Here is a 57671-nt window from a genome sequence, read left to right on the forward strand (position 1 = left end):
ATAGAGATGCATGACTTCTCCATTCTTGGTATGCCTAATTAAATCAAAATGATCTATTAAAAATTCAGGAAGAATAAGTTTCAGTAGTTCTAGATAATTGTCCAAAAGTCTTTTTTTTTACAAAAATCAGAATCTTTTTTTAATCATCACACACAACTTTTAGCAATGACCCATTAAAATTATCGTCTTTTAAAAGACTATTAAATTGAGGATAAAATTTTTCAGCATCTATAAAACCAGGTTTGCCAAGGGCATATTTTTTAATATCCAACAACTGAAAGGTTTTAAAGAATTTTAAAATGATTTTCCAATCATATCCATAAGCATATAAGGCTCCAACAATGGCACCTATACTTGCACCAGAAATATGGGTTGGAAAGATGCCGTGTTCCTCTAAAGCCTTAATAACACCAATATGTGCAGCTCCTCTCATACCACCTCCTGATAATACTAAGCCAATATTCATAATCTATGGTGTATTGATTGTTAAAGTTAAGAGGAATACCTTGTTTATAAAATGATTTATATCATTTCGTAAAATCCACTATTACAATACATTTGGTTATATACTATTAAATAAAAAATGTCTGGTATTTCTAAAATTAAAGATCGATTGCAGGTGTTCTTAATTGAGCTAGGTGATATATCGTATTTTACGGGACGTTTTTTTAAAGAAGTATTTAAGCGACCTTTTGAAATAAAAGAGTTGTTACGGCAATGTTATAACATGGGCAATCGTTCATTGCTATTAGTTGGTATAACTTGTTTTATTATTGGTTTGGTATTGGATTTACAGACGCGTCCTACATTAATGGAATTTGGCGCTGTATCTTGGATGCCATCTATGGTTAGTATTTCTATAGTTAGAGAAATTGGGCCAATTATAACCGCTTTAGTTTGTGCAGGTAGAATAGGCTCTAGTATTGGTGCAGAATTGGGGTCTATGCGTGTTACAGAACAGATAGATGCTATGGAGGTTTCGGGGACAAACCCGTTTAAATACCTTGTTGTTACGCGAGTATTGGCGGTTACTTTGATGCTTCCATTATTAGTAATCATTGGAGATGCTATTGCGCTGTTTGGTTCTTTTTTAGTTGAAAACCTTAAAGGCAACGTGTCGTTTACACTTTATTTTAATCAAGTTTTTGATTCTATTGAATTTGGAGACATTATTCCTGCTACAATTAAATCTTTCTTTTTTGGTTTAGCCATCGGAATTGTGGGATGCTATAAAGGCTATTATTGCGCCAAAGGTACTGAAGGTGTTGGTAAAGCGGCCAATTCTGCAGTTGTGGTTAGTTCATTATTGTTATTTGTCATTGATTTTATTGCCGTTTTTGTAACAGATATTTTTTATGATTTATGAAAGGAGATAGAAATATATCACATCCAGACATTGTGCTTCAAATTAAGGACCTATACAAAAGCTTTGGAGATAACCATGTGCTAAATGGCTTTAATATGAAACTTTATAAAGGTGAAAACTTAGTCATTATGGGAAAGTCTGGTTCAGGAAAATCTGTAATGATAAAATGTTTGGTGGGTTTAATGCAAGCCGATAGTGGTTTAATTTCAGTTATGGGTAAAGATATTACGACGTTAACTCAAGAGGCTTTAGATATTTTAAGAGCTGATATTGGATTTTTGTTTCAAGGTAGTGCGCTGTATGATTCTATGACTGTTCGTGAAAATTTAGAATTTCCTCTAAGACGTCATTCTAAAAAAAAGCACAAAGATTCAAATACCGAAGCACTTGTTTTGGAAGCTTTAACCAACGTTGGTTTAGCTCATGCTATAGATTTAATGCCTTCGGAATTATCTGGTGGTATGAAACGTCGTGTGGCTTTAGCGAGAACTTTAATTCTTCAACCCAAAATCATTCTTTATGATGAACCTACTAGTGGATTAGATCCTATTACTGCAAAAGAAATTATCATTCTTATGCAAGACGTTCAGAAAAAATATAACACCTCGTCACTTATTATAACGCATGATGTAGATTGTGCTCGCGTTATTTCAGATCGTATGTTGTTGCTTATTGATGGTATTGATTATGCTGTTGGTACATATACAGCTTTATCAACGTCTGAAGACCCAAAAATTAAAGCTTTTTTTAAACATTAATATGCCTTTCATTTAAAGGAAGACACAAATTATATACAATGAAAAAAACAAACTCACAAAAACTACGATTGGGATCTTTTGTCCTCATAGGTACCATTCTTTTTATAGCAGGTGTGTATTTAATTGGGCAACGTCAAGATATGTTTAAAAAGACCTTTACATTGAGTTCTTATTTTCAGAATGTCAACGGTCTTCAAAAAGGAAATAATGTACGCTATTCTGGTATTGATATTGGGACGGTAAAAAATATTGTAATGATTAATGATTCTACAATAAAAGTAGAAATGTCTATCGAGGAAAAGATTCTTTCGCATATTAAAAAAAATGCGATTGCTACTATTGGATCAGACGGATTAGTTGGAAATATGATTGTGAATATCGTTCCAGGAAAAGGAGCGTCAGAAATTATAGAAAATGAAGACATTATAGTATCTTACAGTAGAATTGGAACGGATGATATTTTAAATACTCTTAACACAAGCTCTGAAAATGCAGCTATACTGACTTCAGATTTATTGAAAATTACAAACAGAATTACAACAGGAAAAGGCACCATAGGTGTGCTTATCAATGATACCGTTATGGCACAAGATTTAAAACAATCTATTCATAATTTAAAAATAGCAAGTCGTGGTGCTTCTCATACTATTGCAGAGTTAAATAGTATTGTTTCTTCGGTAAAAACAGAAGATAATACCATTTTAGGAATGTTGTTGAATGATTCTATTTCAGCTGGAAAATTGAAAACAGTTGTAACTAATCTTGAGATATCAAGTGCAGAAATTGAGACGCTGTTAAACAATGCCAATGCCGTTGTAAGTGATTTTAATTCTAGTAATGGAGCTTATAATTATATGGTAAAGGATACCTCGTTGGTTAATAGCTTAAAATCTACGCTTAAAAATATAAACGAAGGCACTGATAAATTCAATCAAAATATGGAAGCCTTAAAACACAACTTTTTAACTCGTGGTTATTTTAGAAAATTAGAACGACAAGAGAAAAAAGAAGTTAAAACGAAAGAATGATTGTATGTTATAATAGCTATAATTGTTTTGGCTTCCCAATACCGTTTTTAGTAGAGCGTAATTCTATAACGTATAAATTAAAAGACTAACGGATTAGACTCGTATTTTTTTAAAACCGATAGCAAATCTGTTAAAGGAAGTTCTATGGAATACGTACCAGTATAGGATGGGCATATGACACAATCATCAAAATAAAATTCTATATATGTATCATTGAGTACAAAGTTGTTTTTACTCGTAAAAAAATCATCCGAAGAAACTTCCCAACAGTCGTAATACATTTCTCCTTTACCAATTTGACTGTTTATACTTTCATTTATAATACTTACTAATTCTTCTTCTGACCCTTGATTAAAAAAGTCTTCATAAGTCATAAAAGTCCCTCTGTTTAAGTCAAAATTAAAACAATCAAAAGAAAAGCTAGGATGCATTGCTCCGTTATAAAAATTCTCTTTGTAAAACAATACGCTTACAAGTTGGTCATTTACATTATAAATTTTGTAATCTATAAAGCGTTCTTCCCTAAAAGTTTTTGCTGTAATACTATCGCATAATAATTTATTCTCTAAGATATCCGATTCTGTTTGGGTGATATTAATGTAATAATCATTAATAAATTCATTGAAATTACTGTTCGTGGGTTTATAAGATTCGTTGAGCAATGGGTATTTAAAATTGATGGTGTAATCTTTTTTATCGACGAGATATTTTTTATCAATAATCAATTCTTCTAGCTCTTCACTTTCGTCTTTTTTTTCAATGAATTGTTTTTGCTTTAATTCAATAGTAATAGATTTATTTAAAGATTCAATATCTAAGTCCTTTATTTTTATAGTATCCTTCACTATTGGATTTGTATCTTCTATAAGATTATGATCAATGTTGCTTTCTTCTCGCTTTTCATTTTTACAAGTTAAAAAGATTAGAAATAATAATACTATATATAAATATTTTACATTCATGGTTTTACAAATTGGTTGCATTTTAATTTACCTGTAATCTCATCTGTTTTTATTTAGAAACCAACAGGGAAATTTATCTGGATTTTTGTGATGAAGCTAATTTATTCAGAATGTTTGCTTTAGACTATGATATTGGTCAGTTCTACTAAAAATCAAATGAGTTGATCTCTTTCTTTGTTTAAAGGTCAATTGTAATTTTAATAAAATAGCAATTAATTCACTTTGTAGCGAAGCAGTCGTAAAGCATTTAAAACCACTACAATGGTTGAGCCTTCATGAAAAGCAACAGCTACACCTATATTTGTTAACCCTAAAATGGTTACTGGAACCAGCAGCATTACAACACCAAGACTTATAAAAATGTTCTGTTTTATAATACGTTTAGACGCTCTACTCAAACCAATAACAAAAGGTAAATTTTCAATTTTATCTGACATTAAAGCGACATCGGCTGTTTCTAAAGCAACATCACTCCCTGCGGCTCCCATGGCAATACTAACGGTGCTCAATGCCATTGCAGGAGCGTCATTTACACCATCTCCAACCATGGCTATTTTTTTGTCGCGTTTGATTAATTGTTTTATAGCTGAAACTTTATCTTCTGGTAGTAAGTTCCCTTTGGCTTCCGTAAGTCCAATTTGTTTGGCAATGGCATCTCCAACATTTTGATGGTCACCTGTGAGCATAATCATGTGTTTAATGCCAATTTCTTTTAAACGTAATAGAGTAGAGGTAGCCGTTTTTCGAGGTAAATCCATAACACTAATTAGTCCAACAATTTCATTATTAAAAGCCACTAGCATTACGGTGTGTCCATTTTGTAAAAGTTGATCCATTTTAGAGTGGATAGAATCATTCACTTTTATGTCTGAGTCTTCCATCAGTTTTACATTTCCGATGAATGCTTTTTTGCTCTCATAATTTGCTTGAATACCTTTTCCTTGAATGGCGTTAATATTTGAGGCTTTATTATCGAAATCAATAGTGTATTTTAGCTTTAAATCATTTGCTATGGCTTTTGCTAGTGGATGATTACTTAAACTTTCGATTTCAAACACCAGCTTAGCCAAGGTCTTTTCATCAATATTCTTTAACGGAATTAGATTTGTAAGTTTAGGTTTTCCTTCTGTGAGTGTACCAGTTTTATCAAAAGCTATTGTTGTGATTTCTCCTAAATCTTCTAAGGCTTTTCCACCTTTAATAAGTACTCCTTTTTGTGCTGCTCTTGCAATACCACTTAAAACAGCACTTGGTGTAGAAATTGCCAAGGCGCAAGGGCTAGCAGCAACTAATACTGTTATAGCTCTATATAAACTAGTATCAAAACTTTCGTCTATAACCAAGAATGCAAAACACAATAGAAATACAACGATAATAACAATGGGTACATACCATTTTTCGAATTTTTTGGTGAGCCTCTGGGTTGGTGATTTTTGAGCTTCCACTTCGCTTACCATTTTTACCAATCGTGATACTGTGGAGTCTTTTGTTAGTTTGAGTACTAAAATCTCAATGCTGCTATCTCCATTAATGGTGCCTGCAAAGACGACATGAGTTTTGTCAATATCTTTAAACTCTGGTAAATTTGTAGTGTTTTTAATAAAGGTTTTGTCTACAGGTATGCTTTCTCCTGTTATTGGTGCCTGATTAATGCTTGTACTACCATTTATAATAACACCATCAGCAGCAATTTTAGTATTAGGTTTTACTACAATAACATCATTAATTTTTAAAGCTTCTATTGCTATTTCTTTAAGTTGCCCGTTTTTTTTAACCAGTGCTGTTTTGGGAGAAAGATGGCCTAAAGCTTCAATTGATTTTTTAGCTTTATTCATGGCGTAATGCTCTAAAGCGTGGCCCAAGCTAAATAGAAATAAAAGCAAGGCGCCTTCTGCCCAACTACCAATATAGGCCGCACCAACAGCTGCAGCAATCATTAAAAAATCAATATCAAATTCGCCTTTAGGAATTTTTTTAGATGCTTCAATAGAGATAAAGAAACCTCCAAAAAAGTAGGAAATTATGTAGCTTAATAAAGACATCCAATCTGCTAAACCTGTTAATTGTTCAATTAAAAAACCTATGCTTAGAAAAATTCCACACAAAAAGGCAAAATAGAGCTCTGTCTTTTTACCTAAAATTTGATGATGAGAGTGTGCTTCTTGTTCTTTATTTGCCATTGAGAATGAAATGATCTTAATTCAAAATTATTAAAAGTACTAATTTATATTGTGCGCCTATGTAAAGATTAAACTGTTAGAAGTGTATTAGCCTATAAATCGAAATGACCGTTATATGCTATTGTGTCTTTTTAGCTTCTTCTGATTGTACCTTTTGTTCAGGAATTTTAATAAGTTCTATGGTCGTTGATGCTAATACTACCTTGCCGTTGGTTGTTTCAAAAGCTTTACGAATATTATCGTGAAGAAGGTGTCTTGTCAATCGTCTTTTTTTGTAATCTACAATATATCTTAAATTAAACTCTACCCAATTATCAGTAAGTCTAATAGCGAGTGTTGGTCCAACTTCGGCATCTTCAATATAATATTTATTTACTACCGCTTCCCATTGGGATTTAGATGCTTTAGTGTATTCTGAAAGGGTTTCTGAAGCAATTTTCAACACAATAGTTTTGGCAAGTTCCATATCAGAACCATAACGAATTGGCAAGTTGAATTGATCCCAGATAAAAGGAAAATCTTGCGAATAGTTATAGATTGGTCCTTTAAAAACGAAGGCATTACTCAGTTTTACAATTCGTCCACTATAATTGTCACTTTCTACCCATTGGCCTATCTCCATCATGGTGGTATAAATGCTATCTACATCAATAACATCTCCTTTAATACCATTGATTTCAATTCGATCTCCCGGTTTATAAACTTTTACTAAAAAGATATAAATAGAACCCGCTATACTTAAAATTAATTCTTGTAATGTAAATGCCAAACCCGCTGTAAATAAGCCTATGATGATTGTAAAATCTTTTATAGATCCAGAAAAATAAGTTATGGCTAAAAAGATTAACAACACATAGCCTAAAATTTCTATGCCTTTTTGGGATTTATAGCGAATTGCAGTATTAGAAATGCGCTTTTTTAAATAACGTCTTATTAGCTGAATGGCCAATAAAATAACTATTAAAATGGCAATAAACCTAATCACATTCCAACTAAATGGATTGGAGTTTAACCATTCTTTTATGTATTCTATAGACGTCATAGTAGAGGATTAAAAACCTTCATAAACGCTCAATTTGTTTTTTAAAACACGTACTTCTTCTTGTAGTTGTTCTACTTGTTTTAGTAAATTATAAATGGCATCAATCCCTTCAAAATTAATGTCTAAATCATAATGCATTCGCATCATTTTTTCAATAGCATTAAGCTGATTTGTCTGTAAATAATCTTGATTGTCGGTAATAGTGATTTCTATTAATTCGTATTCTTGTAAAGCATTAATAAACTTTATAGGCACATTGTAATGCGTGCAAAACTGTTGTATTGATATAAGTTGTGTTGTGTCCATATTATCGCAATTTTGAGAGTTCTGTAAAAAGTTCTTTTTCTTTTGCTGAAAGATTTTCAGGTAACTTTAAGTTGTAAGTAACATACAAATCTCCATATTGACCTTCTTTTTTGTATTTAGGAAACCCTTTGCCTTTTAACTTTACTTTAGTGCCGTTTTGGGTTTCTGGTTTTACCTTAAGTTTTACTTTACCATCAAAGGTATTCACCATAATTTCGCCACCTAAAAGGGCTTTGTATAAGTCTAAATCTACAGCAATGTATAGGTTGTTTCCATCCCTTCTAAATGGGGAATTATTAACCACTGAAAACTCAATATACAAATCGCCATTTGGACCACCATTCATTCCTTTTCCGCCATGTCCTTTTATTTTAATGACTTGTCCATTTTCTACACCAGCAGGAATGGTAATTCGTATGTTTTTGTTATTTACGGTTAATGTGCGTTTGTGTGTGGTGTAAACATCTTTTAGGTCTAGTTGTAGTTGCGCATTAAAATCTTGACCTCTAAATTTTACTTGTCTTCCACCGCTTCCAGAAGCTCTACCACCAAACATGTTACCAAAAAAATCTGAGAAATCTTCTTCAGAATAACCTCCTTGAGTGCTTTGTGAGCTTCGTTGATACTGCTCTTGCTGTTTTGCTTTTTCGTATTCTTCAGCATGTTGCCAATGTTCTCCATATTCATCGTATTTTTTACGATTTTCAGCATTGCTTAATACTTCGTTAGCTTCGTTAATCTCCTTAAATTTTTGCTCAGCGTCCTTATCATTTGGATTGAGGTCTGGATGGTATTTACGTGCCAACTTACGATAAGCTTTTTTAATATCGTTTTCTGTGGCACTCTTTGAAATACCAAGTATTTTATAATAATCTATAAATGCCATTACTGTTTATTATGAGTTTTACTGTATTGTTTTAATATTTGTTTTAAACTTTCGAGATAATCTTCCATAATCTTTATAGTCATATCGGGATGAATTTTGGTAGGAATAGTCATCGGATTTTCATCTAACGTAGCATATAATTCAGGGTAATTCACTTCTATGCTTGTTGTTAAGGTGATGATTTGGTTTTCTATGTCTTGAATTGTTTTCATAGCATTTGATTAAAACTTGATTATAAAGTTAGTTACAAATACGCTTATTACAAATGATTTATATCATAAATATGAGGTGAAGCTAAGGGAGTATTTTTCCATCTCCCATTTGAATAATTCTATCGGTTTTATTTGCAAAATCTTCATCATGAGTTACTATTAAAAGTGATAAACCTTGCTCAACACTCAATTGTTTAAAAATATTAAACACATTTTCGGCATTATGACTGTCTAAGTTTCCTGTAGGTTCATCTCCCATAATTATAGAAGGATCGTTTATAAGCGCACGTGCAATAGCTACACGTTGTTTTTCGCCACCAGAAACGCGAGAAGCTTTTTTATGAGCTAAATGCTCAATATTTAAGATTTTAAGCTTTTGCATGGCATTGTGCTCAATTTCTTGAAGCGATTTTTCTGCTAATTTCTTGGCTGGCAACATTACGTTTTCTAATACTGAAAATTCTGAAAGTAAATAATGAAACTGAAAGACAAAACCAATATGCTTGTTACGTAAATAGGATAAATGCGTACTATCTTGACCTGTTATAAGTTTGTTTTTGAGATACAGTTCGCCTTCATAATCGGTATCCATGGTAGATAAAATGTAAAGTAATGTCGATTTTCCACAGCCCGATTTCCCCATGATGGATGCAAATTCCCCTTTTTTAATTTGAAAACTAATATCCTTTAACACGTGAAACTTCACAGGTTTTTTAAAATATTTATTGATATGTTTAGCTTCTAAAACAATACTCATATTACTGTCCTCTTATAATTTTTACTGGATCTATTTTTTTGGCTTTCTTAGATGGCAAATAGCCAGCAAGAAAAGTGGAAACCATTGCAAACGAAAACCCAATGATAAAGTACAACGGATCTTTATTTATAGGATATGTTTCTACGGTTGGTAAGGCTTCAGTTTTAAAGGGAATTGTATCGATAAGACTCGTTAATCCAAAACCAATAATTAAACCCAAAATACCTCCAACAAAACCAATGATCATGGCTTGACTCATAAATATAAATTGAACATCCTTCCCTGAAAACCCTATAGCTTTAAGAATAGCAATGTCATTCATCTTTTCATAAATAAGCATATTTAAAATGTTGTAGATACCAAATCCAGCAACGATTAAAAGCGTTATAGATACCGCGTATGTAATTAAATTTCTAATCGTGGTTCCGGTTTCAAACTGTGCATTTGCCGTTTTTATATCAATAGCTTTAAGCTGAAATTGTTGTTCTATTTTTTTTGCTAATGGTATCGCTGTTTCTATGTCATTTAGTTTTACATTAATGTCTGTGATATAGTTATTAGCTTCTCCTAAAATGCGTTGTACTGTTTTAATAGAAGTAAAACTTTGAATAGCATCTAAATCGGCAACACCACTTTGATAAAATCCTACAATCTTTAAATGGAATATGCCTCCGTTTATTGGACTTACCTGAATACGATCACCAACTTTTAAGGCCATTTTTTTTGCAATGCCAATACCCAATAAAATCCCATTATCAGTGTTTTGCAAGGCTTCAGCAGAACCTTCTACAATATAATCACCTATATTAAAATACTTGGCTTCTTCTATTGGGTTAATGCCTGTGAGATTTCCACTAAGTTCTATCGAGCCTGCGATATAGAAAATTTGAGCTTTTACCTGTGGAAGCGCACCTAATACCTTATCATCGTTTTCTAAATAATTAATAATAGGTAAGGCGTTATGTATTTTTTTCTGACTTAATTTGGGTTTGATGGAATGAACAACGTTAAAACTATTTTTAAAATCATCATATAATGAAATGGGTTGGTTTTCGGTTGGTTCAATTTCGTTGTAAATATGAATATGTGGTGTTTGATTTAGAATTAAATCGTCTAACATGGTATTTAAACCTGTCATAAAACAGACTAAAGTAATATAAGAACCAATACCAAAAGTAACACCTAATGCAGCAATAGATGTTTGTTTCAGTTTTGTGAGCAAATGCGTTTTTGCAATACTTAATATAATACTCCAATTGGTCATTCTGTTGGTTTGTAGATATAGGTGTCTTTAGTGAGGCCTGAAAGTATTTCTATAGCATCCATATTTTGCACACCTGTTTTTACAGTTACGATACCTTCGTCTGTTTTTACTTTGTTATGATCTATTAAATAAGCTTTAGGAATGGTTAATACGTTTTCTTTTTTAGCAATGATAATATTAGCTTCACCAGAAAGACCAGGATACAAAACTTCTGGCGGATTTATAAATATAGCTTCAACCGTAAAAGTTTGATTTCGTTCATCTTTTTTGGGGTAAATTTTAGAAATTTGAGCTTTAAAAACGGTATTTGCATAAGCTTCTAAAACAAGTAATACGTCTTGAGATTTGTTTATTCTAACAATATCTACTTCATCTACCAACAGATTAATTACAAAACGATTAGCACTTCCAATTGCAGCTAATGGTTCCATGCTTGTTACAATTTCACCAGGTTCTTTTAGTAGCGCGTAAACTTTGCCGTTTATTTTACTGGTAACCATAAAGTCATTTGTAGCAATGGCTGCTGTATTAAAGTTGTTTTGAGCTTGGTTTACAGCTGTTTGTAGTTCGTTTTTAGTTCTGTCGTATTTGTTTTTTAGAAGCTTTAATTGATTTGCAGCTAGTTCATAATTAAGCTTTTTAGTGTCGTATTGCAGCTTAGAACCTATATGCTGTTCCCATAGCTTTTTTTGTCTAAAATAATTCACAGAATCATTTTTAAATTTAAGCTTAGCTGCCTCAATTTCATCGTTTATACTACTCAAAATAGCGGCACTACCATTGTAGTTTTCTTTAGCGAGTTCTAAGGCAAACCTCGCATTTTCACTATTTAGTTTAGGTGTACTATTTATGATTTGAAATAAGGGAGAACCTTTAGTTACTACGTCTCCTTCTTTTACTAAAACGTCATCTAAAATTCCAGAAACCACAGCGTACACATTATAGAGACTATCTGGTTGAATTGTAGCGGAAGCATAAACAGATTCGGACAATGATTGTTCGGCAGGTAAGGTTTTATCTTGTTTTTCTGAACAAGATAACGAGAGTAATAGAACACTGATAAAAAAATATACTTTCATGTCTAATAGGCTAGTATAGCTTGTCATGTGCTATGTTCATTTTATTGGTCGCAGTAATGGCGCCGTTTTAAGGTATTTTTAATTCTATATCTAGTTTTGCTAACAGTGCTAATTCTGACTTGTTTATGCCAGAAAAGGCATAAGCAATAGTAGATGCTGTTTTTAACGTTAAACGTCTAATGTCTGGAGTAAAAAGATGATTTTGGCTCTTTTTGTAAGCGATAAAGTCTTTGAAACAGGCTTCTGCGTTGAGTTCTTCTTTTTCATTTAACCAGTCAAAAACAATTTCTATTTGGTAAGCGGCATCTGTACCAAAAGTATCTTCAAGCTCATCAATATCTAACCATTGTGTTTTTACAAGGTTCTTTAATTTATCAAATTCTATAGGTCTTACATTGCCATCTGATGCTGCAATGGCATAAAACAGTTTACCGAGGTTTTGATAAAATGCTAATGTCATTTTCTTTTTAGTTGCCATGTTTTAAGGTTTTTAGAATAAATCAAATTTAGAGCTAGTATTCGTTTTAAAGAATGATATAAATCAGTTATCTTTAGATGCTTTATCAACCTAATATTTGAAGTATATGTTTCAACAAGATCAAGATATATCTAGAGTGCTTTTAGACGCTGTTTCCGAGGGGGTTATAGTGGTTGATGAACATCAAAATATAGTTGAAACTAATGATTCTGCAAACCAAATGTTTGGTTATGCTAAAGGGGAACTCATAAAACAGCCCTTAAACGTTTTAATCCCTCAAAATTATCATGCTGGTCATGGAGCTCATTTTAATGGTTTTATGAAGCATAAAGAGCGCAGGCAAATGGGGCATGGACGCGATCTTTTTGGCGCTCGAAAAGATGGAAGTGTTTTTCCTGTAGAAGCAGGACTAAACCCGTTTACCATATATGGAAAAGACTATGTTATGGCTTTGGTGATAGATATTAGTGAGCGTAAGTACATGGAGCAAGAACGAAACCATTTGGCAAGTATTTTCCAGGAATCACTAAATGAAATTTATGTATTTAGCACTCAAGACTTAAAATTTATAAACGTTAATTATGGGGCACAGAAAAACATTGGTTATAGTTTAGACGAACTAACCAATATGACACCTCTTGATATAAAACCAAAATTTAAAGAATCGGAATTTAGAGAAAAATTAGATTTACTTAATAATACCAAAGTCGAAAAGATTGAATTTGAAACGGTTCATAAACGAAAGTCAGGAAGTACATACCCTGTAAATGTACATTTGCAGCGTTCAAAATTAGGAGATAAAGATGTGTTTTTGGCTATTATTTTGGATATAACTGAACAAAAAAATTATACTAAAAATTTAGAAAAAACAGTTGCCGTACGTACAGAAGAACTTAAAATGGCTTTAGCTGCAGAAAAAGAATTAAATGAATTAAAAACAAAATTTTTATCCATGGTATCACATGAATTTAAAACACCTTTAAGTGGTATTTTAACTTCTACGATGTTATTGAAAAAATATAAATTAACTGAGCAGCAAGAAAAACGAGAAAAACACATTAATACTATTACAGATAAAGTTCAATATCTCAATACCATTTTAAACGATTTTCTTTCTGTAGAAAAACTAGAAAAAGGTAAAGTTAATTATAAATTTACCACGTTTAAATTGAGTAAAGTCTTAAACGAGGTCATTTATAATGCCAATATGTTATTAAAAGATGGTCAGAAAATTAACTATCCAGAGAATATAGATGATATTTCTTTATATCAGGATGAAAAAATTTTAGAACTATCTCTATCTAATTTAATTTATAACGCTATTAAGTATTCCTCTGAAAATACCATTATTGATATCAATATTTCTCAAAATGAAACGACTACCATTTTTAAAGTAACGGATAATGGTATTGGTATTCCTGAGAAAGATCAAAAAAACATATTCAATCGCTACTTTAGAGCAGAAAATGCATTACTCATGCAAGGCACAGGTATTGGATTAAATATTGTAAAAGACCATTTAGAAAACTTAAATGGTAGTATCGCATTTGAAAGCGAAGAACACAAAGGCTCAACGTTTACCATAAAACTTCCCAATAAAGCACAAGAATGAAAACAGTATTATTAATAGAAGACGATACCGTATTAAGAGAAAATACAGCAGAATTATTAGAGCTTTCTAACTATGAGGTAATTACAGCTGCCAACGGGCAAATAGGCCTAGAAGTCGCAAGAAATCAAACCCCAGATATTATAATATGTGATATAATGATGCCTATTCTCGATGGATATGGTGTATTAGAAGGCCTATCAAAACATGATAACACCAAGTTTATACCATTTATATTTTTATCTGCTAAGACCGAACGTGGTGATGTAAGAAAAGGCATGAATTTAGGTGCCGATGATTATATTACAAAACCTTTTTCTGAAGATGAAATTTTAAGTGCTATAGAGAGTAGGATTGCTAAAGCTGCTATATTGAAGGATGAACGAGAATCTGCTAATAACACTAGTGATACCAATGAAGATGAATTAAGAACCTTAAATGATTTAAAAAACTTCTTTGATGATAATGGGAAGATTTTTAACTACAGCAAAAATGATATCATTTACAAAGAAGGACATAATTCTAATTATATTTATTTAGTGACTAAAGGTATTGTAAGGTGTTATAAATTTGATGAAAAAGGAAAGGAGCTTACTACAGCACTTTATAAAGAAGACGATCTTTTTGGTTATACGTCATTCACAGATAATATTCCTTATAGAGAAACAGCAATAGCTTTGAAAGATGTAGAAATGGTAGGTGTTTCTAAAGCCCAGTTAAAAGAGGTATTGGATAAAAACCACAAGCTAACTTTAGAAGTTATTCAGTTATTAACCGATGACATTACAGGTGTTAAAGACCAATTATTACAAATGGCTTACAGTTCTGTACAAAGAAAAACGGCTTTAACCATCTTAAGGTTTGCAGAAAAGATAAATTCAAAACCAGAAGATCCTATTAAAATTTCCCGTAACGATTTGGCAAGTGTTGCCGGTATTGCCACAGAGACCTTGATAAGAACCATGTCTCATTTTAAAAAGCAAGGACTCATAGAAATGGAAGGTAGAAACATAAAGGTCTTAGACCTTCAGAAATTGCAAGACATCCACTAATCTTTTTTCGTGTTTATCTAACATGACCAATATCATATTATAAAAGTGTACATCGCTTTAAATTTGTTTACACTAAGAAATTTAAAGTGATGAATATTTTATTACCAACGGATTTTTCTGAAAACGCACGCAATGCCATTTCGTATGCTATAGATTTTTTTAAATCTTCGGAATGTAATTTTTACCTGCTTCATGTTAACAGAATAGAGGCTATAGTTGCTGGCGAAGACAGTTACATGCCAACAGCAGAAGTTATAGAAGAAATATATACTAAGCCTTCAAGAGATAAATTAAGACAACTACTCAAAGAAATAAGCGAAAATCACGATGAAAATCCAAAACACCGTTTTTACACGCTTATAGATAATTATTTCTTTTTAGAATCGATAAGAAAACATGTCGAAGAAAAGAAAATAGATATGATTGTTATGGGGACAAAAGGCGCATCAGGACTTAAGGAATATATCATAGGAAGTAACACCGGAGATGTTATTACTAAAGTAAAATGCACCACCTTAGTTGTTCCAGAATACGCCAAATATAAAGCGTTAAAGGAAATTGCATTTTCGTCAGATTTTAACCTCTCGTACGATATTAACATACTACAACCTTTAACAGATATTTTAAAAAATTTAGAGAGTAATCTAAGAGTTATACATATTCAAGGTAAAGCAGCATCATTAAACCCAGAACAACTCAATAATAAAGAATTACTTAATGATTATTTTGAAGAATTTAATCCAAGTTTCCATTTTCTTACTAATAAAAAAGTCGAAGATGCTATACAGTGCTTTGTAGAAAGTAGAGCAGTAGATATGATTGTTATGGTAGCTAAGAATCTAAATTATTTTCAAAATATTCTATTTCATACTAGAGTTGAAAAAATAACATATCATACAGATATACCGTTTTTGGTATTGCACGAATAAATCACTTTAATTATGGACAGTTCAGTTTTTTTAGCAAAATTTTGGGGATGGTATCTTATCATTTTCTTTTTAATATTAAGTCTTAACCCTAAGCGTATTAAACAAATATTTAATGATTTAAAAGATGAAAAATTTCTAATCATTTTTTCTTTTATGGCAATTATCATTGGGTTACTAAATGTAATATTTCATAACATTTGGGAGCCGAATTACACCTTAATTATTACACTCATTGGTTGGACCTCTTTGTTTTTAGGATTAGCTTTATTTATGTTTCCTAAGAAAACAGTTAAATGGCTGGTAATCATAAATGTTAAAATGGTTCAAGTAATTTATACGTTATTGTTTTTAATTGGTATTTTTTTACTGAATGAGGTCTATGGAATTGTACTTGTATAAGTTTAAAAATTAGAAAGAGAAACCTATTCTTTTTATTTGATGTTTATACATATTTAAAAATGATTTTTGCTATTAATCAGAAAGACATCTAGCTATTTTAGTTAGATGTTTTTTTATATAAATCTATCTGATATATATCATAGTTTATAGATTGTTAACACTTTAACTTTATAAATGAAATCTAAACACAGTTATTTTAACCAATTTTTATGAGCTTTAAAATTTAATCTCTAGCGAAGTATATAATTGTTTGTGGCTAGGAAGTAAAGCGGTTAAAACTAATTTTGTTTAGACAGTTTTTAAAACATCAATATGAATATTTCAGACATAGATATTATCAAATCCTCAGGTGAAAAAGTAAAATTTTCATTAGAAAAATTACGAGCATCATTAAAGCGATCTGGTGCAGAAGAACATATTGTTAATCAGGTATTGGATAAAGTTCGTGATGAACTCTATCAAGGCATTTCAACCAAAGAGATATACAACAGAGCATTTGCCTTACTTAAAAAAAACAAAAGCTATTTCGCTTCAAAATATAAACTAAAGAAGGCGATTTACGAATTAGGGCCAACAGGTTTTCCTTTTGAGCGCTTTGTAAGTGCTATTTTAAAATATTCTGGCTATAAGACCGAAATTGGTAAAATTTTACAAGGTAAATGTGTGTCACATGAGGTCGATGTGATAGCGCGCAAAAATTCTGAAGTCACCATTATTGAGTGTAAATTTCATGGTGATCAAGGTCTTAATTGTAACGTTAAAATTCCTTTATATATCAATTCAAGATACCGAGATATTAAAGATAATTGGCAAAAGCTAAGGAAAAAGGAAGACCCGCTTACACAAGGTTGGGTCGTTACAAATACGAGGTTTACAAAAGATGCACTAGAATATGGTAATTGTTGTGGATTGTATTTATTGAGTTGGGATTACCCTCTAAATGATGGTTTAAAAGACCGAATTGACCGTTTAGGCTTATATCCAATAACCGTATCCACATTGCTTTCGCAACGCGAAAAGCAGTTTCTTTTAAGTCGGTCTGTTGTACTCTGTAGAGAATTAATAAACGATAAGTTTTATTTAGATCATCTTGGTGTTTCTGAAACGCGAAAAAAGAAAATTCTAGATGAAATTTCACATTTATGTGGCTAATCAAATATTAAAATGGAAAAATTTGTAAAAATCAATTTTTTAGGTGCAGCAGGAGTTGTAACGGGTTCAAAATTTTTAATTGAAACTTCAGAAAAAAATATCCTTATAGATTGTGGTATGTTTCAAGGTTTAAAAGCGCTACGAGAACTTAATTGGGAAGATCTTCCTATAGATGTAAGTTCTATTGATGTAGTGCTGTTAACTCATGGACACTTAGACCATGTTGGCTATCTTCCACGTTTGTTAAAACAAGGTTTTAAAGGAAAGATTAAAGGTACAGCACCAACTTTGGCAATTGCAGAAATTATATTAAAAGATAGTGCTAAAATACACGAGGAAGAAGCGAATAAAGCAAATAAGGAAAAATATACTAAACATAGCCCTGCCTTGCCTTTTTATACTATTAAGGATGCCGAAAATACCATAAAACAATTTGAGGTAGAACTTGAAGATAAATGGGTGCAATTATCAGAACATATCGCTTTCCGTTTTCAGTATAATGGACATATTATTGGAGCAACGTTTATAGAATTAGATATTAACGAAAAGCGATTTGTGTTTTCTGGAGATATAGGAAGAAAAAATGATTATTTATTAAGCGATCCTAAAAAACCAGAATGGGCAGATGTGTTGTTTATTGAAAGTACTTATGGTAACAAACTACATCCTGTAGAAAATATTGAAGATGTACTAACCGAAATCATTTTAGAAACAATTCATAAAAAAGGGAATCTTATAATACCAAGTTTTGCCGTAGAACGCTTACAAACATTAATGTTTATTCTGTGGAAATTATATCAAAAAAACAGAATTCCTAACATTCCAATTTTTGTAGATAGTCCTATGGGAAATAATGTGTTAGATGTTTTTAAACGTTTTCCTAAATGGCATAAACTATCTTCTGAAGATTATACTGCCATGTGTAATCATGTTAATATTATTCAATCATACAAAGAAACTTGGGAAACCATTGACGATAAACGCTCTAAAATCATAATTGCAGGAAGTGGTATGGTTACAGGCGGACGCGTTTTAACCTATTTACAACAACTTATAGATGAGCCATCAACAACAGTTTTATTAGTTGGCTATCAGGCCGAAGGAACTCGAGGTAGACAACTACAAGAAGGAGCCCACGAAATTCGGTTTTTTGGAAAATACTATCCTGTAAAAGCTACGATAAAAAATATTGAAAGCTTATCGGCTCATGCAGATCAGAAAGATTTATTGGACTGGGTTAGTGATATTAAAAATGTACCAGAACATGTATATCTAATTCATGGAGAGCCAGCATCATTGGACGCTTTTAGAGTGAAATTAAAAGCTGTATACAATTGGAATGCCACCATTCCTAAACTTACCGATGTAAGTAAAGTGTTGGTTTAAAAGTTAATGACTAAAACTGACATTTGTCATTTTATAAGCGCTTTATTATAAGTAATTTAGAGTTGTAAAATTTAAGTTTAATAATAAAATTTATAATTATGTCACTCATTAAATTTAACAACCGAAACAGATTATTCCCATCTTGGAATAATGAAGGCTTAAAAAATTTTTTAAGCAATGATGATTTCTTCAATAACGATTTTTTTGATGAAGATGGATTAATGCCAGCAATGAATGTTAAAGAACACGACAATGATTTTGAAATTGAATTTGCAGCACCAGGCTTTACTAAAAAAGACTTTGAAGTCACCATAGATGATAATGTACTGAATGTATGTGGTGAGAAAAAGGAAGAAAAAGAAGAGAAAAAAGAAGATTATACTCGTAAAGAGTTTAACTACAACTCTTTTAAGAGATCTTTAAGCTTACCTAAAACCGTAAATACAGATCAGGATGTAAAAGCAACGTACAAAAATGGTATCCTAAAACTTAATCTTTTAAAGAAAGAAGAAGCAAAAGGGCAAGCCAAAAAAGTTATTGAAGTCTTATAATAACAGAAAAAACAAAACGTGGTTTAAAATCACGTTTTGTTTCGTTGTTTAAAAAAAAATCAAAATGAATACCACACAAACACATTTGCGTTACGTAGAATGGCTTAATGCAGAAGAAATGCATAAAGCTTCAAAAGAATGGTTATCAGAATTAAACTTTATAAAAGATGAACATCTCTTTTTTGAAGATTTAGTAACTCAATTTACATCTCAGTTAATTGCCTTAGGTAATTTTTCTAGCAGTAAAGAAATTATTGATGCCATTAACCGATCTCAAAAGCAAAACAACACGCTTATAGAGGCTGTTAGAATTCATGAAAATAAGTTACAAATAATGGTAGATGGAATTGATGAGTTAGAAGAGGAAAAGGCTTATATTAAAGAACATCGTGATTTAATTATTGCTATTTCAGAATTCTTGAATGAATATAAGTCGCTTAAGACACAGCTATTTAATATTATTAAAATTATTAAGAAAGAAGATAAGTCTAGACACCTGCTAGATAGAAAATAAGATATGATAAAACATTTTGTCTTAAGAATAAAGCATAACGAAGGTTATGTTTTTTTTATTTTTTAATGTGTAGATAATAAGCTTTAATCAACAAAAAACAGAAACCACAACATGTTTAAGCAGTTGTGGTTCTCTTTAATGATAGGGTGTAAACTTTTGTGTTCAATCTTATAGAGCAGATAATTTGAACTATTCTACAATATAAATCAACTCTTCTACTTCAGATAATCTAAAGTAACCAAAAGGATAATTGTCTGCATTAGTTGTATTTATACAATTACCTCTAACGGTTGCGGGCTGTGTTTCAAATGGGCCTCCGCCTTGGTCACTTCCTTGTTGTAAAAGAATAACCATAAACTCATAATACTGTTCAGAAATCCCAAAATGACGCATTATCACTTCATCACCAGACTCTAAATCTTCTTCAGTATAATAGGCGAAAATTTGATTACCATCAATAAATTCGTCATCTAACACGTCTAATGTTGGAATAACTGGTATATCACTTGTATATTCAAAGAAGTAATAATTATCAATATTGGCAGGATCTGTAAAATAAGTTTTTATCTCAATATCTTCGCCTGAAAAACCTCCGTCGTTAATTTGCTCTACATAATCTATTGGAACTACAGATTTCAAGGTTTCTGTTGCTGTATAAACTTCTCCATTATAAGTAATAGTTAAATAATAGTCTTCATCTATAACAGGAATAAAATTAGTGTTTTTATAAATTCCGGTATTGCCTTCTTCAATAAAATTAAAGGTATTATTGTTATTATCTGTTATTTGAATTGTAGCTCCATTGGCAGGAGGAACGGATTCATCAAAAAATGGTGCAGAAAGTGATAGTTTTATGCTTTGTTCGTTGCCTGGTGTATTCTTTAACCAATTAATTGAAGCTTCAATAACTAATCTTGGTTCCGCTTCATTAAGATTAACATCAATAACATCTTCGCAACTAAAGTACAAAGAGAAAATAAAGAGTATATATATTGTTTTTTTCATGATTTAAAATTTAAAATTATAAGAAACGGAAGGCACTATACCAAAAATGGCTAATCGTACAGCTTCATTAACACCTGTATTTCTATTTTCTCTAAAAGAGATACTTGCTGCATTTTTACGGCCGTAGATATTATAAACTCCAAAAACCCATTCGCCTTTAAATTTTTTGATACTTTCTGGTTTTGGATTGTAAGTAGCTGATATATCTAAGCGATGATAAGATGGTAATCTGCTTGAGTTTCTCGCTTCATAATTAGGAATAACCAATCCGTTATATTCATATTGTCCGTTTGGATAGGTGGTAGGCTGACCGGTTTGAAATATAAAGTTAGAACTAAAAGACCATTTTTTATTGAGTTCATAACTTCCTGTTAAAGATATGTCATGTGTTTTATCGTAAGCTGTATTGTACCATTCTCCGTTATTAATTCCAGTTTCTGCTGCTGTTTTACCAGGAGTTCTCTGTTCAGATTTAGAAAGTGTATAAGCTAACCAACCTGTAAAACGACCTTCATTTTTTCTTAAAAGGACTTCTAAGCCATAGGCTCTTGCTTCTCCATTTAAAATGATTTGCTCAATAGCATCATTGGCTATTAAATCGGCACCATCTACATAATCGATGCGATTTTTAATAGTTTTATAAAAACTTTCAACCTCTAGAGAGAAAACGTTGTTTTTAAACGTTTTAAAATAACCAATAGCAACTTGATCTAAGAGCTGAGGTTTTACATATTTACCACTTGGAGTCCAAATATCTAATGGAGTAGGTGAGCTTGTATTAGATAATAAGTGTAAATATTGACTCATTCTGTTGTAGCTTGCTTTTACAGAAGCGTTATCGTTAAGCTGATAAGCGACAGCAATTCGAGGTTCTATATTTGCAAACGATTCAATAACATCACTTTTATTAAAGGTTTCAGTTCCAATAGGCTCTGTTTTTTGGTAGATGCCAATATCTTCATTAAAAGTTAAAGGATTATTGTTTTCGTAGATATTTAATTCGTCTTGTCCTAAGCGATGAAACATACTTAATCTTGCTCCGTAGCTTACCGAAAGTTTGTCGCTTAGTTTATGTTCGGCATCAATATATATGGCATTTTCAAAAGCAAATTTATCAATTAGCTTATAAGGATTAATTCCGGAAGTTTCTGTCGTTGGAGTAATTTCTCCTGGATTAAATGTGTAATACATGGTGTTTAATCCATACTCGAGTTTAAAGTCATTACTTATATAATGTTTAAAATCATATTTTAAATTGAAATTTTTAATGCCAGATTCCCAATCAAATTCTACAAAGTTTAATGTTAATCCGTAGTAATAGTCTGAATAGATTAAGGAAAGATTGGAAAATAATTTATCAGAAAACAAATGATTCCATCTAAAATTAAGCACTGTGTTTCCAAATGTGTTTTCAAAAGTATCAGAAATTTTAAAGACATCTCTGCCAAAATAACCCGATAAGTAAATATTGTTATTGTTGTTTATATTGTAACTTAATTTTGTGTTTAAATCGTAGAAATACGCTTTACTGTCTATATCAAAAAGGGGTAAAAATAAGTGGGCGTAACTACTGCGACCACCAAGCAAAAAAGAACCTTTATCTTTTTTAATAGGCCCTTCTGCTAAAAGCCTACTAGAAATTAAACCAATACCACCATTAACATGAAATTCTTTGCTATTACCTTCTTTTTGATAAATATCTAAAACAGAAGAAACACGTCCTCCATATTTTGCAGGAATTCCACCTTTATATAGTTTAAGATCTTTTATGGCATCAGGATTAAAAACAGAGAAGAAACCAAAAAGATGTGAGGAATTAAAAATAGTAGCTTCATCTAAAAGTATCAAATTCTGGTCTGCCGCACCACCTCTAACATTAAAACCAGAAGAGCCTTCGCCAGAATTCGTTACTCCTGGCAATAGTGTAATCGATTTTATCACATCTACTTCACCCAAAACCACTGGCATATTTTTAATCGTTTTTATGGATAACGAATTTACACTCATTTGTGGTTTTTTGATGTTTAGTCTTTCAATGTCATCAGTTAATATGACTTCGTCTAAACTTTCTGCAGCCTCTTCGAGTTGATAGTTTTTAGTAAGATTGTTGGTTAATGTTATTGTTTCTGAAATGGTTTTAAATCCCAAATAACTTATTTGTATAGTATAGGATCCTTCAGGTAATGTAATAGAGTAGAAGCCATATTCATTGGTAACACTTCCGGTTTGTAACTCTGGAATTATGATGTTAACACCAATTAGGGTTTCATTACTGAGAACATCAGTTACTTTTCCACTTAAGGTAAATTTTTCTTGTGCTTGAAGTGAGAAAGCACTTAGTAATAACGAGAGTATAATCCCTCTAAGAAGTAGTTTCATGTTTTATGTTAATTGTTGTTTTGATTGATGACATATTTTAATTAAAACGAATAACCTCTAAAGTTGTTACATTAAAAGTAAATTAAATGAATAAAAAAAAGCTTCTCGAAAGAAGCTTTTTAACATAACATTAATCTAATGTGATTATGAATTTAAAATTGAATTTAGTGCTTTGCTTGGACGCATAGCATCTGAAATCTTATCTTCATTAGGAAGGTAATAACCTTCAATATTTACAGGTTCTCCTTGACAATCGATTAGCTCTTTTACAATAGTCTCTTCATTTGACGATAATGCATTGAAAATGGTTGTAAACTCAGCTTTTAAATCGGCATCTTTATCTTGGTTTGCTAAAGCCTCAGCCCAATACAATGCCAAGTAAAAATGACTTCCTCTATTGTCTAATTCATTTACTTTCCTAGAAGGTCCTTTTTTGTTTTCTAATAACTTATCTGAAGCATCATCTAAAGTTTCACCTAAAATATGTGCTTTTTTGTTGTTATTTACTTCTGAAAAATGCTCTAATGAAACTGCTAATGCTAAAAATTCTCCTAAAGAATCCCAGCGTAAATGGTTTTCTTCTAAAAATTGCTGAACATGCTTTGGTGCAGATCCGCCAGCTCCAGTTTCAAATAAACCACCACCATTCATTAATGGTACAATAGATAGCATTTTTGCACTTGTTCCAACTTCTAAAATTGGGAATAAATCTGTTAAATAATCTCTTAACACGTTTCCTGTTACTGAGATGGTATCTTTTCCTTCTTTAATGCGTTTTAATGTAAAATTGGTAGCATCTTCTAAAGATAAAATTCTAATATCTAAACCTTCAGTATCATGGTCTTTTAAATAGGTGTTAACTTTTTTAATTAATTCAGCATCGTGTGCTCTTTTCTTATCTAACCAAAAAACGGCAGGTGTTTGTGAAGCTCTTGCTCTAGTTACAGCTAATTTTACCCAATCTTGGATTGGAGCATCTTTTGCTTGGCACATTCTCCAGATATCACCTTCTTCAACTTTATGACTTAATAATACATTGCCATTAGCATCAATAACTTCTACCTTTCCTTTAGATGCTATTTCGAAAGTTTTATCATGAGAACCATACTCTTCTGCTTTTTGAGCCATAAGTCCAACATTAGGAACTGTTCCCATAGTTGTTGGATCAAAAGCACCATGTTTTTTGCAAAAATCAATAGTTGCACTATAAACACCAGCATAACTACTGTCTGGTATAACCGCTTTTGTGTCTTGTTGTTTCCCTTCTGCATTCCACATTTGCCCAGAAGTTCTAATCATTGCTGGCATTGAAGCATCAATAATAACATCACTTGGTACGTGAAGATTGGTTATGCCTCTATCTGAATTTACCATTGCTAAATCAGCACTATGGTCTAGAGTAAAACGAATATCTTCTCTTATTTCGTCGCGTTTATCTTCTGGAAGATCGCCTAATTTTTCAAGTAAATTTCCAAAACCATTATTTACATCAACACCTATTTTATCAAATGTTTGTCCATGTTTTTCAAATAAATCTTTGAAGAATACACGTACAGCATGACCAAAAATGATTGGGTCAGAAACCTTCATCATTGTTGCTTTCATATGTAATGAAAACAATACACTGTTATCTAAGGCATCTTCTACTTGCTCTTCTAAAAATTCGATTAAGGCTTTTTTGCTCATTACTGTAGCGTCAATAATTTCGCCTTTTAGTAAGCCTAAATTGTCTTTTAGGTTGGTTTGGTTGCCTTTTGTATCTGTATGTACAATTTTTACTGTAGTTGCATCTGCAAGTGTTACAGATTTTTCATTGTGCGCAAAATCTCCTTTAGACATTGTTGCGACATGTGTTTTAGAATCTGAAGACCATGCTCCCATACTATGCGGATTTTTCTTGGCATAGTTTTTTACCGCTTTAGGTGCGCGTCTATCAGAATTTCCTTCTCTAAGTATTGGGTTTACGGCACTTCCTTTTATCTTGTCATAACGTAATTTGATGTCTTTTTCTGCGTCATTTTGTGGTTCTTCTGGGTAATCAGGAAGTTTAAAACCTTTGTTTTGAAGTTCTTCAATAGCAGCAGTAAGTTGTGGTACAGATGCACTAATATTTGGTAATTTTATAATGTTAGCTTCTGGTTTTTTTACCAATTCGCCTAATTCTGCTAATGCATCAGATACTTTTTGATCTTCAGTTAAAAAATCTGGAAAAGCGGCTAATATTCTAGCGGCTAAAGATATATCTTTTGTTTCTATGGTTATGCCTGAAGACTTTGTAAATGCTTGAACAATTGGTAAGAATGAACGTGTTGCTAAAGCTGGTGCTTCATCTGTTTTTGTGTAAACAATCTTTGCTGTTTTTGTCATAAGTCTTGAAAATAAATTGAATAAATTTCTCCTCGAAATTGAGAAATGCGAATATACGAAAACGTTTGATTTTAACAGGTATATGATTTATACTAAACAAGATCAAATTTTGTGATATTGATAATTTAATAGCTAAAACCTTGAATTTATTCTATTATCTTAATATGAAAGCTTTCTAATAAGCCATAAATGTTTTCTTTTGAAAATGAGGCACTTTTAATTTTATTTAATGCAGGATTAATATTGAAATTAAATGCAGAAGTAAAATCAGAATATTCAATGTTGGTTCTATCGAAGGTAGCTCCTAATAAATCACAATCTTTAAAAGCCACATATTTGGCCTCAGCTTCTGTGAAATCTACTTGATGCATTGTACATTTTGAAAAATTGGTTTTGCTGATTTTTAATTGATAAAAACTACTTAAATTAAGCGTACAATCTATAAACTTGAAAGACAATAGAAAGGGGTTACAACTTTGAAATATAACACCTAAGATTTTACAGCCTTTAAAAGTAACATCATTAAAAGATGTGTGCATTACATTAGCATTGCTGAAATTACAATCTAAAAAATCACATTCTAAAAAGCTAATGTTTGAAAGATCTGAATTTTCAAAATTACAATTGGTAAACGTACAGTCTGTATATTCTGTTTTAAAAAGATTGCTAGTGGTGTAGTCTTTGTTTTTGAAATCGTGGTTTTCTGTTAGTGGTTGGTCCATGTTGCAAGAATACGAAAAGAAATGTATTTGCCACAGCCTAGTGCGGTTTGTTATTAAATTAGACTCTAGTGTGGACTCTATAAATGTAGGTAAGGGGGGTAACTTTACTAAAAACAAAAAGCCATATCACTCAGAGAAATCTGTGCTGACATGGCTTTCTTAGAAACAGTACTAACATAACCTATTTAGTTTTTGCTAACTCAGTTGATAGACAAATGCCACCACCTTTTTCGGTTTAAGAGTTACTGTTTCAATTCGAAACATTTCATACCTTTCAAAATGTATTGACCTGATATTACTTTGTTTCTTAGGCTTGTTTTTCTTGATGTTTTCTTAATACCTTCAACTTTAACAAATATTAAGACTAAAACATTGCTCGTCCTTTTCGTGTTCACTTTCGATCCCAGTACTTCTTCGGAGCTTTTCACTTTACCAATATAACCTACAATAGTGTGTTATATTATTAAAGCTTCTTGATTGCTTTGCAAACACTTATTTTACACAAGTTGCTATACAACCTCAAAAAACAACCTCAATATATAAAGAACAAATCTTTAATACACATTAACATAATTCAAAACCAAACTTAGTTTTGTCGTTAATTGTTTTACTAAGTTAATGAAATATTTTGGATATCTATGAGATTTTAACGTATTAGATATCAACAGTTTATGAACTCATGTTATTAACAAATGTTAATAACCAAAAAAGCCTTCTTAAAGAGAAGGCTTTTAATTGTAATATATAAGTTTGAATTATCTTCTAACTTCTTTAATTCTTGCTTTCTTACCAGTAAGACCTCTAAAGTAGAAAATTCTAGCTCTACGTACTTTACCACGTTTGTTAACTTCTACTTTTTGTAAAGCAGGTAAGTTAATTGGGAAGATACGCTCTACACCAATTGTTCCTGACATTTTACGGATGGTAAACGTTTCAGAAGATCCACTTCCTTTACGTTGTAATACAACACCTCTAAAAAACTGCGTACGCACTTTTTCACCTTCTCTAATTTCGTAGTATACTGTGATGGTATCACCAGCACTAAATTCTGGAAAGTCTTTACGGGTTACAAATTCGTCTTGTACAAATTTTACTAAAGAACTCATTTTATTTTATTTATAATAGTTGATTCAAAGCAACATTCACGATTCTCGCCAGAGGTTGGTCTAAATTGGTTTGCAAAAGTACTACTTTTTTGCTTATTTGCAATGCTTTGTTATTTTATTTTTTAGCATTCCGTTGGAAGTTGTCCTGAGCTTATTTTATAATTTATTTTTTTGAAAATTCTGATACAACTAAAATGATTAAACCAACTGAAAATATTAAATATGATACATTTTGAATTATAATTGAAATCCCTTGTGTTAATAATAAGGTGTCTACACTTTCTGCACTCGCAAAAACACGGATAACCAAACTAGCAGCAGAAGTTAGTATAACTAGTACACTACCAATTAATATTAACCAAGTCGCTAGGGTACGCTTTTTTATAAAGAGAATTATGCTAGCAATTAATACTATAAAAGTTGATAACGCACTAATAATTTGACCAGTATAAAAGAGAATTTCTGTAGAACTATTCATAGGTAATGTGCTTAGTCTTTAAGTAAATCTGGTCGTCTTTCTTTAGTTCTTTTATAAGCTTGTTCCTCTCTCCATTTTTCAATTTCCTTAAAATTACCGCTAAATAATACTTCTGGAACTTTCATGCCATCATATTCTCTAGGCTTAGTATAAATAGGTGGTGCTAATAAATTATCTTGAAAAGAATCGGTTAGGGCAGAGGTTTCATTACCTAAAACTCCAGGAATTAATCGGATTACAGCGTCGCATAATACAGCAGCACCTAATTCGCCACCTGACAATACATAATCTCCAATAGATATTTCACGAGTGATAAATTTATCACGTACGCGTTGGTCCACTCCTTTATAATGTCCACACAAAATAATAATATTTTCTTTTAAAGAGGTTTGGTTAGCAATACTTTGGTTAAGCTGCTCCCCATCTGGTGTCATATAAATAATTTCATCGTAAGTACGTTCTTGCTGTAATTTAGAAATACACTTATCAATAGGTGCTATGGACATTACCATTCCTGCGCCTCCTCCAAACTGTGTGTCGTCTACAGATTTATAGCCACCTGTAGCATAATCTCTTAAATTATGAAAGTGGACTTCTACTAAACCGGCTTCAATGGCACGTTTTAAAATAGAGGCTTCAAACGGACTTTTTAAAAGTTCTGGTAATACGGTTATAATATCTATGCGCATAATATGTTCAAATAAGTTGCAAAGGTATGTTTAATTGCGATGTTTTTTTTATTTCTAATAGTGATTTTCTAAAAATGATACAGAAGGGTTTAATCCTATTTTTAGTTTCTAAATAGAAATTGAATTAAAGTTTATATGGATAATCTTAAATTGAAAGACAGAGCTTAGTTCTATAGTTTAGGATATAAAAAAATCCGCAATTAAAATTACGGATTTTTATGGTGTTAAGTATTTTTAATTAAGTGTTTGCAGCACTTTAATTTAAGACTTTTGCTTATTCAATTCGTCTTGTAATTGACGTCTTACTTTTTGCTCACGCTCTAAAGCATTTCGTCTATGCTCTTCAAATTCTGTTTCTACTTCGTCTAATTTGTGTTTAGCATCACGTGTTGCAGAATTACTGCCTTTAAATTTATAGATAAAGAATAATAAAAATGCTAATAAACCAGCAACAATAGACCACATAATAACATTGTAATTGGTTTTACTAGTTTGCATACCTAATAGTGCCATATTATTTTTTTCAGAGTCTGTTTGCTCTAGGCTAGTCTGCGTATTGGCAAGTTTTGTTTTTAGTTCTTCAATTTCTTTGGCTTGGTTTTCAACAACTTTTTCAGAACTTTCTAATTTAGAATAGGTTGTTTTTAAAGAATCGAGAACATTATTTTTTAAAGTAAGAAGTGAAGAAAATTTTACAGCTTCATAGCGCTGTCCATCTGTACCTTTGAAATTACCAGATTTTTTAAATACATATTCAAACTGGCTGTCAATATTGCCACTATTTAAGGACAATTTGTCTTCTGCTTCTTCATTGCTCTTTTGTGCGTTTACAGATTGTAAACTCATTGTAACTAATAGAATTACAGAAAGTTTGGTTAAGAATTTCATCTTAGTTGTAATTTTAATTTTGGTTAGATTAATTGATTGCCAAGATAATAATTTTATAAAGATTTCATAAAGAATTACTAAACAATTAGCCTCACAATATAGTAAGGCATTTTATATACGGTAAAAACGTTGTTTTAGATGTTTAGTATAGGAGGCTTATTCAAATTAATAACTAACAAAAAATCTTGCCTAAAAGACAAGATTTTATGAGTTATTAATTTTTTAAAATAAGTCTAATAATAAGCATAACGTCTTACTTTAGAAATATATTTAGCTAAACGAATTACCTGATGGCTATAGCCATATTCGTTATCGTACCATATATATAGTATTGCATTTTTTCCATCAGCTCTTACGATAGTCGCTTTGCTATCATATATAGAAGGAGCAGAACTGCCAACGATATCGCTAGAGACTAACTCGTCACTCATTTCGTATTTAATTTGTTCAACTAAATCACCTTCAAGTGCATACTTCTTCATGATAGAATTCATACTTTCAACAGAAGTTTTGTTTTCTAATTCTAAACTTAGAATAGCTAATGATCCGTTTGGTACAGGGACTCTAATAGCATTAGAGGTTAGTTTTCCTTCTAAGGATGGTAATGCTTTACTAACCGCTTTTCCTGCTCCAGTTTCTGTAATTACCATATTTAAAGCAGCGGCACGTCCGCGTCTGTATTTACTATGGAAATTATCTACTAAGTTTTGATCGTTTGTATAGGCGTGAATCGTTTCTAAATGTCCGGTTTTTACTCCAAAAGAATCTTCAACAGCTTTTAATATTGGTGTAATAGCATTTGTTGTACATGATGCTGCTGAGAAAATATTAACTTCATCAGGATTGTACTCTTTATGATTAACTCCATGTACTATGTTAGGAATTCCTTTTCCTGGTGCAGTTAATAATACTTTATCAACACCTTTTGCTTTTAAATGTCTGCTTAAGGCTTCTTTATCTCTAAATGCTCCTGTATTATCAATAATTAGAGCATTGTCAATTCCGTATGTTGTATAATCAATATCTTCTGGTGCATTAGCTGAGATGATATTTACAGTAGTGCCATTAATAATTAGGGCAGAATTTTTAACATCGGTGCTTACTAGTCCAGAAAAATCACCATGTACAGAGTCATTTCTTAATAATGATGCACGTTTTTCTAAAACCGTTTCGTTTATAGCTCCTCTAGTAACAATTGCTCTTAATCTTAATTGGTTACCTTTACCTGTACGAGTCATTAACTCACGTGCTACTAATCGACCAATTCTACCAAATCCATAAAGCACAACATCTTTTGGTTTTATGCCTTCATTTTCTTTAGCATTATCTAATTTAGAAGCGACAAAAGCAGTAGCGTTACTATATTTTTGATCTTCTAAATGAAATTCGTAAGTTAGTTTGCCTATATCTAGCTTTGCTGGTGGCAGATCTAAAGTTTTAATTGCTTGTGCAATTTCAACAGAATCGAAAATAGAAATAGGTTTTTGAACAAATTCACCTGCATATTCGTGCAAGTTTAAAATTTCGCTCACATTTCTATCGATTAATTGATTTCTAAATAACACAAGTTCAATAGACTTGTCGTACCATAAGTCGCTTACAATTTTAATAAATTCAACCGTTGCTCTGCGACGATCTGCTTGAAATGCTAACTCTTTTTCGTAAGTGTCGTTAAAACCCATTTGTTTTTGGTTTAATAAAATTAAATTTTGTGCAAAAATACATATTTCAAACGTTTTCGTAATGCTTTTTGACGAAAATAAAAACCCTTCAAAGAATATTACTTTGAAGGGTTAATTAAGTCTATTTATAGGTGTATTTTATCTAAAACTATGAATGATTTTCTCTCCTTGTTTATTGATGATTTCAATTTGAAGAGGTTCTCTAGGATTTCTAGTTCTTAATGCGTTTTGAGCATCATCAACGGAATATAATTTTTCACCGTTAATTTTGGTAACGATACAACCTTCTTCAACACCTACACGATTCCAACCAACCTTGTAGTTTTCATCTGCAAATTTCGAAATTTTCACTCCATACTCTGTGTTGAAGTTTTTTAACTCTTTTTTAGAGGCATTTTTTACAAATCCTATTTTTTCAACGACAGTTGTTGTTGGTTTTAGTAATGTTACTGGAAGCGTTTTTTCATCTCCATCTCTTATTAATGTCACATTAACAGTGTCATCAGGATTTTTGGTTTTTAAATAGCCTGTTAAATCTGCAAATTTATGGATGTAAATATTATCAATTTTCTTTATGATATCTCCAGGTTTAATGCCCGCTTTTTCGGCTCCGGTGTCTTCTTGTACCTCACTTATATATACACCTTCAATTTCATTTAACTTGTTCTCAATAGCTTCTCGAGAATTTTTGTTTAGTATGGAGACGCCAAGAATACCGTTCTGTACATTTCCATATTCCATGATATCATTTACTATTTTTCGAGCAATATTGCTAGGAACGGCAAAAGAGTATCCTATATAAGAGCCTGTTTGTGAAGAAATAGCAGTGTTAATTCCTATTAAATCTCCATTGGTATTAACTAAAGCACCTCCAGAGTTTCCAGGATTTACAGCAGCATCGGTTTGTATGAACGATTGCTGATGTTGGCCTGTTAAGTCTCTCGATTTAGCACTAATAATCCCTGCGGTTACTGTAGAATTTAAGTTAAACGGATTTCCAACAGCTAACACCCATTCTCCTATTTTGGCATTATCAGAATCTCCAAAAGCCATAAATGGTAATTCTTTTTCTGTTTCTATTTTTAATAAAGCAATATCAGTAGATTCGTCTGTGCCAATCAATTCAGCATCATAAGTTTTATTATCATTTAAAGTAATACTGATTTCGTTGGCATTTTTTATAACGTGGTTATTTGTAATAATATAACCGGTTGGTGAAATTATGACACCACTTCCTGTACCAACTTGCGCACGTTGTGAGCTACGACCATAAAATAAATCGCGCATAGAGATAGGTGCATTTATAATAGCAGTATTCTTAACGTGTACAACAGCATCTAATGATTTTTCTGCCGCTTTTACAAAATCTGGAGCAGTGGCAGTACTACTCGTTATAGTATTATTTGTAGGTACAAAGACAGGAAGGTCAGATGACTGCTCAACGGCTAATGGCTGTGTTTCGTTTTCAATAAAAAATTTGTATCCTCCTAAGGTTAATAAACCTCCAAGAGCAGAAACAAAGACTAATGTTAGGATCTTCTTCATTTTTTTTAAATTTAAATATTACTATTTCATTTTAACTAACGATTAAAATTAGATAATTATTGATTTCAATTTTTAATTTAACGACTTTTTAACGCCAATTTTAACGCGTGTTTAACAACTGTTTTTAACGTCTAATATTCTTATATTTGCCCTTAATTATGAATATGACATTTTATAAATATCAGGGCACGGGAAACGATTTTGTAATCGTAGATAACCGTTTACAAACAATAAACAAAAATGATACCAAACGCATAGCACGTCTATGTCATCGACGTTTTGGCATAGGAGCAGACGGATATATTCTTTTAGAGAATGATGATAACACCGATTTTAAAATGGTTTATTACAATGCAGACGGCAATGAAAGTACTATGTGTGGTAATGGTGGCCGATGTATTGTTGCTTTTGCAAATTTTTTAGGTATCATAAAGAACGAAACAACATTTGTCGCTATTGACGGATTACACAAGGCAAAGATTGAAAATGGAATGGTTTATCTTCAAATGCAAGATGTTTCTGAAATTAAATCCTTTGATAATCATCAATTTTTAGATACAGGTTCTCCGCATCATGTAGAAATGGTTTCAGGTTTAGCCAATTTTGAAGTAAAAGCGAATGGTTCAAAAATTAGATATGGCGAGCCTTATAACAAAGAGGGGAGTAATGTGAATTTTGTAGAGCAATTATCAGACGATAATTTTGCGGTTAGAACATACGAACGCGGTGTAGAAGATGAAACATTATCTTGTGGCACAGGAGTGACCGCAGTTGCTTTAGCAATGCACAAATCTGGTAAAACTAAAAGTGAAAACATTAGTTTAAAGACAGAAGGAGGAGAGCTTAACGTTACTTTTAAAAGTAACGATAAAGGTTATAAGAATATTTGGTTAGTAGGACCAGCTGAACAAGTTTTTAAAGGAGAGATAGAATGGTAAGTTTGCAAGGAGAGCATATCTATTTAAGAGCTTTAGAACCTGAAGATTTAGAGTTTGTTTATAGCATTGAAAACGATACGTCATTGTGGTATTTAAGCGATACACAAACGCCGTACTCTAGATTTTTAATCAAACAATATCTCGAAAATGCCCAGCAAGATATCTTTGAAGCTAAGCAACTAAGGTTAGCCATTTGCAATACGAAAAACAAAACGATTGGTTTAATAGATGTGTTTGATTTTGATATAAAAAACAAACGTGCTGGTATTGGCATTCTTATTCAAAATGAAAAAAACCGAAACCTTGGTTATGGTAAAGAAGCACTAAGTTTATTGGTGAATTATTGTTTTCAGACATTACATTTGCATCAGGTTTATGCTAATATTTCCGAAAGTAATTCTGCCAGTTTAAAGTTGTTTAAAGGTAATGGCTTTGAAATAATAGGATTAAAAAAAGATTGGAGTTTTGATGGCGAAACCTACACAAACGAATATATATTACAACGAATTAAAGATTAACTATGTACATTAAAAAAATACTTTGGGCTGTTGCGCTTATCGGTTTAGTAATTTGTGGAGCAGTTGCCTATTATTTTTATAGCGCGATGTTTTCGTCTAACACAAAGTTTGAAAATGAAACCGCATATATTTATGTGCCTACGAATTCAACATATGCCGAAGTACGTTCTCAATTAGAACCACTTTTAGATAATATAAATACGTTTGACGCTTTAGCAAAGCAGAAAAAATACACTACAAATATTAAAGCTGGTCGTTTTGCTATTTCTAAGGGAATGAATAATAATGATATTATTAATTCTATACGAAGTAAGAACCTACCAATTAAAATTGCGTTTAATAATCAGCATAGTTTAGCAGATTTAGCAAGTAGAGTAAGTAAACAAATTGAAGCAGATAGTTTGTCGTTATTAAAAGCAATGTCAGACGATACTTTTTTAGCTGAGAATGGTTTTAATAAGGCAACAGCCTTAGGTATGTATTTGCCTAATAGTTATGAATTTTTCTGGAATACATCTGCAGAAACTTTTAGAGATAGAATGTTAACGGAGTACAACCGATTTTGGACAGATACCAGAAAAGCACAAGCTAAAAAATTAAATTTAACTCCTAATGAAGTTATAACCTTAGCGTCTATTGTTCATGAAGAATCAAAACAAGCCGATGAACAGCCTAGAGTTGCAGGAGTGTATCTCAATAGATTACGAATAGGTATGCCTTTACAGGCCGATCCTACTTTAAAATTTGCAGCTTATCAATTGCCTCAGTATAAAAATACAATCATTAGACGTGTTTTAAATGTGCATAAAGATATTGTTTCGCCTTATAATACTTATAAAAATACAGGTTTACCACCAGGATTAATTGCTATGCCAGATTTATCAGCTATAAAAGCTGTATTAAATCCGGAAAAGCATAATTATTTGTATTTTGCTGCAGATGCCAAACGTTTGGGATATCATAAGTTTGCTAAAACTTTAGGGCAGCACAACAATAATGCAAGAGCATATCATCAGTATTTATCCTCTCAAGGTATTAATAAATAAGGTGAAGCACGTTTATGTTTATATCATAGTTTTTTTATTATTAGGTAACTCGCTTTTTTCTCAATCTAAATTTAATACTTTTTTAAAGCCTAGTGATTCGCTTAATGTATTACGACGCAATACCGTTGTTATAACACAAACGGCATTGGCTTCAGCGACATTAATTGGGCTTAATCAATTGTGGTATGCAGATTATCCGCGTTCTAATTTTAAGACTTTAAATGATAGTGGAGAGTGGTTACAGATGGATAAAATGGGCCATGTGTTTTCATCCTATCAATTAGGAAGATTTGGATTTAATACATTAGACTGGGCTGGAGTTGGTAAAAAAGATCGGATGCTTTATGGGTCAACCTTAGGTTTAGGGTTTTTAACAGCAATAGAAGTAATGGATGGTTTTTCAAAAGAATGGGGCTTTTCGTGGACCGATATGGCCGCTAATGCAGCGGGAACCGGATTACATGTGGGGCAAGAATTACTTTGGGCAGAACAACGTATAGTATTAAAATACTCCTTTCATAGAACTAAGTTTGCAAAACAACGTCCAAGTAAGTTAGGTAGTGGACTTTCTGAAGAGTTTCTAAAAGATTACAATGGTCAAACCTATTGGCTAAGTGTTAATCTTAATTCGTTTTTAAAAACAGAAACTATTCCTGATTGGTTGAATTTGGCTTTTGGGTATGGGGCAGAAGGTATGTTAACAGGAGAAGCAAATGATGCTTTGTTCACAGATCAGAATAGAACGCGTCAATATTACCTTAGTTTAGATGTGGATTTAACTAGAATTAAGACAAATTCTAACTTTTTAAAAACCATTTTCGACGTTTTTAACGTTATAAAAGTCCCGTTTCCTACTTTAGAACTCAATGATAAAAGAGGTGTAAAATGGCATTATATATACTTTTAAAGTGAGTTTTTTGCACTTAATCGGTTGATTTTCAGTTGTTGTAAAATTGTTGTATATTTGCACGCGAATTTTGTAAGACGGTTTGGGGAAACTTTTTTACAGTAAAAATTTAGCTGTTATGACTAAAAATAGCGTTAAGAATTTTGTAATACCATTTACAATCTGTGTATTTAGTGCGTTAGCATTATATCCTGATTCATCTCTTGATCCTGAAATATATTCTACAGAAGGATTAGAGCTTAATTATAATATTTCTGAAGAATTAGCTATGGCTAATCAAGACCAATTTATTGAACATAGCATCTTTACTCCACATTTAGGAAAATCTTTTGAAGGATTTAAAGAGGCTTTGGCATTTAAAGAGTCTCGAGGAAACTATTTTACGGTGAATACTTTAGGGTATTTGGGTAAATATCAGTTTGGATCTGAGACTTTAAAATTGATAGGAATTTATACTCCAAATCAATTTTTATATAATCCAGAATTGCAAGAAAAAGCATTTGTTGCCAATGCAGAGCGTAATAAATGGGTGCTTAGAAAAGACATTAAACGTTTTGAAGGGCAGCATATTTCGGGAATAAAAGTAACCGAGTCTGGAATTTTAGCAGCGGCACATTTAGCTGGTCCTGGAAATGTAAAAAAGTTTTTGCGTAGTCATGGAGGTAATAATCTTTCGGATGCTTATGGCTCTTCTGTTAGGTATTATATGAAAAAGTTTTCGGGTTATGATACGTCTATGATTAAGCCTGATAAGAAAGCTAAGGTTACCTTATAGTTTTTTTTATTAATAGTAAGCTCTTAGTCTTTCTGAATAATAAAGATTGCTGGTCTCTTATGTAAATCCTCTTTATTATGTTTCCAGTCTTTTGCTGTTTTTGTTTTGATAAACTCAGTTGGTAAGGTTAAATCGCATGCCACACAAATTCTTGTATTTGGATGTAGCGTATTAGCTAAATCTTCAAGCATTTTCATATTTCTATAAGGAGTTTCAATAAAGATTTGAGCTTGATTGTGTTCTGAAGATAAACGCTCTAAAGTTTTTAATTTCGCTTTTCGTTCGCTTTTGTCAATGGGTAAATAACCGTTAAAAGTAAAACTTTGGCCGTTCATTCCAGAGCCCATTAAAGCGAGTAGAATAGAAGATGGTCCAACAAGAGGAACAACTGTTATATCCATTTGATGTGCTAAACTTACAATGTCAGCTCCTGGGTCTGCAATAGCAGGACAGCCTGCTTCAGATATCAAACCAATAGAGTTTCCTTCTAGACATGCGTTTAAATATGTATTACGTTCGGCCTCAGTTGTGTATTTATTTAATACTTGAAGCTTTAGTGAAGGTTGCGATTTACTAGGCGAGACACGCTTTATAAAACGACGAGCTGTTTTTTCATTTTCAACAATATAATAATCGAGGTGCTCTATTATTTTTTTAATAGAGATGGGTAAAACTTCGAGTGGCGGATTATCACCTAGTCGTGTAGGTATAAGGTATAATTTTCCTTTGGGATTGTTCATTAGTGTATAACCAGTTTATGTGTGCTTTGATTTCCTTTTTGATTCTTAATTTTTAAAACATAAATACCACTAGAGAGTTGAGATGTATTTATTGTTTGAATCGTTTCCGTATTTCTTTGAATTACTTTTACTTCTTTACCTTGTAAATTATAAATCGTAATTTGATTTGAAATGTCTGTATTGTTATTTGGGCCAAAATTGATGTTAAATATGCCTTTTGTTGGATTAGGGTAAATAGAAATATTAGAAGATATATTGTCATTAATACTTAAGCTCGTATCAATTAGTTTGTAGATATTACCACTTGATATATCAGCAATATAAAGTTCTCCGTTAATATCTTCTCCAAAAGTAGACCAATTACCATTAAATAGACTTAGGTTTTTGTCCCAAGCCTCTGTTGTTTCATTGTAATATAAGTAGCCAATTTCTTGACTACAATAATCGGCAAAGAAGTACAAACCATTAAAGTTAGGGTAATTGGTGCCTCTGTACCTATAACCTCCAGTAATAGAACATTTAAAAAGGCCATCACCAGAATGGCTATAGCCTTCTATAGGAAAGGTGTATGCACTTGAATCTGAGCAATCATCTGTAATGTATGGGCCATTGCCTTCATAGCATCTCCAGCCGTAATTAAGGCCTGTTGCAGCTTCTGCTGCAGAAACCATATTAATTTCTTCATAACCACTTTGTCCAACATCAGCAATCCATAAATCATTGGTTTGACGATCAAAAGAAAATTTCCATGGATTTCTTAGACCATAAGCAAAAATTTCATCCCTAACATCAGGATCTCCTATAAAAGGGTTACTTGATGGAATGCTATAATTTTGTGTTGCTGTGATAGAATTAATATCTAGTCTTAAAATATTACCTAGTAAGGTTAATGTGTTTTGTGAGTTGTTTTGTGGGTCATCGTATAGGCCTCCATCACCTGAAGCAATATATAAAAAACCATCACTAGCAAAAGCCATATCTCCTCCATTATGATTGCTATAAGGTTGATCGTAAGTTAGAATAATAAACTCTGAAGAAGCATCTGCTAATAAGGGGGTTGTAGCGTCTCTTGAAAATCTTGAAATTACAGTATTCCCTGAGTTGTTAATATAGTTAACAAAAAAGTAACCGTTAGTAGCGTAGTCTGGATGAAAGGCTAAGCCTAAGAGACCTCTTTCGTTTCCTGTGTTTATGACAATACTATCAATATCTAAAAACGGAGCACTTTGAATTGTACCATCGGCATTAATTATTTTTATATAACCATCTTGTTCTACAACATATAGTTTGTTGTCGCCTGCATGTTTGATGCTAATAGGGCGGTCTAAATTTGAAGTAAAGAGTTCTAAATTTAGTTCTTGAGCATTGGAAAAAGGAGTAGTTGTAAATACTAAGAAAACTAGAACTATTAATGATTTCATCTTAATTTGTTAATGGGATTAGGTACTAATTTACAAAAAAAGACTTTTGCAATAAGGAATATTGTGTGTATTAGTGTTTTAAAGTCTTTGCAATTATGTCACAAGTCTCATTAGCGAGCTTAAAAACGTATTCAAAATCACTTTTATCTCCATAATAAGGGTCTGGCATATTCTTATCTTTAATAGCAGCATTAGCATTGAGAAAGAGCTTTACTTTTTTGATATCAATATCATTTCTCGCTAAGCTAATAATATCAGTATAGTTAGATTGATCCATGGCGTAGATATAATCAAACAGGTCAAAGTCGGAAACTTTAAACTGTCTAGCGCTTTGTGTGCTAATGTCTATGCCGTTTTGTTTTGCAACAGCAATAGAGCGTGTGTCAGGAGTATTTCCTATGTGGTAGGCAGCAGTACCTGCAGAATCAACATAAAAAAGGTCTGTTGGAAGTTTAGATTGCAGAATACCATGAGCTAATGGAGAACGGCAAATATTCCCCAAGCATACCATTAAGATACTAGTCATATTAAAAGCGAATTAAAGCGCTAATTTTTTAGATAAATCTTCAACATACTTTCTGAATTGCTTATCTGTTGACGATAAATTATCAACAGTTTTACAGGCATGTAGTACGGTAGCGTGGTCACGCTGTCCTATTTGAGAGCCAATACTAGCTAATGAAGCTTTGGTGTATTTTTTAGCAAAGAACATAGCTAACTGACGCGCTTGTACAATATGACGTTTACGTGTTTTAGATTGAAGTGTATTAACATCCATTTGGAAATAATCAGAAACTACTTTCTGAATGTAATCAATAGATACTTCTCGTTTAGTATTCTTAACAAATTTCTCTACAATATCTTTTGCAAGATTGATTGTAATTTCTTTTTTGTTGAAAGAAGACTGAGCGATTAATGAAATAATGGCACCTTCTAGTTCTCTAACATTAGTTTTAATATGTTTGGCAACATATTCTATAATGTCTTCTGGCATTTCAACACCATCTCTGTAGAGTTTATTCTTTAAAATTGAAACTCTAGTTTCAAAATCAGGTGTTTGTAACTCGGCTGAAAGTCCCCATTTAAAACGCGATAATAAGCGTTGTTCAATATCTTGCATATCTACGGGAGCTTTATCACTTGTTAAAATAACTTGCTTACCGTTTTGATGTAAATGATTGAAAATATGGAAGAAGACGTCTTGCGTACCTGTTTTTCCGGAAAGGAATTGTACGTCGTCAATAATTAAAACATCTATAATTTGATAGAAGTGAATAAAATCATTTCTATTATTCTTTTTTACAGAATCTATGTATTGTTGCGTGAATTTTTCAGCAGAAATATATAAAACTGTTTTTTCAGGATATTTATCTTTAATATCAACACCTATAGCATGTGCTAAGTGTGTTTTTCCTAAACCAACACCGCCAAAAATTAATAATGGGTTAAAAGAGGTGCCACCTGGTTTGTTAGCAACTGCAATACCTGCGTTTCTAGCTAAACGGTTAGAGTCACCTTCTAAGAAATTTTCAAAACTGTAACTTGGATTAAGTTGCGATTCGATCTTTACATTTCTAATACCAGGAATTATAAACGGATTTCTTAATTCAGGACTTTTATTATTAAAAGGTACATCTACATCTTGCGATTTTACAGCAGACCTATTTGAACTTGGAATCTTTTCAGTGAAAGGTTGTTTATTGCCATAGGTGTTTTCCATTTTAATAACGTAAACCAATTTGGCATCTTCACCTAGCTCTTTAGTTAGAGAAACCTTTAAGATTTTTACATAATGTTCTTCTAACCATTCGTAGAAAAATTTGCTAGGAACTTGAATGCTCAATGCGTTACCAGAAAGCTTCACTGCATCTATAGGTTCAAACCAAGTCTTATAGGCTTGTGGTTGGATATTATCTTTTATAAAAGCAAGACAATTACTCCATACAGATTGCGCTGTGTTCTCCATGCGTTAAGTTAAATTTTTCGTTGTTAGTTATATTAGCAAAAAAAAAGAGAAAATAGGATTCTCTAGTAGTTTTCAACAGGACAAATATGTGAACAAAATTCTTAATAAAAAAATTAAATAGTTTTGAATATTTAGAATTTTTTCCTCATGTTTAAAACGATTTTTAAAATTACAATATTTTTTCTTAATCTAAGATTTATATATGAATTATAATGAAACTAAAATAAGAGTACGCTACGGCGAGACAGACCAGATGGGCGTTGTGTACCATGGGAACTATGCTATATATTTTGAGGTAGGTAGAACCGAGTGGTTACGTGAGTTTGGACTTAGTTATAGCGGAATGGAGGCTGATGGGATTATGTTGCCAGTGGTTTCATTGTCTATAAATTACAAAAATTCAGCACGTTATGATGATGTGCTTAAAGTAAAAACAACACTTAAAAAGATGCCAACGGCAACCATAGAATTTGAATATGAATTGCGAAACCAATCTGATGTTTTATTGGCTACCGGAAGTACAATTTTAGCATTTATTGACACGAAGAAGAATAGGCCTACACGATGTCCAAAATATCTTTTAGACAAACTGCAAAATTATTCGTTATAATTCATCGATAGTTACACCGAAAAATTGATTGAACAGTTCAAATAGTTTAGAACTGTGACTTTTTCTGACAGATATTTCTAACAAACAATTTAATTCTAAGGTCTGATTTGTAATTTCAACATCATTCTCTTTTAAAATTCGCATCACTTTGCTCATGTTTTTATATTCGAATTTGAGCTGAAATTTTTTATTAATTGTTTTTTCTACAATTTTTGAAGCTTCTAATGCTAATTGCGCACCTGTTCGGTAAGCATTAATAAGACCACCAACTCCAAGTTTTACACCTCCATAGTATCTCACTACTATAATTAGGATGTTGGTAACTTCAAAAGATTGTATTTGACCGTAAATTGGCATTCCTGCAGAATTGTTAGGTTCTCCGTCGTCATTAGCTCTGTATTGAATAGCTTCTGTTCCTATTTGGTATGCGTAACACCAATGTCTGGCGGCATAATGCTCTTTTTTTATGTCTTCAAGATGTTGTTTTACTTGTTCTTCTGTGGTAACAGGAAAAGCAAAACCATAGAATTTACTATTCTTGTCTTTAAATAATTCGCCTTGAGCAGGAGTTGTTATTGTTTTGTATAAATCGTTTTCCATTATGCTAAAGTGACTAATGCTATTGAAATTAAGGCTAAAATAATACCAATCCAGTTTTTCTTCGAAATATCTTCTTTAAATAAGACTAGTCCTATTAATGTTGAGAGTGCTAAAATTGCAATATGATTAATGGTGAATAGGGTTGAACTTTCTGTGTTTTCTACTCTTAATGCTAAAAGTAAAAAGTGAATAGAACAGTAATTAACAAGACCAAGGGCAATACCAAAGGGAATACTTATTAGTTTAAGTTTGTTTTTAGATTGAGCAAGGCTTACGAGTAATAGGATAACACCAATGAGGGCTGCCATAGCAAAAATAGTTGCAGAGAATAAAGGAATATTATCGTCTGGAGCAAAATAATTTATTGACGTATCTATAATTCCAGATCCTAAAAACAAGATAACAGGTAAATATATAGATTGCGTTAGTACAATATTTCCTTTTTGTTTTACAGAGGTTAAATAAACAGCAACTAAAGCTAATATGATGCCTAATATTTTTTGAGTACCAACACTTTCCTTAAACACCACAATACCAAAGACTACAGGAATGATAACGCTCATTTTACTAGCAACAGAAGCGACGGAGAGACCGTTTTTCTGAGCGGTTAAGGCCATAACATTAAATATGGCAATAAATAAGAATCCGAGCATGATAGCAGCGATAAACCAATCCGTTTGAATGATTTCTGAAGGTACAATTCGTCCCTTATAAAGTAAAAAGCCTAAGAGGAATGCTGTAAAATAATTAACAACAATACCTTGTAGGGTATTAACTTCATATTTTTTGAAGAGTTTAAATACTACAAAAATAGCGGTAGAAGAAAGGATACTGATGAGTAGATATATCAAAAGAGCTCTTTTTTAGTTTTAAAAAGTGTTACCACATCTTCTTTAGTTTCGTCTATATTCCATGTGTGGAAACCCATACCAGCTGCAGTATCTGTATTGTCTTTGGTGTCATCGACAAAAAGGCATTCATTAGCATTAATATTATTTTCTTTTAATACGAATTCAAAAATAGCTGTATTTGGTTTTCTATAATGAATCTCTTGAGACAAGTAAAAGACATCAAAACAAGCTTTAAACTCTTCATAAAATGAAACATTCTTTTTTATGAAATCAATATGCATATCGTTGGTATTGCTCAACAATATAAGTTTGTATTCTTTTTGATTTGCTAAATTTTTAATGAACTCTAATCTGTGTTCAGGAAAATCCTTTATGAGACAATTCCATGCATTAATAAGTTCGGTTTCACTAACATTGGGAAATTTTGATTTATAAAACGCAATAAATTCAGAAGTTGAAATTTTTCCTACTTCATAAAGCATATTGGTTTCAATCATATCTGTATCAAACGTCTTTAAATTAAATAAATCTAAAGCATGTTGCATAGCACCTGGCTTGTCTAAATTGATAAATACATCACCAAAATCGAAAATTAGTGTTTTAATCTTTTGCATATATTTTTAATAAATCATTTTTGATTTGAGACTCAGAAATTAAATTCCCAATTAATTCTGGTGCTTTAATTCCTGTTTTAAAACTTGCGTTTCCTATAAAAACGCGAGCTTCATCCCAAAGGTGTTCATCTATAAATGTTTGTAGTGTTGTTGCTCCCCCTTCAATAATAACAGAGCTAATATTTTGCTGATGTAACAATTTTGCAATTTGAGTGGCTATCGGTTTATCAAAATCAATAATTTTATTGGTAAGTCTTATGGTTTTAGCGTCTTCATTAAAAATGTTGTAGTCTGAGCTTAATTTTGAAGTTTTGTCCAAAACCACTCTAATTGGATTTTCGCCAGACCAATCTCTAACCGTTAAACTCGGATTGTCTTCTATTACTGTATTGGTTCCTACTAAAATAGCTTGTTCTTCTGCTCTCCATTTATGTACGAGTTGACGGGAGTATGTGTTTGTAATCCATACCGGTTTTTTGTCGTTCTTTTTAAGTGGTGCAATAAAACCATCGGCAGTTTCGGCCCATTTCAATATAATATAAGGACGCTTTTTGTTGTGAAATGTAAAAAATCGCTTGTGATGAATTTTACATTCATTTTCTAAAACACCAACAGTAACATTACAGCCAGAAGCTTTTAATTTGGCTATACCTTTTCCTGCAACTTCGGGGTTGTCATCAATACATCCAATGACTACATTAGGGATATGATGCGATATAATTAAGTCGCTACAAGGAGGTGTTTTTCCATAATGACTGCAAGGTTCTAGCGTAACGTAGATAGTGCTTTTTGATAAAAGCGTTTTATCTTTTACCGAGTTTATGGCGTTAACCTCTGCATGATTACAGCCGTATTCGCTTGTAAAGCCTTCTCCAATGATATGGTCATTATAAACAATAACAGCGCCAACCATCGGGTTTGGTCTGGTGGTTCCTAATCCGTTTTTAGCAATTTGTAAACAGCGTTTTATGTAGATTTCGTGTGGTTTCAATTACAATTTTATTTTTACATCTTGGATTTCATCTATAGAGTATGTTGACGAATAGCCCATAATCTTATATTTAATTTCGCCTTTAATATGCACTTTTAACTTTTGTAAAATTAAACTGCCTAATAGGCTTCCGAGATTTTTGTCATTTGTAAAACTATCGGTTTCAACCTTAATAGTCAACGGAATGGTAAATTTCTCTCGTTTAGGGACATCAAATTCTTCTGAAACTACTGATGCTAATTCTAATTCGTTAATATAGACTTTTAGATCGTCTGTTTTTAAAGTTCCTCCAACATCATTTTTATTTAGAAACAAAGCTTCCGCTCTAATCGTTATGTTTTTAGAATTGGAATCGACAACCTCAAAATCCTCTAGTCTAACAAACTCTGGTTTTTTTGTAAAAGAGCAGTTGAAAAGTAATGTAAAAATTAAGGAAAACATTAAGAGTCTTTTAAACATAAAATTGTTTTTATATGTATTTTTGGTTTTGTCTAAAAAAGAGAATTTAGTGCGTAAAGATACTATTGTTATTCGAGAAATTGAAGCCAAGGACAATCCTAAAATTGCTAGAGCAATTCGGAGTGTTTTAATAGAAATGGGTGTTCCAAAAGTAGGTACAGCTTATGAAGATGCGGCCTTAGATTGTATGACAGAAACGTACAGTCAGCCTAAGAAAGCGTATTTTGTAGTTGAACGTGGTAACGACATCATTGGAGGTGCAGGAATTTCGCCTTTAGATCATTACGAAGGTAATGTGTGCGAATTACAAAAGATGTATTTTATGCAAGAAGCCAGAGGCAAAGGTTTAGGAAGCGAAATGATGAATACATGTTTAGATTTTGCTAAGCAATCTGGTTTTGAACAATGCTATTTAGAAACCTTACCATATATGGAGGATGCACGTAAATTATATAAAAAAGTGGGGTTTAAATCTATTGATAAACCAATGGGAAATACAGGGCATTACTCATGTACCGTTTGGATGCTTAAAGATTTGTAAATAATGGTTTTAAAAGAGCTTCAACATATATTTCATATTGAATTAGATGCTATTTACGGTAAGCATGAAGTCGATAGTTTTTTCTATTTATGCACAGAACATTATTTGAATGTGCCAAGAATACAGTTGACTTTAGAACCAGGATTAGCAATCACTAAATCAGAAACGGATACGTTTTTTAAAGTTTTAGAGGATTTAAAACAGCAAAAACCTATTCAGTATATCTTAGGTGAAACTGAATTCTTCGGATTACCATTTAAGGTGAATAAAAATGTATTGATTCCGAGACCAGAAACAGAAGAGTTAGTGGATCTAATTAGTCGTTCTGTGACGTCGCTTGAAGTTGATAAGCCTGTGAAAATCCTAGATATTGGAACCGGATCGGGATGTATAGCGATTGCTCTAGCTAAAAACTTGCTTAATGCCAAAGTTTATGCTTTGGATGTGAGTAAAGAAGCATTAAAGGTTGCCAAACAAAATGCAGAAAACAATAAGGTTGATATCAATTTTATTGAGGCTAGTATTTTAGATGATACTTGTCATTTAGTATTTGAAGCGGAATCTAATTTTGATATCATTGTTTCCAATCCTCCATATGTAAGAAACTTAGAAAAAGAAGAAATTAAGCCTAACGTTTTAGATAATGAACCGCATTTGGCTCTGTTTGTAGAAGATGATAATCCGTTGTTATTTTACAAAGCGATTACCAATTTTGCGATTAAAAAGTTAAAAGATAAAGGGAGCTTATATTTTGAAATTAACCAATATCTTGGAGAAGAAACGCAGCAGTTATTAATAGATGCCAATTTTGAAGCGATTGAATTGCTCAAAGATTTGAATGGGAATGATAGAATGTTGAAAGCTGAGAAAGGATAATATGAGAGTTTTAGTGTCCTTAATCGTTTTTATAGTTTGCTTTTCTTGTAAAGAGAAAAAAGAAGAGATTATTGGTATAGAAAATAAAATTGTAACAGATACGCATCAAACTTTAAATAAAGAAGACGAAAAACAAAAAATAAAACTCCAAGAATTAAAAGAGCGATTTTATCATGTAAAACTTTATGATGATGAAAAATCAAGAGATACAATTGTAGGTTTCGATTTTTTGGAAAGTGATACTAATGTAGATTACACTTTCGATTATGAGCCATTTATTAAAAGATTATATTCTGATTCTATTCGTTTATATACTAAAAATATAGAAATTGTTTTTCATAAATCTAAGTTCGAAAAAAACAAAGCTAAACTTACTTACGATAGTGATAGCTTAAATATTACTCAAATTGATAATCATGATGTTATAGGGGCAGAGGGTATTCCGAATAGCTATATTTCAAAAATGTATTTAGATTTAAGTAATAACCATGTTGAAATTGATAAACGTTATTTTGAAGACCTATACGAACCAAATTTTGATTTAACTGAGGCATATTATTACGATAAAGAAATTATTATAACAATGGGAAATAGTGATGGCTATTTAGGCTACAATGTCACTTTTTTTATTGATGAAGAATTAAACATAAAGCGAATAATTTACATTCCCTAGAAATGAATACAAAACAAAAAATAGAATCCCTTAGAGAAGAGCTACGTCAGCATAATTACAATTACTATATCTTAGATGATGCCACCATTAGTGATTATGAATTCGACATTAAACTCAAAGAGCTTCAGGCGTTAGAAGAAGCAAATCCTGAGTTTTTTGATGCCAATTCGCCAACGCAACGGGTTGGAGGAGCTGTAACTAAGAATTTTAAAACTACGGTTCATGATTCTAGAATGTATTCGTTAGATAATTCGTATTCCAAAGAAGATTTGTTGGATTGGGAAACCCGAGTAAAAAAGATGGTCGATGGTGAGGTAAATTATACTTGTGAGTTAAAATACGATGGTGCCTCTATAAGTTTAACTTACGAAAATGGTAAATTATTAAGAGCTGTAACTCGTGGAGATGGAGTACAAGGAGACGAAGTGACTGCAAATGTAAAAACAATACATACGGTTCCACTTCAATTAAAAGGCGATTATCCCGAGCGTTTTGATATAAGAGGTGAAATAGTTTTACCGATTGAAGGATTCCTAAAAATGAATGAAGAACGCATTGAAAATGATGAGGAACCATACAAAAACCCAAGAAATACAGCGTCGGGAAGTTTAAAGCTGCAAGACAGTGCTGAAGTGGCAAAACGTCCGTTAGAATGTTTGTTATATAGTATTGTAGGGAATAATCTCAATATTACGTCGCAATTTGAAGGCCTAGAAAAAGCGAGATCATGGGGTTTTAAAGTACCACAAGAAGCTAAATTGGTAAGTTCTATAGATGACGTTTTAGAGTACATTAATTATTGGGATGAAAACAGACACAATTTACCGTATGAGATTGATGGAGTAGTGGTTAAGGTGAATAATTTATACCAACAAGACGAATTAGGCTTTACGTCCAAAGCACCACGTTGGGCAATGGCTTATAAATTTAAAGCCGAACAAGTGTCTACACGACTCAACGAAATTACTTATCAGGTTGGTCGTACCGGAGCTATTACACCTGTGGCCAATTTAGAACCTGTACAATTAGCAGGTACGATTGTAAAGCGGGCTTCTCTTCATAATGCCGATCAAATTGAAAAGTTAGATATAAGAGAAGGTGATGAAGTGTTTGTTGAAAAAGGGGGAGAAATTATTCCAAAGATTATTGCTGTAGATTTATCTATGCGCCCAGCTAATTCGGTACCTACAACTTATATTTCAAAATGTCCAGAATGTGACACGGAACTTGTTAGACTAGAAGGTGAGGCTAAACATTATTGTCCTAATTATAAAGCTTGTCCTCCTCAAGTCATCGGACGAATTCAGCATTACATTTCTAGAAAAGCAATGGATATTGATGGTTTGGGAGGTGAAACGGTTGCTTTATTAGTTAAAGAGGGTTTGATTCATAATTATTCTGATTTATACGAATTAACTGTAGAACAAGTGATTCCGCTTGAACGTATGGCACAAAAAAGCGCAGAGAATTTGGTAAAAGGGATTGAGCTGTCTAAACAAATTCCATTTGAACGGGTGTTGTTTGCGTTAGGTATTCGTTATGTTGGTGAAACAGTTGCTAAGAAATTAGCCAAACATTATAAATCTATAGACGCTTTAATGTTTGCTACAACATTAGATTTAGTGACGGTTGATGAAATAGGTGAGCGTATTGCTGAAAGTGTTGTTGAGTTTTTTAGCTCAGAAGAAAACAGACAAATTGTAGAGCGTTTAAGATCTTTTGGAGTACAATTAGAAATCTCGGCAGAAAAACTAGCTAATCAAACAGATAAATTAAAAGGACTCTCTATAGTTGTTTCTGGTGTTTTTGAAACGATCTCTCGTAATGACCTTAAAAAACTAATAGAAGATAATGGAGGTAAAGTATCTTCATCTATCTCATCTAAAACGAGTTATTTAGTAGCTGGTGATAAAATGGGACCAAGTAAGCTTATTAAAGCAGAAAATTTAGGTATTTCTATATTGACAGAAAAAGCCTTTTTAGCTAAATTGAAGTAAATTCTTACACAAAAAAGGCTATTTATTCGATGAAATGCTTATTTAATGCGTTAAAGTGTAAAAAAAATGTTTATATTTGCTACCGTTAATAAGGGATTAATTAATGTTAATAAAAAAAATTATAAAGGTAGTATTATTGCTCTTAGGTGGCATCTACGTTTTACTTCAAGGTTTTGCTTTAGAAGTAGAAGGAGATACTGTTGGTGCGATATCTTTTATATTACTTACATGGCTTTATGTAGGATGGACAAAACATAAGTCAAAACTGTTTTTATTGTTTTTAGTGGTTTTTACCATTGCGCAAATATTAGGTTATATTGCTTGGTATAGACCAGAGCTCAAGGAAGGACAGACAGATTATTTGTATTACATATCTAATATTCTAAGCATTGCTTCTTATGGTTTACTTATAATTAAAATGTTACTTCAATTGAATCTCAAAACAGTTTTTTCAGAATTAGCTATTCCGGTAATAGTATTGGTTGTTTTAGATGTTTTTTGTGTGTCATTAATATCAAGTACAACAGAAAGTTCTTTTAACTATTATGAGTATGCTCTAGAGTTTACGTATAACTCTGTGATAATGGCGCTTTTATCTATGGCCTTAATTAATTACATGTATAGGAATAATAATAAATCAATGCTGTTTTTAATAGGCTCTATATTTATTGTCTTTTCAGAAATTATGCAATTGGCCTATTTCTATATTTTGAGTGATGATAATAGTTTAGGTTATGTTTATTCCTTTTTCTTAGTAGTTGCATTTGTCTTTTACTATATGCAATCTCAACATATAGTTACTGATCCAACTCCAGCATATTCAGATGATCGCATAGAGGTGTAGCTTTTAAAATGTTATACTATAATTGAAGCTCCTTCAGATGTAACTTTTTTACCTGGTTCAAAATAAAAGTCAATTTTACCGAGATATAAGCCATAAGCTCCAACTTGATTAACAAGCACATTTTTTCCTATGCTGTTTTTTTCAATGGTTGGTTTTGGTAAAAAGGTGTGTGTATGTCCTCCAATAATAAGATCAATATCTTTTGTGGCTCTTGCCAAGGTAATATCGCTAACTTTATCTGGAGCATTTTTGTAGTAATAGCCAATATGAGATAAACATATCACCAAATCACACCCTTGTTCTTCTTTTAAAATACGAGACATATCTTGAGCAATTTCAATGGGATGATGATAAACGGTTTCTTTATACATGTTCTTATCTACTAAGCCGTCAAGTTTAATTCCAAGTCCAAAAACGCCAATCTTAATCCCATCTTTTATAAAGATTTTATAAGGTTTAACATGTGTGTCCATTACTGTATTTGAAAAATCGTAGTTGGCTGAGACAAAATCAAACTTTGCATGAGGAATTTGAGCATAAAGGCCGTCGATGCCATTGTCAAAATCATGATTACCAATAGTTGCTAAATCATATTTTAGCATGCTCATTAGTTTAAATTCTAATTCGCCTCCATAGTAATTAAAGTAAGGTGTTCCTTGAAAAATATCACCTGCATCTAATAGTAAGGTGTTAGGATTGTCTTGTCTTATAGAGTCGACTAAAGTGGCACGTCTAGCAACACCTCCTTTATTGGCATTTCTGCCATCGTCTGGTCCAAAAGGGTCAATATGACTATGCACATCGTTGGTATGTAGTATTGTTATTTTTTTTGTTTTGGAAGGACTAAAGGATTGTAAGCTTAAGCCTCCAATACTTGCTAGAGCTGTTGCTGCTGTAGATTTTTGTATAAATTGTCTTCTTTTCACGTGTCTTGTGTTTATTGGTTTTTAACATTCACTTGCACTTTTCTACTGCCTATTTCAAAGGTGATAGCTTTTTGTGTGCAGTTGGTGTCTTAATCCTTTAATTGTATAAAGCGTTGGTCGCGTTTTGGGTTTAATGTGTCTTTCTTCTTAAAATTGTCAATTAAGACATCTCTAATTTTATAATTTAAGACATAAGTGTTTTCATTAGGCTTAAAAAATATCATGCCATCTCCACCATTATAGAGGTAGTCATTAGTAGCTACATAATAGGTTTTTGATTCGTCTATCGGTTCTCCGTGAACTGTAGCAGAACTAATAGCGCCGTTTTTATCTAATACTAACTGTAGTTGATTAGAAACAGGGTGCGCGCGTTTGGATTTAGAAAGATATGTCATCATTTCATTAACTTGTTTGCCTTTTATAGCGGTTACGATTACAGAGTTTTCAAAAGGCATAATTTCGTATGCTGTTCGTATTGTTATATTTCCTTTAGAAATGATAGAACGTATACCTCCGTGATTAAGTAAAACAAAATCTATGTCCTTTCCTGTTCTCTTATTAAATACAAGATTGCTTTCAGTATAAACGGCGTCAGCCATTAAATTTCCAATTGCAGTATTGTAATCACCATCAGTTTTGGTATAGGTTTCTTTAGCATAAGAAATAACACTATCCATATTTTTATTAACGTGTTCACGATAAGGTTTAATAAAATTTTCAATGACCAGATTAGGTTTAAGCGTGTCGTCAATTTCAAGACGCTTACCTTCAATCTTTGAAATTTTTGTTGATGCACAAGAAAATATGAGCAGCAGAATACCGAGTTTTAAAATATGTTTAATAGTCATTGAATAACTTATAAGGAGTTTGTAATAAAATGTGAGTGCTTTTCTTAAATTTGCACAAAGGCTAAAGATAAATGATTTTAAAAGCATTTAAAGAAAAATCAAATCGAAAATATGTGAACAAATTGTTGACAGAACGTAAACCTACGGTAAACAACAATAAAATAAAGACAATTGCAGTATTACTTAATGCTAGCGAATTTCATGAATTTGAAGTGTTTAGGGTTTATTTTAAAGAATTGGGATTAACGTCTCCAAAGCATAAAATTGTAGCCTTTACTATGGATGATAAGTTAGAGTACAACCAATGGAACGCACATTTTAGTCCAAAAGATTTTGGGTGGAAAGGAAAAATAAAAAATATCGACTTAGAAGATTTTATTAATGAGCCTTATGATATGTTGCTTTGCTTTTATAAAAATCCTGTATTGCAATTAAACCTTATAACTGCAGCTTCTAAAGCCAATTTAAAAGTAGGAATTTCTAATGAAGATGAGCGCTTGTACGATTTAATAATTGACGTAGAGTTAAAGGATATCAACATTTTTAAACAAGAATTAAAAAAATACTTAAACATTTTAAAAAAAATATAATGACCAAATTTATAGGAACTGGTGTAGCATTAATCACACCTTTTAACGCTGATTTAAGTATTGATTTTGATGCTTTAGAGCGTTTGGTAGAATACAACATTGCCAACGGTACAGATTATTTAGTGATAAGCGGAACCACAGGAGAAAGTGTAACTGTTACCGCTGAAGAGAAAAAACAATTAATAGTATTTATAGCTAAGGTAAATAATGGAAGATTACCATTAGTTTTAGGTATTGGAGGAAATAATACAGCAGAAGTTATAGCTGAAATAAAAGCTACAGATTTTTCTGCTATTGACGGAATTCTATCGGTTTCTCCTTATTATAGTAAACCAACTCAAGAAGGTATTTATCAGCATTTCAAAGCTATTGCAGAAGTGTCTCCAAAACCAATAATTTTATATAACGTACCAGGAAGAACGTCATCTAACATGTTGCCAGAAACTACTTTTAGATTGGCAAAAGATTTTGATAATATAGTTGCTATTAAAGAAGCGGGTAATAATGTACACCAATATTTAGAATTATTACGAAGTAAACCAAAAGACTTTTTAGTGTTATCTGGTGATGACGATTTAGCATTGGGTGTTGCTTTAGCTGGTGGTTCAGGTGTTATCTCTGTTATAGGACAAGCATTGCCAAAAGAGTTTTCTGAAATGATACGCTTAGGTATTGCTCGTAAAGCAAAGGAAGCTTATGATATTCATTTTAAATTAATGCCTATTACAGGGTTAATATTTTCTGAAAATAACCCTTCAGGTATAAAAGCAGTTTTAGAAGCGTTAAATATCTCAAAATCACATGTGCGTTTACCACTTGTAGAAGCTACAGATCAGCTCAAAGAAATGATTAAAAAAGAGTTGAAGTCATTAGGAAAAAGTTAAACTTTATATAAATAGGTTTTTAGCATAATAACATCACTTACTTTAGCATATAATAATTTTTTTTAAATCCGTTAATAATGCTTACTTTTGCATTCTGTTTAAAATTTATGAAGAGAGGACTTTACATACTACTTGTTAGTGTACTACTTATTTCGTGTAGTGATTTTCAGAAAACATTAAAATCTGAAGATACTGCCGCAAAGTTTGAAATGGCAACTGAGCTATACGATGCTGGAAAATGGAGCAAATCTTTTAGATTATGTGAACAAATTCTTCAGAAGTATAGAGGGAAACCACAAGCTGAAAAATTAACCTACATGCATGCAATGTGCTCTTATCACTTAGGAGATTATTACATTGCAAGTTATCATTTAGATAAGTTTACAGATATTTACCCGCAGAGTGAAAAAGCAGAAGAAGCTGCTTTCTTATCTGCTAAAGGCTATTACTTTAATTCGCCTGTTTATTCTAAAGAACAGAAAGAAACGGTAGAAGCTATTGAAAAATTACAATTATTTGTAAATGTTTATCCTAATTCTAAATATTTAGCAGAAGCAAATGCATTAATCAAAGAGTTAGATTTCAAATTAGAGAAAAAAGCTTTTGAAATAGCTATGCAATACAATTTAATAGGTGGTTATAGTGGCGATTATGGTGCGGCTATTAAATCATTTAATAATATGTTGCTTGAATTTCCTGGATCTACTTTAAGAAGCGAAGTTTTTTATTACAGATTTGATTCTGCTTATAAATTAGCGATATTAAGTGTAGATTATTTGAAGGAAAAACGTTTAAAAGACGCTTTAGCCTATTACAACGCATTAGAAAAAGCGTATCCAAATTCAGAACATATGGAAGACGCGAGGATACAAAAACAAGAATTAGAACAAGAATTAAATACGTTTACTACTAAAAGTTAAACATTATAACGATGGATTTAAAAAAGACAGATGCACCTGTAAGTACTATTACTTACGACAGAAACGAAATTGATGCAGCAACAGATAATATCTATGAAGCTATTTCTGTAATTTCTAGACGTGCTGAGCAAATTAATACAGATATTAGACGTGAGTTAATTGACAAGCTAGAAGAGTTTGCAACTTACAATGATAGTCTTGAAGAAATTTTTGAAAACAAAGAACAAATAGAAGTGTCTAAGTTTTATGAAAAATTACCAAAGCCACATTCTTTAGCTGTTAAAGAGTGGTTAGATGATAAGATTTATCACAGAAATACTGATGACCCTCAGCCATAAATAAAAACCTTAGATGTCTATTCTAAAGGATAAAAATATTTTATTGGGCATTACTGCTGGTATTGCCGCATATAAATCTGCTAGTTTAGTCAGATTATTTATTAAAGCAGGCGCTAACGTAAAAGTCGTTATGACGCCTGCTTCTAAAGAGTTTGTAACTCCACTTACCCTTTCTACATTATCTAAAAATCCGGTGTATTCATCTTTTACAGATGAAGAAGATAATAACCAAGTCTGGAACAATCATGTCGATTTAGCCCTTTGGGCTGATTTGTTTGTTATAGCACCTGCTACAGCAAATACTATGGCTAAAATGGCAAATGGTGTTTGTGATAATATTTTATTAGCAACTTATCTTTCTGCAAAATGCCCTGTCTATTTTGCTCCTGCTATGGATTTAGATATGTATAAGCATCATTCTACCAAAACATCTTTTGACAAGCTAACATCATACGGAAATCAACTCATTCCTGCAGGTACTGGTGAGCTTGCTAGTGGTTTGGTTGGAGAAGGTCGTATGGCAGAACCAGAAGATATTGTTAGTTTTATTGAAAAAGATATTCTAGAGCAATTACCTTTAAGAGGAAAGCGTGTTTTAATAACAGCTGGACCTACTTATGAAGCCATAGATCCTGTTAGATTTATTGGTAATCATTCTAGCGGAAAAATGGGATTTGAAATTGCAAAAGCAGCATCAAAATTAGGTGCTCAGGTAATTTTAGTTACTGGTCCAACACATCAAAAATTAGCAGATAACTTTGTAACAGTAAAACCTGTAGTTAGTGCAGAAGACATGTATACTGAAGTTCATAAGCATTTTAATACTTCAGATATTGCTATTCTTTCAGCAGCTGTTGCAGACTATAGACCAAAGAATGTTGCAACTCAGAAAATAAAAAAGAAAGAAACAACGTTTACTATTGAGTTAGAAAAGACAAAAGATATTTTAAAATCTCTTGGAGAGATAAAAAAAGACCAATTTTTAGTCGGTTTTGCTTTAGAAACAAATAATGAATTAGAACATGCCAAAGGTAAATTAAAGTCTAAGAATTTAGATCTTATTGTACTAAACTCATTACAAGATAAAGGAGCAGGTTTTGGGGTGTCAACAAATAAAGTTACATTTATAACATCTTCTAACAGTATTATTGAAAATGAATTAAAATCTAAGACCGAAGTGGCTGAAGATTTAATGCAACTTATATTAAAACAAACACATGCGTAACCTACTTTTTTTATTTGCTTTTTTATGTACAACAGTAACATTCTCTCAAGAATTAAATTGTACGGTTAGTGTTATAGCTCAACAAACAGGAAATGAAAATAATGTTGTTTTCAGAACATTAGAAAAACAACTCACAGAGTTCATTAATAATACCAAATGGACAGGAGAAAAATTTGGTGCACAAGAGCGTATTAATTGTAGTATGGTAATTAATGTTAAAGACTATAATAACGATTCGTTTTCGGCTTCACTTCAAGTATCATCATCTCGACCAGTTTTTAATTCAACTTACAGTTCACCTGTTTATAATTATAATGATAGAGATTTTAATTTTCAGTATTTAGAATTCCAAAATTTAGTGTTTAATGAGAGCCAGTTTGAATCTAACTTAATTTCAGTATTATCATTTCATGTGTATATGATTTTAGGAATGGATGCAGATACGTTTGAGCTTAATGGAGGAGATAACTATTTTAAACAAGCCCAAACAATTGCAAATTATTCGCAGCAGCTAAGTGGGCAAGGTTGGAAACTAGAAGATGGTTTGCAGTCGCGTTTTGCGTTAATAGATAATTTATTATCACCATCATATAAAGCCATGAGATCTACAATGTATAAATATCATATTGAAGGCTTAGATATTATGAATGAAGGAGCAAAAGACGGAAAGGCACAAATTATTTCTGCATTAGATGAATTACAGAAAGTACATAGTATACGACCAAATTCATTTCTAATGCGTGTGTTTTTTGATGCTAAAGCAGATGAAATTATGGATATTCTTTCTGGAGGACCAAGTGTTAACATTACAAAAGCAATGGATATCTTAAACAGAATAGCGCCAATGCATTCACAAAAGTGGCGAAATATTAAGTATTAATATGCTATTCAAATAGTCTACACTGTTATTGCCTATGTAGAATCTTCCGTTTTAAGTTATTGCAGTATTTCAGAATCCTTTATATTTTTACCAGAACATATAAGAGTATAGTAAACTCGAATATTTTTTTACCTATTTCAAAATATGAATAAGTAAACGCTTAAATTTGTATAACAAATTATAAAGTCTTGCTCACATCACTTTACATAAAAAATTACGCACTCATAGATGAGTTAAATGTTGCTTTTAATAATGGTTTAACTATCATTACAGGAGAGACAGGTGCCGGAAAATCTATCTTATTAGGTGGTCTATCTTTAGTTTTAGGCAAACGTGCAGATTTAAGTCAGGTGAAAAATGCAGAAGAAAAATGCATTATAGAAGCCGTATTTGACATCGCCAATTATGATTTAAAAGAACTATTTAAGGTTTTAGATTTAGATTATGATGTGCAAACTATTATTAGACGCGAAATTTTACCTTCAGGAAAATCAAGAGCCTTTATTAATGATACACCTGTAACCTTAGAAAGTTTAGTCGCTTTGAGTAGCTACTTAATAGATATTCATTCGCAGCATCAAACACAACAATTAACCCAAGACGATTATCAGTTTAAAGTTATAGATGCTTTAGCTGAAAATAAGTCTAATTTGGAAACATTTTCAAAAGGCTTAGTAGCGTATAAGTCACTTCAAAAAGATTTAGAAGAATTAAAGCTTTCTAAGGCTGAATTGATAAAAGAATACGATTATAATCTGTTTTTATCTAACGAGTTAAAGGAAATAAATTTAGAGAAAATTGATCTTGAAGATTTAGAAAATCAATATGAAGAGCTCAATAATGTAGAAACCATAGGAGAGAAGTTAAGTAGTTCTAAAGTCATATTAAATACCGAAGACCTTGGTGCCATAGATCAATTAAA

61 protein-coding genes (1 of these 61 running past the window's edge) are annotated in these 57671 nt (G+C 31.9%); 29 read left to right on the plus strand and 32 right to left on the minus strand.

The window, feature by feature from the left end; translation table 11 throughout:
- Positions 1 to 139 precede the first annotated feature (139 nt).
- Positions 140 to 466: a patatin-like phospholipase family protein gene (locus tag VDP25_RS10180; RefSeq protein WP_334469406.1), complete on the minus strand. Its 327-nt coding sequence runs from the start codon at positions 464 to 466 to the stop codon at positions 140 to 142.
- Between the two features lie 117 nt (positions 467 to 583).
- Between VDP25_RS10180 and VDP25_RS10185 the strand changes: the two genes are divergently transcribed.
- Genes VDP25_RS10185 through VDP25_RS10195 form a run of 3 tightly spaced genes read left to right on the plus strand, consistent with a single transcriptional unit; the run spans position 584 to position 3152 of the window.
- Positions 584 to 1366: an MlaE family ABC transporter permease gene (locus VDP25_RS10185; protein WP_215924974.1), complete on the plus strand. Its 783-nt coding sequence runs from the start codon at positions 584 to 586 to the stop codon at positions 1364 to 1366.
- Complete coding sequence (locus VDP25_RS10190) at positions 1363 to 2124, plus strand: ABC transporter ATP-binding protein (protein WP_215924973.1); 762 nt, start codon at positions 1363 to 1365, stop codon at positions 2122 to 2124. Before VDP25_RS10185 ends, VDP25_RS10190 begins: the two co-directional genes overlap by 4 nt.
- Positions 2125 to 2162: 38 nt before the next feature.
- On the plus strand, positions 2163 to 3152 hold the full coding sequence (locus VDP25_RS10195) for an MlaD family protein (RefSeq protein WP_334469410.1): 990 nt from the start codon (positions 2163 to 2165) through the stop codon (positions 3150 to 3152).
- A gap of 77 nt (positions 3153 to 3229) precedes the next feature.
- Here VDP25_RS10195 and VDP25_RS10200 read toward each other — a convergent pair whose 3' ends face one another.
- The 10 genes from VDP25_RS10200 to VDP25_RS10245 form a co-directional block, all read right to left on the minus strand.
- Entirely contained in the window at positions 3230 to 4114 is an 885-nt protein-coding gene (locus tag VDP25_RS10200) for an RsiV family protein (protein WP_334469412.1), read from the minus strand.
- A gap of 212 nt (positions 4115 to 4326) precedes the next feature.
- On the minus strand, positions 4327 to 6294 hold the full coding sequence (locus tag VDP25_RS10205; RefSeq protein WP_334469415.1) for a heavy metal translocating P-type ATPase: 1968 nt from the start codon (positions 6292 to 6294) through the stop codon (positions 4327 to 4329).
- Positions 6295 to 6412: 118 nt separating this feature from the next.
- Complete coding sequence (locus VDP25_RS10210) at positions 6413 to 7336, minus strand: mechanosensitive ion channel family protein (RefSeq protein WP_334469417.1); 924 nt, start codon at positions 7334 to 7336, stop codon at positions 6413 to 6415.
- 9 nt (positions 7337 to 7345) lie between these two features.
- Positions 7346 to 7642, minus strand: coding sequence for a chaperone modulator CbpM (locus VDP25_RS10215; protein WP_334469419.1), 297 nt, complete (start codon positions 7640 to 7642; stop codon positions 7346 to 7348).
- A 1-nt stretch (position 7643) separates the two neighbouring features.
- Positions 7644 to 8528 (minus strand): DnaJ C-terminal domain-containing protein, encoded by an 885-nt coding sequence (locus tag VDP25_RS10220; protein WP_215924967.1) that lies wholly within the window; start codon positions 8526 to 8528, stop codon positions 7644 to 7646.
- Positions 8528 to 8740 carry a hypothetical protein gene (locus VDP25_RS10225; protein ID WP_215924966.1) on the minus strand — a complete coding sequence of 71 codons (213 nt, stop codon included), beginning with the start codon at positions 8738 to 8740 and terminating at the stop codon, positions 8528 to 8530. The genes VDP25_RS10220 and VDP25_RS10225 overlap by 1 nt, the downstream gene beginning before the upstream one ends.
- An 82-nt stretch (positions 8741 to 8822) precedes the next feature.
- Positions 8823 to 9497, minus strand: a complete 675-nt coding sequence (locus VDP25_RS10230; protein WP_334469424.1) for an ABC transporter ATP-binding protein — start codon at positions 9495 to 9497, stop codon at positions 8823 to 8825.
- A 1-nt stretch (position 9498) separates the two neighbouring features.
- Entirely contained in the window at positions 9499 to 10761 is a 1263-nt protein-coding gene (locus VDP25_RS10235; protein ID WP_334469426.1) for an ABC transporter permease, read from the minus strand.
- Complete coding sequence (locus tag VDP25_RS10240; protein ID WP_334469428.1) at positions 10758 to 11867, minus strand: efflux RND transporter periplasmic adaptor subunit; 1110 nt, start codon at positions 11865 to 11867, stop codon at positions 10758 to 10760. Before VDP25_RS10240 ends, VDP25_RS10235 begins: the two co-directional genes overlap by 4 nt.
- 40 nt (positions 11868 to 11907) lie before the next feature.
- Positions 11908 to 12318, minus strand: a complete 411-nt coding sequence (locus tag VDP25_RS10245; RefSeq protein WP_334469430.1) for a hypothetical protein — start codon at positions 12316 to 12318, stop codon at positions 11908 to 11910.
- A gap of 106 nt (positions 12319 to 12424) precedes the next feature.
- On the opposite strand from VDP25_RS10245, the gene VDP25_RS10250 reads away from it, so the two are divergent.
- The 8 genes from VDP25_RS10250 (at position 12425) to VDP25_RS10285 (ending at position 19910) form a co-directional block, all read left to right on the plus strand.
- The gene (locus VDP25_RS10250; RefSeq protein WP_334469432.1) at positions 12425 to 13930 is read left to right on the plus strand and encodes a sensor histidine kinase; all 1506 of its coding nucleotides are present in this window, start codon (positions 12425 to 12427) and stop codon (positions 13928 to 13930) included.
- The gene (locus tag VDP25_RS10255) at positions 13927 to 14979 is read left to right on the plus strand and encodes a response regulator (RefSeq protein ID WP_334469434.1); all 1053 of its coding nucleotides are present in this window, start codon (positions 13927 to 13929) and stop codon (positions 14977 to 14979) included. Before VDP25_RS10250 ends, VDP25_RS10255 begins: the two co-directional genes overlap by 4 nt.
- An 89-nt stretch (positions 14980 to 15068) precedes the next feature.
- On the plus strand, positions 15069 to 15908 hold the full coding sequence (locus VDP25_RS10260) for a universal stress protein (protein WP_334469436.1): 840 nt from the start codon (positions 15069 to 15071) through the stop codon (positions 15906 to 15908).
- Between the two features lie 12 nt (positions 15909 to 15920).
- Positions 15921 to 16307 carry a hypothetical protein gene (locus VDP25_RS10265; protein WP_334469438.1) on the plus strand — a complete coding sequence of 129 codons (387 nt, stop codon included), beginning with the start codon at positions 15921 to 15923 and terminating at the stop codon, positions 16305 to 16307.
- Between the two features lie 312 nt (positions 16308 to 16619).
- Complete coding sequence (locus tag VDP25_RS10270; RefSeq protein ID WP_215924957.1) at positions 16620 to 17459, plus strand: ATP cone domain-containing protein; 840 nt, start codon at positions 16620 to 16622, stop codon at positions 17457 to 17459.
- Positions 17460 to 17471: 12 nt separating this feature from the next.
- A complete protein-coding gene (locus VDP25_RS10275) occupies positions 17472 to 18845 on the plus strand; it encodes an MBL fold metallo-hydrolase (protein WP_334469441.1) in 1374 nt (457 codons plus the stop codon).
- Between the two features lie 98 nt (positions 18846 to 18943).
- Positions 18944 to 19396, plus strand: a complete 453-nt coding sequence (locus VDP25_RS10280) for an Hsp20/alpha crystallin family protein (RefSeq protein ID WP_215924955.1) — start codon at positions 18944 to 18946, stop codon at positions 19394 to 19396.
- 64 nt (positions 19397 to 19460) lie between these two features.
- Positions 19461 to 19910: a hypothetical protein gene (locus VDP25_RS10285; RefSeq protein WP_334469444.1), complete on the plus strand. Its 450-nt coding sequence runs from the start codon at positions 19461 to 19463 to the stop codon at positions 19908 to 19910.
- A 189-nt stretch (positions 19911 to 20099) separates the two neighbouring features.
- On the opposite strand, the gene VDP25_RS10290 is transcribed toward VDP25_RS10285, so the two are convergent.
- The 10 genes from VDP25_RS10290 to VDP25_RS10335 all read right to left on the minus strand — a co-directional run bounded on the left by VDP25_RS10290 (position 20100) and on the right by VDP25_RS10335 (position 32771).
- Positions 20100 to 20915, minus strand: coding sequence for a DUF4249 domain-containing protein (locus VDP25_RS10290; protein WP_334469446.1), 816 nt, complete (start codon positions 20913 to 20915; stop codon positions 20100 to 20102).
- 3 nt (positions 20916 to 20918) lie between these two features.
- Complete coding sequence (locus tag VDP25_RS10295) at positions 20919 to 23294, minus strand: TonB-dependent receptor (RefSeq protein ID WP_334469448.1); 2376 nt, start codon at positions 23292 to 23294, stop codon at positions 20919 to 20921.
- 144 nt (positions 23295 to 23438) lie between these two features.
- A complete protein-coding gene (locus VDP25_RS10300; protein WP_334469450.1) occupies positions 23439 to 25661 on the minus strand; it encodes an NADP-dependent isocitrate dehydrogenase in 2223 nt (740 codons plus the stop codon).
- A gap of 146 nt (positions 25662 to 25807) precedes the next feature.
- Positions 25808 to 26383, minus strand: a complete 576-nt coding sequence (locus VDP25_RS10305; protein WP_334469452.1) for a pentapeptide repeat-containing protein — start codon at positions 26381 to 26383, stop codon at positions 25808 to 25810.
- Between the two features lie 755 nt (positions 26384 to 27138).
- Positions 27139 to 27489, minus strand: coding sequence for a 50S ribosomal protein L19 (rplS, locus tag VDP25_RS10310; RefSeq protein WP_334469454.1), 351 nt, complete (start codon positions 27487 to 27489; stop codon positions 27139 to 27141).
- A 163-nt stretch (positions 27490 to 27652) separates the two neighbouring features.
- On the minus strand, positions 27653 to 27967 hold the full coding sequence (locus tag VDP25_RS10315) for a hypothetical protein (RefSeq protein ID WP_334469456.1): 315 nt from the start codon (positions 27965 to 27967) through the stop codon (positions 27653 to 27655).
- An 11-nt stretch (positions 27968 to 27978) separates the two neighbouring features.
- Positions 27979 to 28656 (minus strand): tRNA (guanosine(37)-N1)-methyltransferase TrmD, encoded by a 678-nt coding sequence (gene trmD, locus VDP25_RS10320; RefSeq protein ID WP_215924947.1) that lies wholly within the window; start codon positions 28654 to 28656, stop codon positions 27979 to 27981.
- 261 nt (positions 28657 to 28917) lie between these two features.
- Positions 28918 to 29544 carry a tRNA (guanine-N1)-methyltransferase gene (locus VDP25_RS10325; protein ID WP_334469460.1) on the minus strand — a complete coding sequence of 209 codons (627 nt, stop codon included), beginning with the start codon at positions 29542 to 29544 and terminating at the stop codon, positions 28918 to 28920.
- Between the two features lie 233 nt (positions 29545 to 29777).
- On the minus strand, positions 29778 to 31226 hold the full coding sequence (locus VDP25_RS10330; RefSeq protein ID WP_334469462.1) for a glyceraldehyde-3-phosphate dehydrogenase: 1449 nt from the start codon (positions 31224 to 31226) through the stop codon (positions 29778 to 29780).
- 138 nt (positions 31227 to 31364) lie between these two features.
- On the minus strand, positions 31365 to 32771 hold the full coding sequence (locus VDP25_RS10335) for a S1C family serine protease (RefSeq protein ID WP_334469463.1): 1407 nt from the start codon (positions 32769 to 32771) through the stop codon (positions 31365 to 31367).
- A gap of 158 nt (positions 32772 to 32929) precedes the next feature.
- Between VDP25_RS10335 and dapF the strand changes: the two genes are divergently transcribed.
- The 5 genes from dapF to VDP25_RS10360 all read left to right on the plus strand — a co-directional run bounded on the left by dapF (position 32930) and on the right by VDP25_RS10360 (position 36955).
- The gene (gene dapF, locus VDP25_RS10340) at positions 32930 to 33709 is read left to right on the plus strand and encodes a diaminopimelate epimerase (protein WP_334469465.1); all 780 of its coding nucleotides are present in this window, start codon (positions 32930 to 32932) and stop codon (positions 33707 to 33709) included.
- Entirely contained in the window at positions 33703 to 34227 is a 525-nt protein-coding gene (locus tag VDP25_RS10345; RefSeq protein WP_215924942.1) for a GNAT family N-acetyltransferase, read from the plus strand. The genes dapF and VDP25_RS10345 overlap by 7 nt, the downstream gene beginning before the upstream one ends.
- A 2-nt stretch (positions 34228 to 34229) precedes the next feature.
- The gene (gene mltG / locus VDP25_RS10350; protein ID WP_334469468.1) at positions 34230 to 35273 is read left to right on the plus strand and encodes an endolytic transglycosylase MltG; all 1044 of its coding nucleotides are present in this window, start codon (positions 34230 to 34232) and stop codon (positions 35271 to 35273) included.
- Between the two features lies 1 nt (position 35274).
- Complete coding sequence (locus VDP25_RS10355; RefSeq protein WP_334469470.1) at positions 35275 to 36180, plus strand: DUF2279 domain-containing protein; 906 nt, start codon at positions 35275 to 35277, stop codon at positions 36178 to 36180.
- Between the two features lie 118 nt (positions 36181 to 36298).
- Positions 36299 to 36955 (plus strand): peptidoglycan-binding protein LysM, encoded by a 657-nt coding sequence (locus VDP25_RS10360; protein WP_334469472.1) that lies wholly within the window; start codon positions 36299 to 36301, stop codon positions 36953 to 36955.
- A 23-nt stretch (positions 36956 to 36978) separates the two neighbouring features.
- On the opposite strand, the gene VDP25_RS10365 is transcribed toward VDP25_RS10360, so the two are convergent.
- From VDP25_RS10365 to dnaA, 4 genes are all read right to left on the minus strand, one after another.
- Positions 36979 to 37695, minus strand: coding sequence for an SAM-dependent methyltransferase (locus VDP25_RS10365; protein ID WP_334469474.1), 717 nt, complete (start codon positions 37693 to 37695; stop codon positions 36979 to 36981).
- The gene (locus tag VDP25_RS10370; protein WP_334469476.1) at positions 37695 to 39116 is read right to left on the minus strand and encodes a PQQ-dependent sugar dehydrogenase; all 1422 of its coding nucleotides are present in this window, start codon (positions 39114 to 39116) and stop codon (positions 37695 to 37697) included. The genes VDP25_RS10365 and VDP25_RS10370 overlap by 1 nt, the downstream gene beginning before the upstream one ends.
- Positions 39117 to 39186: 70 nt before the next feature.
- Positions 39187 to 39642 (minus strand): low molecular weight protein-tyrosine-phosphatase, encoded by a 456-nt coding sequence (locus VDP25_RS10375; protein WP_334469479.1) that lies wholly within the window; start codon positions 39640 to 39642, stop codon positions 39187 to 39189.
- Positions 39643 to 39654: 12 nt separating this feature from the next.
- The gene (gene dnaA / locus VDP25_RS10380; protein ID WP_215924935.1) at positions 39655 to 41082 is read right to left on the minus strand and encodes a chromosomal replication initiator protein DnaA; all 1428 of its coding nucleotides are present in this window, start codon (positions 41080 to 41082) and stop codon (positions 39655 to 39657) included.
- 202 nt (positions 41083 to 41284) lie between these two features.
- On the opposite strand from dnaA, the gene VDP25_RS10385 reads away from it, so the two are divergent.
- Positions 41285 to 41692 carry an acyl-CoA thioesterase gene (locus VDP25_RS10385; RefSeq protein ID WP_215924934.1) on the plus strand — a complete coding sequence of 136 codons (408 nt, stop codon included), beginning with the start codon at positions 41285 to 41287 and terminating at the stop codon, positions 41690 to 41692.
- Here the strand turns inward: VDP25_RS10385 and VDP25_RS10390 are convergent.
- From VDP25_RS10390 to VDP25_RS10410, 5 genes are read right to left on the minus strand one after another with little or no spacing between them, the layout of a single operon-like run.
- Positions 41687 to 42292, minus strand: a complete 606-nt coding sequence (locus VDP25_RS10390; RefSeq protein ID WP_334469486.1) for an IMPACT family protein — start codon at positions 42290 to 42292, stop codon at positions 41687 to 41689. The two genes, VDP25_RS10385 and VDP25_RS10390, sit on opposite strands and share 6 nt — an antisense overlap.
- Positions 42292 to 43143: a DMT family transporter gene (locus VDP25_RS10395; protein WP_334469488.1), complete on the minus strand. Its 852-nt coding sequence runs from the start codon at positions 43141 to 43143 to the stop codon at positions 42292 to 42294. The genes VDP25_RS10390 and VDP25_RS10395 overlap by 1 nt, the downstream gene beginning before the upstream one ends.
- Complete coding sequence (locus tag VDP25_RS10400) at positions 43140 to 43757, minus strand: HAD family hydrolase (protein ID WP_334469489.1); 618 nt, start codon at positions 43755 to 43757, stop codon at positions 43140 to 43142. The genes VDP25_RS10395 and VDP25_RS10400 overlap by 4 nt, the downstream gene beginning before the upstream one ends.
- The gene (ribD, locus tag VDP25_RS10405; RefSeq protein WP_334469491.1) at positions 43744 to 44748 is read right to left on the minus strand and encodes a bifunctional diaminohydroxyphosphoribosylaminopyrimidine deaminase/5-amino-6-(5-phosphoribosylamino)uracil reductase RibD; all 1005 of its coding nucleotides are present in this window, start codon (positions 44746 to 44748) and stop codon (positions 43744 to 43746) included. The genes VDP25_RS10400 and ribD overlap by 14 nt, the downstream gene beginning before the upstream one ends.
- Positions 44749 to 45189: a hypothetical protein gene (locus VDP25_RS10410; RefSeq protein ID WP_252723611.1), complete on the minus strand. Its 441-nt coding sequence runs from the start codon at positions 45187 to 45189 to the stop codon at positions 44749 to 44751. It abuts the gene before it with no gap.
- A 67-nt stretch (positions 45190 to 45256) separates the two neighbouring features.
- Between VDP25_RS10410 and VDP25_RS10415 the strand changes: the two genes are divergently transcribed.
- The 5 genes from VDP25_RS10415 (at position 45257) to VDP25_RS10435 (ending at position 50138) form a co-directional block, all read left to right on the plus strand.
- Positions 45257 to 45748: a GNAT family N-acetyltransferase gene (locus tag VDP25_RS10415; RefSeq protein ID WP_334469495.1), complete on the plus strand. Its 492-nt coding sequence runs from the start codon at positions 45257 to 45259 to the stop codon at positions 45746 to 45748.
- A gap of 3 nt (positions 45749 to 45751) precedes the next feature.
- Positions 45752 to 46624, plus strand: a complete 873-nt coding sequence (gene prmC / locus VDP25_RS10420) for a peptide chain release factor N(5)-glutamine methyltransferase (RefSeq protein ID WP_334469497.1) — start codon at positions 45752 to 45754, stop codon at positions 46622 to 46624.
- Position 46625: 1 nt separating this feature from the next.
- Complete coding sequence (locus VDP25_RS10425; RefSeq protein WP_334469499.1) at positions 46626 to 47297, plus strand: hypothetical protein; 672 nt, start codon at positions 46626 to 46628, stop codon at positions 47295 to 47297.
- A gap of 2 nt (positions 47298 to 47299) precedes the next feature.
- Complete coding sequence (gene ligA / locus VDP25_RS10430) at positions 47300 to 49294, plus strand: NAD-dependent DNA ligase LigA (protein ID WP_334469501.1); 1995 nt, start codon at positions 47300 to 47302, stop codon at positions 49292 to 49294.
- Positions 49295 to 49397: 103 nt separating this feature from the next.
- Positions 49398 to 50138, plus strand: coding sequence for a hypothetical protein (locus VDP25_RS10435; protein ID WP_334469503.1), 741 nt, complete (start codon positions 49398 to 49400; stop codon positions 50136 to 50138).
- 11 nt (positions 50139 to 50149) lie between these two features.
- Here VDP25_RS10435 and VDP25_RS10440 read toward each other — a convergent pair whose 3' ends face one another.
- Together VDP25_RS10440 and VDP25_RS10445 are read right to left on the minus strand one after the other, a co-directional pair.
- Positions 50150 to 51064 carry a bifunctional metallophosphatase/5'-nucleotidase gene (locus VDP25_RS10440; RefSeq protein ID WP_334469505.1) on the minus strand — a complete coding sequence of 305 codons (915 nt, stop codon included), beginning with the start codon at positions 51062 to 51064 and terminating at the stop codon, positions 50150 to 50152.
- An 89-nt stretch (positions 51065 to 51153) separates the two neighbouring features.
- A complete protein-coding gene (locus VDP25_RS10445) occupies positions 51154 to 51912 on the minus strand; it encodes a 5'-nucleotidase (protein WP_334469507.1) in 759 nt (252 codons plus the stop codon).
- Between the two features lie 71 nt (positions 51913 to 51983).
- Between VDP25_RS10445 and VDP25_RS10450 the strand changes: the two genes are divergently transcribed.
- The 7 genes from VDP25_RS10450 to recN all read left to right on the plus strand — a co-directional run.
- On the plus strand, positions 51984 to 52502 hold the full coding sequence (locus VDP25_RS10450) for a DUF6913 domain-containing protein (protein ID WP_215924921.1): 519 nt from the start codon (positions 51984 to 51986) through the stop codon (positions 52500 to 52502).
- Positions 52502 to 53386 carry a 4-hydroxy-tetrahydrodipicolinate synthase gene (gene dapA, locus VDP25_RS10455; RefSeq protein ID WP_334469510.1) on the plus strand — a complete coding sequence of 295 codons (885 nt, stop codon included), beginning with the start codon at positions 52502 to 52504 and terminating at the stop codon, positions 53384 to 53386. Before VDP25_RS10450 ends, dapA begins: the two co-directional genes overlap by 1 nt.
- A gap of 107 nt (positions 53387 to 53493) precedes the next feature.
- Positions 53494 to 54306: an outer membrane protein assembly factor BamD gene (locus tag VDP25_RS10460; RefSeq protein ID WP_334469512.1), complete on the plus strand. Its 813-nt coding sequence runs from the start codon at positions 53494 to 53496 to the stop codon at positions 54304 to 54306.
- 11 nt (positions 54307 to 54317) lie between these two features.
- Positions 54318 to 54644, plus strand: a complete 327-nt coding sequence (locus VDP25_RS10465) for a DNA-directed RNA polymerase subunit omega (RefSeq protein WP_215924918.1) — start codon at positions 54318 to 54320, stop codon at positions 54642 to 54644.
- A gap of 13 nt (positions 54645 to 54657) precedes the next feature.
- The gene (gene coaBC / locus VDP25_RS10470; RefSeq protein ID WP_215924917.1) at positions 54658 to 55869 is read left to right on the plus strand and encodes a bifunctional phosphopantothenoylcysteine decarboxylase/phosphopantothenate--cysteine ligase CoaBC; all 1212 of its coding nucleotides are present in this window, start codon (positions 54658 to 54660) and stop codon (positions 55867 to 55869) included.
- Complete coding sequence (gene porD, locus VDP25_RS10475; RefSeq protein ID WP_334469515.1) at positions 55862 to 56749, plus strand: type IX secretion system protein PorD; 888 nt, start codon at positions 55862 to 55864, stop codon at positions 56747 to 56749. Before coaBC ends, porD begins: the two co-directional genes overlap by 8 nt.
- A gap of 188 nt (positions 56750 to 56937) precedes the next feature.
- Positions 56938 to 57671 carry the start of a DNA repair protein RecN gene (gene recN, locus VDP25_RS10480; protein ID WP_334469517.1) on the plus strand. 919 nt of this gene lie beyond the right edge of the window, so only the first 734 of its 1653 coding nucleotides appear in the window; its start codon is at positions 56938 to 56940; its stop codon lies beyond the right edge, outside the window.

This window comes from Winogradskyella sp. ECml5-4 (genome assembly GCF_036903175.1).
GTDB classification, from domain to species: Bacteria; Bacteroidota; Bacteroidia; order Flavobacteriales; family Flavobacteriaceae; genus Winogradskyella; species Winogradskyella damuponensis.

Bases quoted from the DNA above. Each gene is read 5' to 3' on its own strand.
- VDP25_RS10180 (WP_334469406.1), bottom strand. From the start codon at position 466: ATGAATATTGGCTTAGTATTATCAGGAGGTGGTATGAGAGGAGCTGCA.
- VDP25_RS10185 (WP_215924974.1), top strand. From the start codon at position 584: ATGTCTGGTATTTCTAAAATTAAAGATCGATTGCAGGTGTTCTTAATT.
- VDP25_RS10190 (WP_215924973.1), top strand. From the start codon at position 1,363: ATGAAAGGAGATAGAAATATATCACATCCAGACATTGTGCTTCAAATT.
- VDP25_RS10195 (WP_334469410.1), top strand. From the start codon at position 2,163: ATGAAAAAAACAAACTCACAAAAACTACGATTGGGATCTTTTGTCCTC.
- VDP25_RS10200 (WP_334469412.1), bottom strand. From the start codon at position 4,114: ATGAATGTAAAATATTTATATATAGTATTATTATTTCTAATCTTTTTA.
- VDP25_RS10205 (WP_334469415.1), bottom strand. From the start codon at position 6,294: ATGGCAAATAAAGAACAAGAAGCACACTCTCATCATCAAATTTTAGGT.
- VDP25_RS10210 (WP_334469417.1), bottom strand. From the start codon at position 7,336: ATGACGTCTATAGAATACATAAAAGAATGGTTAAACTCCAATCCATTT.
- VDP25_RS10215 (WP_334469419.1), bottom strand. From the start codon at position 7,642: ATGGACACAACACAACTTATATCAATACAACAGTTTTGCACGCATTAC.
- VDP25_RS10220 (WP_215924967.1), bottom strand. From the start codon at position 8,528: ATGGCATTTATAGATTATTATAAAATACTTGGTATTTCAAAGAGTGCC.
- VDP25_RS10225 (WP_215924966.1), bottom strand. From the start codon at position 8,740: ATGAAAACAATTCAAGACATAGAAAACCAAATCATCACCTTAACAACA.
- VDP25_RS10230 (WP_334469424.1), bottom strand. From the start codon at position 9,497: ATGAGTATTGTTTTAGAAGCTAAACATATCAATAAATATTTTAAAAAA.
- VDP25_RS10235 (WP_334469426.1), bottom strand. From the start codon at position 10,761: ATGACCAATTGGAGTATTATATTAAGTATTGCAAAAACGCATTTGCTC.
- VDP25_RS10240 (WP_334469428.1), bottom strand. From the start codon at position 11,867: ATGACAAGCTATACTAGCCTATTAGACATGAAAGTATATTTTTTTATC.
- VDP25_RS10245 (WP_334469430.1), bottom strand. From the start codon at position 12,318: ATGGCAACTAAAAAGAAAATGACATTAGCATTTTATCAAAACCTCGGT.
- VDP25_RS10250 (WP_334469432.1), top strand. From the start codon at position 12,425: ATGTTTCAACAAGATCAAGATATATCTAGAGTGCTTTTAGACGCTGTT.
- VDP25_RS10255 (WP_334469434.1), top strand. From the start codon at position 13,927: ATGAAAACAGTATTATTAATAGAAGACGATACCGTATTAAGAGAAAAT.
- VDP25_RS10260 (WP_334469436.1), top strand. From the start codon at position 15,069: ATGAATATTTTATTACCAACGGATTTTTCTGAAAACGCACGCAATGCC.
- VDP25_RS10265 (WP_334469438.1), top strand. From the start codon at position 15,921: ATGGACAGTTCAGTTTTTTTAGCAAAATTTTGGGGATGGTATCTTATC.
- VDP25_RS10270 (WP_215924957.1), top strand. From the start codon at position 16,620: ATGAATATTTCAGACATAGATATTATCAAATCCTCAGGTGAAAAAGTA.
- VDP25_RS10275 (WP_334469441.1), top strand. From the start codon at position 17,472: ATGGAAAAATTTGTAAAAATCAATTTTTTAGGTGCAGCAGGAGTTGTA.
- VDP25_RS10280 (WP_215924955.1), top strand. From the start codon at position 18,944: ATGTCACTCATTAAATTTAACAACCGAAACAGATTATTCCCATCTTGG.
- VDP25_RS10285 (WP_334469444.1), top strand. From the start codon at position 19,461: ATGAATACCACACAAACACATTTGCGTTACGTAGAATGGCTTAATGCA.
- VDP25_RS10290 (WP_334469446.1), bottom strand. From the start codon at position 20,915: ATGAAAAAAACAATATATATACTCTTTATTTTCTCTTTGTACTTTAGT.
- VDP25_RS10295 (WP_334469448.1), bottom strand. From the start codon at position 23,294: ATGAAACTACTTCTTAGAGGGATTATACTCTCGTTATTACTAAGTGCT.
- VDP25_RS10300 (WP_334469450.1), bottom strand. From the start codon at position 25,661: ATGACAAAAACAGCAAAGATTGTTTACACAAAAACAGATGAAGCACCA.
- VDP25_RS10305 (WP_334469452.1), bottom strand. From the start codon at position 26,383: ATGGACCAACCACTAACAGAAAACCACGATTTCAAAAACAAAGACTAC.
- rplS (WP_334469454.1), bottom strand. From the start codon at position 27,489: ATGAGTTCTTTAGTAAAATTTGTACAAGACGAATTTGTAACCCGTAAA.
- VDP25_RS10315 (WP_334469456.1), bottom strand. From the start codon at position 27,967: ATGAATAGTTCTACAGAAATTCTCTTTTATACTGGTCAAATTATTAGT.
- trmD (WP_215924947.1), bottom strand. From the start codon at position 28,656: ATGCGCATAGATATTATAACCGTATTACCAGAACTTTTAAAAAGTCCG.
- VDP25_RS10325 (WP_334469460.1), bottom strand. From the start codon at position 29,544: ATGAAATTCTTAACCAAACTTTCTGTAATTCTATTAGTTACAATGAGT.
- VDP25_RS10330 (WP_334469462.1), bottom strand. From the start codon at position 31,226: ATGGGTTTTAACGACACTTACGAAAAAGAGTTAGCATTTCAAGCAGAT.
- VDP25_RS10335 (WP_334469463.1), bottom strand. From the start codon at position 32,771: ATGAAGAAGATCCTAACATTAGTCTTTGTTTCTGCTCTTGGAGGTTTA.
- dapF (WP_334469465.1), top strand. From the start codon at position 32,930: ATGAATATGACATTTTATAAATATCAGGGCACGGGAAACGATTTTGTA.
- VDP25_RS10345 (WP_215924942.1), top strand. From the start codon at position 33,703: ATGGTAAGTTTGCAAGGAGAGCATATCTATTTAAGAGCTTTAGAACCT.
- mltG (WP_334469468.1), top strand. From the start codon at position 34,230: ATGTACATTAAAAAAATACTTTGGGCTGTTGCGCTTATCGGTTTAGTA.
- VDP25_RS10360 (WP_334469472.1), top strand. From the start codon at position 36,299: ATGACTAAAAATAGCGTTAAGAATTTTGTAATACCATTTACAATCTGT.
- VDP25_RS10365 (WP_334469474.1), bottom strand. From the start codon at position 37,695: ATGAACAATCCCAAAGGAAAATTATACCTTATACCTACACGACTAGGT.
- VDP25_RS10370 (WP_334469476.1), bottom strand. From the start codon at position 39,116: ATGAAATCATTAATAGTTCTAGTTTTCTTAGTATTTACAACTACTCCT.
- VDP25_RS10375 (WP_334469479.1), bottom strand. From the start codon at position 39,642: ATGACTAGTATCTTAATGGTATGCTTGGGGAATATTTGCCGTTCTCCA.
- dnaA (WP_215924935.1), bottom strand. From the start codon at position 41,082: ATGGAGAACACAGCGCAATCTGTATGGAGTAATTGTCTTGCTTTTATA.
- VDP25_RS10385 (WP_215924934.1), top strand. From the start codon at position 41,285: ATGAATTATAATGAAACTAAAATAAGAGTACGCTACGGCGAGACAGAC.
- VDP25_RS10390 (WP_334469486.1), bottom strand. From the start codon at position 42,292: ATGGAAAACGATTTATACAAAACAATAACAACTCCTGCTCAAGGCGAA.
- VDP25_RS10400 (WP_334469489.1), bottom strand. From the start codon at position 43,757: ATGCAAAAGATTAAAACACTAATTTTCGATTTTGGTGATGTATTTATC.
- VDP25_RS10410 (WP_252723611.1), bottom strand. From the start codon at position 45,189: ATGTTTTCCTTAATTTTTACATTACTTTTCAACTGCTCTTTTACAAAA.
- prmC (WP_334469497.1), top strand. From the start codon at position 45,752: ATGGTTTTAAAAGAGCTTCAACATATATTTCATATTGAATTAGATGCT.
- VDP25_RS10425 (WP_334469499.1), top strand. From the start codon at position 46,626: ATGAGAGTTTTAGTGTCCTTAATCGTTTTTATAGTTTGCTTTTCTTGT.
- ligA (WP_334469501.1), top strand. From the start codon at position 47,300: ATGAATACAAAACAAAAAATAGAATCCCTTAGAGAAGAGCTACGTCAG.
- VDP25_RS10435 (WP_334469503.1), top strand. From the start codon at position 49,398: ATGTTAATAAAAAAAATTATAAAGGTAGTATTATTGCTCTTAGGTGGC.
- VDP25_RS10445 (WP_334469507.1), bottom strand. From the start codon at position 51,912: ATGACTATTAAACATATTTTAAAACTCGGTATTCTGCTGCTCATATTT.
- VDP25_RS10450 (WP_215924921.1), top strand. From the start codon at position 51,984: ATGATTTTAAAAGCATTTAAAGAAAAATCAAATCGAAAATATGTGAAC.
- dapA (WP_334469510.1), top strand. From the start codon at position 52,502: ATGACCAAATTTATAGGAACTGGTGTAGCATTAATCACACCTTTTAAC.
- VDP25_RS10460 (WP_334469512.1), top strand. From the start codon at position 53,494: ATGAAGAGAGGACTTTACATACTACTTGTTAGTGTACTACTTATTTCG.
- VDP25_RS10465 (WP_215924918.1), top strand. From the start codon at position 54,318: ATGGATTTAAAAAAGACAGATGCACCTGTAAGTACTATTACTTACGAC.
- coaBC (WP_215924917.1), top strand. From the start codon at position 54,658: ATGTCTATTCTAAAGGATAAAAATATTTTATTGGGCATTACTGCTGGT.
- porD (WP_334469515.1), top strand. From the start codon at position 55,862: ATGCGTAACCTACTTTTTTTATTTGCTTTTTTATGTACAACAGTAACA.